This window comes from Thermohalobaculum sediminis (assembly GCF_023487995.1).
Taxonomy (GTDB): domain Bacteria; phylum Pseudomonadota; class Alphaproteobacteria; order Rhodobacterales; family Rhodobacteraceae; genus Thermohalobaculum; species Thermohalobaculum sediminis.
Genome location: NZ_JAMFKN010000010.1, coordinates 1 through 56,923, shown reverse-complemented (window position 1 = coordinate 56,923; position 56,923 = coordinate 1). Strand labels below are relative to the sequence as shown.

Here is a 56,923-nt window from a genome sequence, read left to right as displayed (position 1 = left end):
GCGCGAGCACAAGCTGGTGACGGTCTGCGAGGAGGCGGGCTGCCCGAACGTCGGCGAATGCTGGGCGCAGGGCCACGCCACCATGATGATCATGGGCGAGATCTGCACCCGCGGCTGCACCTTCTGCAACGTGGCGACCGGGCGGCCCGACGCGCTCGACCCCTTCGAACCCGCGCGGGTGGCCGATGCCGTGGCCAAGCTGGGGCTCGCGCATGTCGTCATCACCTCGGTGGACCGCGACGACCTCGAGGACGGGGGCGCCGCGCACATCGCCCAGACCATCCGCGCCGTGCGCCGCCGCAACCCGGAAACCACGATCGAGGTGCTGGTGCCCGATTTCCTGCGCTGCGCGCCCTCGGCGCTCGAAGCCGTGGTCGAGGCGCGGCCGGACGTGTTCAACCACAATCTCGAGACCGTGCCGGGACTCTACCCCGAGGTGCGGCCGGGCGCGCGCTATTTCCACTCGCTGCGGCTGTTGCAGCGGGTGAAGGAGCTCGACCCGATGATGTTCACCAAGTCGGGCATCATGGTGGGGCTGGGCGAGGACCGGCAGGCGGTCCTGCAGGTCATGGACGACATGCGCGCGGCCGATGTCGATTTCCTGACCATCGGGCAATACCTGCAGCCCACATCCAAGCACCACGCGGTCGCGCGGTTCGTCACGCCCGAGGAGTTCGCGGGCTACGAGAAGGCGGCCTTTGCCAAGGGCTTCCTGATGGTGTCGGCGACGCCGCTCACGCGGTCGAGCTATCACGCGGGCGACGATTTCGCGCGGCTGCGCGCGGCGCGGCAGGCCCGGCAGGCGCAGGGCTGAGGCGGCGGCGCGGCCGGGATTCGGGGGGCGCGCCAGTGCGGCGCGGCGAGCGCGCCGCGCCTGTGCGGAAGTCGATCCGACTCAAGGTGGCCCCGGGTCAAGCCCGGGGCAGCGCGGAATTGGGCAAGGCTTCGCGGCCCCCGGCGGACGCGGGACTCGCTCAGCGCGCCGCCGAGCCGCCGTGATGGCCTTCCATCCATTCGGCGATCATGCAGTGCTGCACGCCGGCCTGCTGGGCCTTGCGATAGAAGCCGATCAGCTCGCGCGCGGGGCCGGCCATGCGCTCGAAGCCCGTGGCGAAGGCGACGAGGACGCCCAGCGTCGTCTCGCCCTCGATGACCATGAAGCCGCCCCAGAGCAGGATGCCCAGCGGCGCAAAGTGGTTGGCGAGGTTGAGCACCGCCTTCATTGCCCCCTTCCACAGGTGGATCAGCAGCCGGTTGCGGTAGAGCGCGCCGATCTCGGCGGCCTCGGCCCCGTCGAGCTCGGACACATGCCGGCCCAGCCCGCGCAGCAGCGACAGGCGCCGTGCGGTCAGGCGGTTGACCTTGCGCTGCATCAGCGGCGCCGCGATCACCTGCGGCACCAGCAGCGCGACCCCGATCAGCGCGATCCGCGGCTCGACCCAGAAGGTGTAGGCGAGCACGCCTGCCAGCGTCGCGAGATTGGCGGCCGCGGCACTCGGCCCCTCGCCGACGAAGCCGCCCAGCTGATCAGTCTCGGTCGTGAGCACCGCGACGCGCTCGCCCGCGCCCTCGCGTCCGCCGCCGCGCGCCACGACGATGCCCAGAAGGTGCGCGCGCGTGTAGCGCACCGCGCTCTCGCCCAGCCAGCCCTGCGCGAGCCTCAGCGCGAGCTTCAGCGCCTGCTGCACCACGACCACGCCGAGATAGACCAGCGCGAGCTTGACCAGCAGCCCGCCGTCGCCCTTGCCGATGGCGTCGTCGATGAGACGGCGCTGCAGCTCGATCGGCGCAAGCCCCAGCACCGAGACGCCGATTGCAAGCAGCGCCACGCCAAGCTGGTGCCAGCCCGACATGCGCCAGACATATCCCGCGAGCGAGCGCGCGGGGCTGTCGTCGCCGGTGCGTCCGATGTGGCGGGGCGCGGGCAGCCTCATGCGGCCAAGCGTAGCGCGGCGCGGCGCGGCGCCAAGCCCCTTGACCGCGCGGGGGCCGTTTTGCCAAGACCCCGCGACCGCGCGTCGTCTTTCGGGGGCGGGGCCGGGCTGGTTATCGAGGGCAGGCGAGCAGAGGGAGCCCCATGCCGACACATGCCGAGACGCGCGAGCTGCCCTATTCGGCGGAACAGATGTTCGCGCTGATCGCCGACGTTGCGTCCTATCCCGAGTTCCTGCCCTGGTGCTCGGCCGCGCGCATCCGCTCGCGCCGGGCCGAGCCGGACGGGTCCGAGGTGATAGAGGCCGACCTCGTGATCTCGTTCAAGGTGTTCCGCGAACGCTTTGGCAGCCGCGTGGTGCTGCGGCCCGCGGCGAGCCGGATCGACGTGGCCTATCTGGACGGGCCGTTCCGCTATCTCAACAACCACTGGCAGTTCCGCGACCTCGGCGACGGGCGCTGCGAGGTCGACTTCTTCGTGGATTTCGAGTTCCGCTCGCGCACCCTGCAGGCGATCATCGGGGTGGTGTTCAACGAGGCGATGCAGCGCATCGTGCGCGCCTTCGAGGCGCGGGCGGCCGAACTCTACGGCACGGCCTGAGTATCAGGGAGCAAGCCAGCGGCCCTGCCAACCCTTCTGCCAGTCAAAGCGCGCGCGGCGGTGGCCGGTCAGTCGCAGCTCCAGCCATTCGAAGCGCGCGACGGTGACATCGACGCGCGCGAAGGCGCCGCGGCCATCAGCGGGGGGATGGGGCGGGTCGGCCTCGGCCGGCGCGCGCAGCGTCGAGCCGGGCGCGAGGGGCGCGTGATAGACCTGCCGCTGGCGTGGCGCGAGGCGCGACCACGCTGCTTCGACCTCGGTGCCCTCGGTCTCGACCGCGGCCTGGCCCCAGAGGCGGAGCTGCACCTCGGCCTGCGGGTCCCAGAGGTGCAGCGCCACGCGCCCGTCCGCCGCGATCTCGGACGCCTTGGCCGAGCGCCGGTCGGTGTGGAACGAGAGCCTGCGCCCGGCCTCGTCCGCGCCGCGCAGGATCACCGTGCGGATGTCGGGCCAGCCCTGCGCCGTCAGGGTCGCCACCTGCATCCGGCTGAAGGCGGCGCGCCGGTCGGCGGCGCCGCGGGCGAGCCGCAGCCATACCTCGGTCGCGATCGCGGCGAGGCTGTCGCCGGGCAGGGGCGGCGTGGTCATGCGCGTGCGGCCTCGAGCAGCATCCTCAGCGCATGCGTCACGGCACCCGCGCGCACCGCGCCCCGGCCGATGGCGCCGAACTCGATGCGCTGGTGGGTGAGCGCGCCGCGCCGCGTGGCGCAGGCGAAATGCACCAGCCCCTCGGGCTTGACCGCGCTGCCGCCGGGGCCGGCGATGCCGGTGATCGCGATCACGATGTGTGCGCGCGAACGGATCAGCGCGCCCTTGGCCATGGCGCGCGCCACCGGCTCCGAGACCGCGCCATGCTGGGCGATCAGCGCTGCCGGAACGCCCAGCATCTCGGTCTTGGCCTCGTTCGAATAGGTGACGAAACCGCGATCGACTGCCGCCGAGGAGCCCGGAATATCGGTCAGGCAGGCGGTGACGAGGCCGCCGGTGCAGCTCTCGGCGGTGGCGAGCATCAGGCGCTTTCGCCGGCAGACGTCGAGGAGGTCGATGGCGAGCGTGGCCAGCTCGTCGGTGCCGATGGCGTCGGCCGCCGGATCGCCCGCCGCGAGGCCGCCGCCGGGCCGCGTGTCGTCAGAACCAGCCATGCGCCACTCCCGCCGCGATCGTCGCAAGCCCCGCCGTCAACCCGCCCGCGATCAGGTCGTCGAGCATGATGCCGAGCGCACCGGGCGCGCGCTCGCCCCAGCTCACCGGGGGCGGCTTGAGGATGTCGAAGAATCGGAACAGAAGAAAGCCCATCACCCAGCCCGGCCAGGGCCAGACATGCGGCTCGGCGCCCGCGATCGTGAGTCCCAGAGACAGCGGCCAGAGCGCGAGCAGCATGCCCGCCACCTCGTCCACGACGATCTCAGAGGGGTCCTCCTCGCCCATCGCGGCGGCGTGGCGCCCGGCGGCCCACAGGCCCGCCAGCGCGACCGCGACGGTGGCGGCCGCGACCAGCCAGATGCCGCCCGCGACATGCAGCCCCCAGGCGAGCGGAATCGTCGCGGCCGAGGCGGCGGTACCCGGCGCGGGCAGGCGCCCGAGGCCGAACCCCGTGGCGATCAGCCGGGGCAGGGCGCTCATGCGGGCTCGCCGAGGATGACGGTAGCCGTGGCGATGGCGGCCATGCCTTCCTCGCGCCCGACGAAGCCCATGCGCTCCATCGTCGTGGCCTTGATGCCGACGCGGTCCGCTGCGATGCCGAGGATGCGGCCCACCGTCTCGCGCATCGCGGCGGCGTGCGGGACGATCTTCGGGCGCTCGGCCAGCAGGGTCACATCGACATTGGCGATGCGCCCCCCGCGTGTGCGGACCAGTTCGGCCGCGTGGGCGAGGAAGATGTGGCTGGGCGCGCCCTTCCATTTCGGGTCGGAGGGCGGGAAATGCGTGCCGATATCGCCCTCGGCCAGCGCGCCGTAGATGGCGTCGGCCAGCGCGTGCAGGCCCACATCGGCGTCGGAATGGCCCAGCAGGCCGCGCTCGTGCGGGATGCGCACGCCGCAGAGCGTGACGTGGTCGCCCTCGCAGAATCGGTGCACGTCGAAGCCATGGCCGATGCGGATGTCCATCGCAGCCTCCCTTGCGGCGACGAGACGCCCGGCGCGGGCGAGGTCGTCGGCGGTGGTGATCTTGAAGTTGTCGGGCTCTCCCGCGATCAGCCGCACGGTGCCGCCGGCGCGGCGGAAGACCTCGGCATCGTCGAGCGCAGGGGGGCCGCCCGCGGCCGCCGCGTCGCGGTGGGCGGCGAGAAGTGCCGCGAAGGGAAACGCCTGCGGCGTCTGCGCGCGCCACAGCCCCGCGCGCGGGACCGGGGCATCGGCGCGGCCGTCCGTCTCGCGCCACAGCGCATCGACCACGGGCTCGGCCGCGATGGCGCCCTCGGCCCCCGAGGCGGCGGCGATCAGCGCCGACCACAGGCCGGCCGAGGCGAAGGGGCGGGCCGCGTCGTGGATCAGCACCACGTCCGGCGCGGGCGCGAGCGAATCTAGCGCGAGGCGCACGGTGTCGGCGCGCTCGGCCCCCCCATGCACGGGAGACATCAGGCGCGGGTCATCGATGCCGGCCACGGCCTCGGCATAGCAGCCGGCGAAATCGGGGTGGATGGCGACGGTGACCGAGCCGAGATCTGGGCAGGCCAGCGCCGCGCGGAGCGTGCGGGTCAGCACGGCCGCGCCCCCGATCCGCTGGTACTGCTTGGGCACCGGTCCGCCCAGCCTGAGACCCCGCCCGGCCGCCACGATGATCGCGCCCGCGCGCATGAGCCGAAACCCTCTGATCCGATGACGACTGCGGCTTCGGGTTCTAGTGCGGCCTCTTGCGCTGCACAAGAGCGCGGGGTAAGGCAGGGCGAGCCTGCACAGGGATTGAGCAACATGCTGACGATTGGGCGCGAAGCGATCACGCTGCCGGTGGTGCTTGCCCCCATGGCAGGCATCACCGATCGCCCGTTCCGCGAGATCGTCGCGGAATTCGGCGTGGGGCTGGTGGTGTCCGAGATGGTGGCCTCGCAGGAGATGGTGCAGGCCAAGGCGTCCGTTCGCGCGAAGGCCGAGATCGCGGCGAACGCGCCGGGCTCGGCCGTGCAGATCGCCGGGCGCGAGGCGCGCTGGATGGCCGAGGCCGCGCGCATGCTGGCCGGCGAGGGCGCGCGGATCATCGACATCAACATGGGCTGCCCCGCGAAGAAGGTGACCAGCGGCATGTCCGGCTCGGCCCTGATGCGCGAGCCCGACCATGCGCTTAGGCTGATCGAGGCGGTGGTCGGCGCGGCCGATGTGCCAGTCACGCTCAAGATGCGCCTCGGCTGGGACCGCGACTGCCTCAACGCCCCCGACATCGCCCGCCGGGCCGAGGCGGCGGGCGTGCAGGCGATCACCATACACGGCCGCACGCGCTGCGACTTCTACGCGGGCCGCGCCGACTGGGCCGCGATCCGCGCGGTGGTCGAGGCGGTGCGGGTGCCCGTATTCGCCAATGGCGACATCGTGGACGCCCCAAGCGCCCGGGCGGCGCTGGAGGCATCGGGCGCGGCGGGCGTTATGATCGGGCGCGGTGCGCGGGGCGCGCCCTGGGTGCCGGCGCTGGTGGCGGCCGGGCTTTACGGCGCGCCGCGTCCTGCCGTGCCCGAGGGGGCGGCGCTGGCGGACCTGATCGCGCGCCACCACGAGGCGCAGCTTGCCTTCTATGGCCGCGACCTGGGGCTGCGGACCGCGCGCAAGCATCTTGGCTGGTATCTCGACCGGGTCGAAGGGGCGGATCGGCTCCGCGCCGCGCTGATGCGGGCCGAGCGCCCCGAGGACGTCGCCCGCTTGCTGGCCGGACTGGGACAGGACGGGCAGGGGAGGCTTGCCGCATGAGCGCCACCATGACGCCGACTGCCGCCTCGCGCGATTTCGCGCTGATCTGGAACAGCCTGCCAAGCCCGGCGCTGTCGGTCGCGCGCAACGGCGCCATCGCCGCGGTCAACGGCGCGGCGGAAAGCTTCCTCGGCGCGTCCGAGCGCCAGCTTCTGGGCCAGTCTCTGCCGGCGCTGGCGGGCGCGGCCAGCCGGGTCGCGGCGCTGGTCGAGCAGGTGGCGAAAAATCACGTGAGCATGGCCGAATACGACGTCGAGTTCACATGGCCCGATGCGCCCCCGCGGCTGGTGGACCTGCACGCGGCGCCGCTGGGCGAGGAGGCCGAGGCGGTGCTGCTGATCTTCCACCCGCGAGCCATCGCCGAGTCGATGGACCGCTCGCTGACGCATCGCGACGCCGCGCGCTCGGTCGCCGGCATGGCGGCGATGCTGGCGCACGAGGTGAAGAACCCGCTGGCCGGCATCTCGGGCGCGGCGCAGCTCCTCGCGATGAGCCTCGGCGCCGAAGAGCGCGAGCTGACCGACCTGATCCGCGAGGAGACCGAGCGCGTCGGCAAGCTGCTGGAGCGCGTCGAGCAGTTCGGCGCGATGGGGCCGGGGCGGCATGAGCCCGTGAACATCCACGACGTGCTGGACCGCGCCTGCCGCGCCGCCAAGGCGGGCTTCGCGGCCCATGCCCGCTTCATCGAGGAATACGACCCCTCGCTGCCGCCGACCATGGGGGACGCGGACCAGCTGATGCAGGTGATGCAGAACCTGCTGAAGAACGCGGCCGAGGCGACGCCGAAGGTGGGCGGGCTGATCACGGTTCGGACCTCGTATCGCGCCGGGATGAAGGTCCGGGGGCCGACCGGCGGCTACGAGAGCCTGCCGCTGCAGGTGGTCATCGCCGACAACGGCGCGGGCGTGCCCGAGGAAATCCGGCGCCACATCTTCGAGCCCTTCGTGACCTCGAAATCCACCGGCTCGGGGCTTGGCCTCGCGCTGGTCTCGAAGATCGTGGCCGACCACGGGGGCGTGATCTCGTGCGAATCCGAGCCGGGCTGGACGCGGATGCGGCTGCGCCTGCCGGTGGCGACGGCGCGCGATCTCGAGGCGCACAGCAATTCAGAGGAGAGCGCGGCATGACCGAGGGGCGCACCGTCCTGATCGCGGATGACGACCGCACCATCCGCACCGTGCTGACGCAGGCGCTGGCGCGGATCGGCTGCCGGGTGCGGGCCACGGGTTCGGCCAACGCGCTGTGGCGGATGGTCGAGGAGGGCGAGGGCGACCTGGTGGTCACTGATGTCCACATGCCCGACGGCGACGCGCTGGACCTCTTGCCGGCGATCCGCCGCAAGCGGCCGGACCTGCCCGTGTTGGTGATGAGCGCGCAGAACACCGTGCTGACGGCGATCCGCGCCGCCGAGGTGGGCGCCTACGAATACCTTCCCAAGCCCTTCGACCTGAGGGAGCTTCTGGCGGTCGTCGAGAAGGGACTCGAAGACCGCCGCAAGAAGGCGCGCGCGACCGCGCCGGAGGCCGAGGCGGGGCCGCCCGCGAAGGACGAGAACCTGCCGCTGATCGGCCGCAGCCCGGCGATGCAGGAAGTCTACCGCGTCATGGCACGGCTGATGCACACCGACCTCACCGTGATGATCGCGGGCGAGAGCGGCACCGGCAAGGAGCTGGTCGCCCGCGCGCTGCACAATTTCGGCAAGCGCGCACGCGGGCCGTTCGTGGCGATCAACATGGCGGCGATCCCGCGCGAGCTGATCGAGTCCGAGCTGTTCGGCCACGAGAAGGGCGCCTTCACCGGCGCGACGGAACGCTTCACCGGCAAGTTCGAGCAGGCGCAGGGCGGCACGCTGTTCCTCGACGAGATCGGCGACATGCCGGCCGAAGCGCAGACGCGGCTGTTGCGCGTGCTGCAGGAGGGTGAGTTCACCTCGGTCGGCGGGCGGGTGCCGCGCCGGGCGGATGTGCGTATCGTGGCCGCCACTCACCAGAACCTGCGCGCACTGATCAACGAGGGGCGCTTCCGCGAGGATCTGTTCTACCGGCTCAACGTCGTGCCGATCCGCCTGCCGCCGCTGCGCGAGCGGCTCGACGACATCCCCGACCTCGCGCGCCACTTCCTGCGCCGGGCCGAGGAGGAGGGGCTGCCGCGCAAGACACTGTCGAAGGAGGCGCTCGAGCGGCTCAAGGGCCATGTCTGGCCCGGCAATGTCCGCGAGCTCGAGAACATCGTTCGGCGGATTGCCGCGCTCTGCCCGGACGACCTCGTCCCTGCGGCGGCGATCGAGGCGGAGCTCTCGGCCCGTGGCGGCGAGGCGGACGAGAACGAGATCGACGGGGCGCAGGGCCGCACGCTGTCTTCCTCGGTCGAGATGCATCTCAAGCGCTATTTCGGCATGCATGGCGAGGCCCTGCCGCCCGCCGGCCTCTATGACCGCGTGCTGCGCGAGGTCGAGCTGCCGCTGATCGCGCTGACACTTGCCGCCACGCGCGGCAACCAGCTCAAGGCCGCGGACCTGCTGGGGATCAACCGGAACACGCTGCGCAAGAAGATCAGGGAGCTTGACATCCCGGTCACACGTGGCAAGAAGCTGATGTAGATCAGCAACAGTCGGCGACGCGAATTCACGCCGACAGGCCCGGGCACGAGTCCGAAGGAGAGCAGTGTCTCGATTGGACGCTCTTGCGGGCGCCTTCTCCGGCGGAGAGCGCGGAAAGGCGCTCTCGCACTGGATGCGGCGGCAGGGCGCCGTCGCCCTCGCAGCGCTCGGCCCCGTGCTGGCGGTGCTCACCAGCCTGGCGCTCGGCCGGCAGGAGGCCGGCGGCTCCTCCACCCTGCTGCGCGCCGTGCTGCTGGCGGACCTGTGCTACCTGCTGATCCTCGCGGCGCTGATCGGGGTGCGTATCAGCGCGCTGGTGGCCGCGCGCCGGCGCGGCTCGGCGGGCTCGAAGCTGCACCTGAGGCTCACGGGCGTCTTTGCCGCGATCGCGCTGATACCCACGATCATCGTCGCGGTCTTTGCCACGGTCTCGATCAATCTGGGGATCGAGACGTGGTTTTCCGAACGCGTGGGCAGCGTGGTGCGCAACTCGCTGGCCACCGCCGAGGCCTACGAGCGCGAGCACCGGCGCAACATCCAGGGCGACGTGCTGGCGATGGCCAACGACCTCAACCGCGCGGCGGTGGGGGGGCTCACCGCCACGCAGCTGCAGGACCTGGTGATCAAGCAGGCGCTGCTGCGCGAGCTGCCCGAGGCCTTCGTCTTCACCTCGGACCGCGAGATCGTGGCGCGCGGCGAATTCAGCTACCTGTTCAGCTTCGAGCCACCGACCGACGAGCAGCTTGCCCGCGCCCGCGCCGGCGAGGTCGTCGTGACCGAGGACGAGCAGAACAACGAGATCCGCGCGCTGGTCTACCTGACCAACTTCTTCGACGCCTTCCTGTATGTCAGCCGCGACGTGCAGGGCGACGTGCTGCGCCTGCTCGACCGCACGCGCGAGACGGTGCAGTTCTACGAGCAGCTCGAGCGCGAGCGCGGCTCGATACTGTTCGACTTCGCGCTGATCTATCTGGGCTTCGCGCTTCTCGTCATCGTCGCGGCGATCCTGATGGGACTGTGGTTCGCCGAGCGGCTGGCCCGGCCGGTCGGGCGGCTGGTCGGCGCGGCCGAGCGCATCGCCGCGGGCGATCTCGATGCCCGCGTCAAGGAGGAGCGCGGCAAGGACGAGATCGCGCTTTTGTCGCGCGTCTTCAACCGCATGGCGGGGCAGGTGCAGGGGCAGCGCGACGCGCTGGTCGCCGCGAACCGGGAAAGCGAGCGGCGCCGGCGCCTGATCGAGGCGGTGCTGTCGGGTGTCACCGCGGGCGTGCTGGGGATCGACGGGCGCGGACGGATCGACCTCGTGAACCTCGCCGCGGCCGAGCTTCTGGGCCTCGAAACCTCGGACCTGCTGGACCGCCCGCTCGACCAGGCCGCGCCCGACTTCGCGCAGATGATGGCGGTGGCCCGCGAGGCGCCCTCGGGGATCGCGCGGGGCGAGGTGGCGCTGAGCGTGGCCGGCCAGCCGCGCGAGTTCCTGTGCCGCATCGCGCCGAAGATGCCCGGGCGGCCCGACGAGGGGCACGTGCTGACGTTCGACGACGTGACGGCGCTGGCCTCGGCCCAGCGCATGGCCGCATGGGGCGACGTGGCGCGGCGGATCGCGCACGAGATCAAGAACCCGCTCACGCCGATCCAGCTCTCGGCCGACCGTATGCGGCGCAAGTTCGTCGGCCGGCTTGGCGAGGACGGCGCGCAGCTCGAAAGCCTGCTCGACGTGATCACCCGGCAGGCGGGCGACATCCGTCGGATGGTCGACGAGTTCTCGCGCTTCGCCCGGATGCCCGAGCCGGTCGCTCGCGAGGAGGACCTCGCGGCGCTGGTCCGCGAGGCCGTGCTGCTGCAGCGCGAGGGCCAGAGCGGGATCGAGTATTCCATCGACCTGCCGGACCACGCCGTCGGCGTCATGGCCGACCGCGGTCTGCTGAACCAGTGCCTCACGAACCTGTTGCAGAATGCCGCCGACGCGATCGAGGGCCGGCGCGAGCGCGACGGCGACGCCGCGCCCCCGGGCCGCGTCGCGGTCTGCCTGCGCGAGGGCGAGCGGAGCCTGCATGTCGTCATCGCGGACAACGGCCTGGGCCTGCCCGCGGACGGGCGCGACCGGCTGACTGACCCTTATGTGACTCACCGCAAGAAGGGCACCGGGCTTGGCCTCGCCATCGTCAAGAAGATCGTCGAGCAGCATGGCGGCGAGCTGACGCTGGGCGATGCGCCGGCGGCCTCGGGGCTCGACGGGGCGCAGGTGGTGCTCAAGCTGCCGCGCCCCGCGGGACGGACCGCCGCGGGCAGGGCGGCGGAGCGGGCCGATACCGCCACCGCGCCGCAGGACTGAAGAGAGGCCGAAGGAGGCAGCAGCATGGCAGAGATCCTGATCGTCGACGACGAGGCCGACATCCGCGACCTGATTGCCGATCTCCTGCAGGACGAGGGCCACAGCACGCGCATGGCGCAGGATGCCGACACCGCATTCGCCGCCATCGAGCGCTCGGCGCCAGACCTGATCATCCTCGACATCTGGCTGCAGGGCAGCCGGATGGACGGGATCGAGATCCTGAAGGCGGTCAAGCGCGACAATCCCGGCATCCCCGTGGTCATCATCTCGGGCCATGGCAACATCGAGGTCGCGGTCGCGGCCGTGCAGCAGGGCGCCTACGACTTCATCGAGAAGCCCTTCAACATGGATCAGCTCCTCGTTGTCGTGGGCCGCGCGCTGGAAGCCTCGCGCCTGCGCCGCGAGAACGCGCGCCTGCGCGAGACCGAGAGCCGGGGTTGGCAGATGGTGGGCTTCTCGGCGGCGCTGGCCTCGCTGCGCCAGAAGCTCGACCGCGTGGCGCGCGGCGGCTCGCGCGTGCTGCTGACGGGCGGAGCGGGCGCGGGCAAGGAGGTCGCGGCGCGCTACATCCACGAGCATTCCGACCGCGCGGGTCGACCCTTCGTCGTGGTCAACGCCGCCTCGATCGAGCCGCCCCGGATGGAGGAGGTCCTGTTCGGTCGCGCCCCCGAAGGCGCGCCGCCGCAGCCCGGCCTGCTCGAGAAGGCGCATGGCGGCACGCTGTTCTTCGACGAGGTCGGCGAGATGCCGCTCGCGACCCAGTCAAAGATCCTGCGCGTCCTCGTCGACCAGAGCTTCACCCGCCTCGGCGACAGCTCGACCGTGCGGGTGGACGTGCGGGTGATCTCGGCAACCAACCGCGACCTGCAGGCGCATATCCGCGAGGGCCGGTTCCGCGAGGATCTCTACCACCGCCTCAACGTCGTGCCCATCGAGGTGCCGGGGCTCGAGCGCCGGCGCGAGGACATTCCCGCGCTGGCCGAGCATTTCCTCGAGATGTTCGCGCGCGACCATGGGCTGCCGCGCCGCCGCCTCTCGGACGGCGCGATCGCGGCCCTCCAGACCCGCAGCTGGCCCGGCAACGTGCGTCAGCTCAGGAACATGATGGAGCAGCTTCTCATCCTCGGCGGCGACAGCGCGACGATCGATGCCGAGGAGCTGCCCGGCGCGGGCGCGACCAACGCGGCGGAGGGCGGGCTGCAGGGGCTGATGGGCGCCGTGGCCTCGCTGGCCCTGCGCGAGGCGCGCGAGCTTTTCGAGCGCGAATACCTCATCGCCCAGATCAACCGCTTCGGCGGCAACATCTCGAAGACGGCGAGCTTCGTGGGCATGGAGCGCTCGGCCCTGCACCGCAAGCTCAAGATGCTGGGCGTCTCGACGGTGACGCGCGGCGGCATCCGCATCGCCAGCCTCGAGGACGGCGACGGCATCGACGACGAGAGCGAGGGCGCCGAGCTCCAGCGGCGTTAACCGAGCCTTGACCTGCCGCCGCCTACCGTCTGGCAGCAACCGGAACAAGGCGAGGCGGCAATGCGAGGCGTGGCTCTGCGGGCACTTCTCACGGCGATGGTGGTCGGGCCCGTCCTGACCGCGATCAACCAGGGGCCGGGCATCGTGGCGGGGGAGGGGCTCGCCGTCGTCCCGGCGCTGCTGACTCTGGTCGTGCCCTTCCTCGTCTCGCTCAGCGGTGGCGCCGTCATGCTCCGGCAGGTCGCCGCGGCGGGCGAGCGCTGCGCCGCGCCGGACGAGCACAAGATCGCCGCCTGCCGCATCGTCAGCGAGATCCACGGCAACGCCCGGCGCGTCAACCGCGCCTCGCTCGAGCGGCTGGAGATGCTCGATTCGCTGAACCAAACCGCCGACGGGCTGCGCGACCGGCTCACCGGCCTCTCGGCCAATGCCGCCGAGAACCGCGCCCAGCTCGACGTCTCGCGGCGGCGCGCGGACGACATGGCCACCTCGGCGCGCGCGCTAGGCGAGCGGGCGGGGCGCGACCTCGATCTGTGCCGCGAGCTGGGCGAGGCGCTCCAGGGCTTCAGCGAGGCCTTCCGCGCCATCGAGCGGCTGGCCGCGGAGATCCGCGAGATCGTCACCAAGACCGGGCTTCTCGCCACCAATGCCGGGATCGAGGCCGCGCGCAGCGGCGATGCAGGGCGCGGCTTCAAGGTCGTCGCGGTCGAGGTCGGCGCGCTGGCCGCGCGCACCGGCCGCTGCGCGGTCGACATCGACCAGACGCTGGAGCGGCTCACGACGCGCATGACGCAGACGCGCCAGCAGCTCGACGCCCTGACCACCAGCCTCGGGCAGACCAGCGCCGAGAGCACCAACGGCACCGAAATCGCGACCATGATGGCCTCGGACCTTCACGGCTCGATGGCCTTGTCCGACGACATCACGCGCCAGATGGAGCAGGCGATCGCGGCCTTCGGCATCATCGCGGAGCGCATCCAGCGGCTGCGCAGCGACACCGAGGCGGCGATCCAGGGCTCGGCCCGGAACATCGCGCTGGCGGCCTCGGCGCTGGAAAAGCTCGAGCAGCGGGAGGCGGCGGACGCCACCGGCGCCGCGGCGGCCAAGGCCGACGACACCGGGCACCACGCCGAGGCACCCGGCGCCACCCGCGCAGCGGGCGCGGCCAGCCGGACCACTGCGATGCAGGTCGACGGCGCGCCCAGCGCCGCCCGAGCGCAATCGAGGTCCGTGCCGGATGCCTCGCTCCCATCGCGACATGCCGCTGCCGCCACCACCCCCGCGCGCGGCGTTGCGGCGCGCGGGACGCTGGCAGCGACCGCGCCCATGCACCTCGGCGGCACCGTCTCGCGCCGGACCTCCGGGATGACGCCATGACAGCGTTGACGCGCCGACCCGCCGGGCCATAGGCTCGCCGCACGCTTGCGCCCCGGATCGGCGCCGCGCGCGGGGCGCAGGGCCGCCGGGCGCGGCCCGGTGGGTTCCGGGGCCGGCGGCGGGCAGGGGCCCGCGGGGGTAGAAGACCGCATGAAGGTCATCGTTTGCGGCGCAGGCCAGGTCGGATTCCAGATCGCGCGCCACCTGTCGGACGAAGGCAACTCCGTCACCGTCATCGACAACAATGCCGAGCTGATCCGGCGCGTGACCGACCTGCTGGACGTGTCGGGGGTGATCGGCTTTGCCTCGCATCCCGACGTGCTCGCCCGCGCCGGGGCCCGCGACTGCGACATGGTGATCGCCGCGACCTCGATGGACGAGGTCAACATGGTCGCCTGCCAGGTCGCCCATTCGGTGTTCGAGGTTCCGACCAAGATCGCGCGCGTGCGCACCGAGAGTTATCTCGAGGCCGAGTGGTCCGACCTGTTCCGCCGCGACCACATGCCGATCGACGTGATCATTTCGCCCGAGACCGAGGTCGCGCGCGTGACCCTTCGCCGGCTGGGGGCCACCGCGGCCTTCGATATCGAGCCCTTCCTCGACGGCGCGGTGCATTTCGTCGGGCTCAAGCTCGAGGCCGATTGTCCCGTGCTCAACACGCCGCTGCGCCAGTTGAGCGAGCTGTTCTCGACGCTCCGGGCGATCGTCGTCGCCGTGCGCCGCGACGGCAAGCTGTTCGTCGCCAGCCCCTCGGACCAGCTTTTCGCCGAGGACGAGGTCTATTTCATCGCGGCGCGCGAGGACGTGCAGCGCACCTTCGGCATCTTCGGCCGGCAGAATCTCGAGGCGAACCGCGTGGTGATCGTGGGTGCGGGCAATGTCGGCCTGCGCGTCGCCCGCGAGCTCGAGACCCGGCCGCATTTCCGCTCGAAGCTGATCGAGCGCGACCGCACCCGCGCGGAATTCGCGGCCGACCGGCTCGAGAGGACCATCGTGCTGAATGGCGACGCGCTCGACGCCGCCATCCTCGCCGAGGCCGGGATCGCCGATGCCGACGCCATCGTCGCGCTGACCGACGACGACCGCACCAACCTGCTCAGCTGCGCGCTGGCGGGGCAGGCGGGCTGCCCGATCTCGATCGCGCTGTCGAAGGACCCGACCTTCGAGCGCATCGCCGGCCCGCTGGGCGTCGACGCGCTGATCAACCCGCGCGCGACCACGGTCTCGTCGATCCTGCGCCATGTCCGGCGGGGCAAGATCCGCGCGGTCTACTCGGTCGGCGGCGGCGAGGGCGAGGTGATCGAGGCGCAGGTCATGTCGACCTCGCCGCTGGCCGACAAGCGGCTGCGCGACATCGGCTTTCCCGCCGGCTCGATCGTCGGCGCGATCCTCAGCGGCGGGCAGGTGAAGATGCCGCACGGCGACCTCGCCATCCGCGTCGGCGACATCATGGTCCTGTTCGCCCAGCGCAGCGCGGTGCACCAGGTCGAGCAGATGTTCCGCGTCAGCGTCGACTACTTCTAAGCCGATGCGAAAAGCCCTGCCGCCGCTGTTCGCGCTCGCCCTGGGGGTCCTGGCCGCGGCCATGCTGCTACCGGCCGCGGCCGCGGTGATCGAGGGCGAGTGGCGCGCCGGGCGGAGCTTCCTCTACGCCGCCATCGCCACCGGCTTCGCCGCGGCGATCCTGGGCGTCGCGCTCTCGGGACCGCGCCGCCTCCCGCCAGGGTTCGGCGAGATCGTCTTCCTCGTCGCCTGCTGGGCGCTTCTGCCGGTCTTCGCGGCGCTTCCGCTCCATCTCATCACGCCGCAGATTGGCTTCGGCGGCGCCTGGTTCGAAATGGTCGCGGCCTTCACCACCACCGGCGGCACGGTCTATGCCGCGCCCGACACGATCCCGATGCCCGTGCACCTGTGGCGCGGCCTCGTCGGCTGGCTGGGCGGGCTGATGACGCTGACCGCTGCCTACGCCATTCTCGCGCCACGCCGCCTGGGCGGGTTCGAGGTGCTGACCCAGTCCGGCGCGGATGCCGGCACGGCGGGTCGGATCGACATCGGCACAGGCGTCGCTCCTGTAGATGCGCGCATCCGCCGGGCACTGAGGGCGATCCTGCCGGTCTATTGCGGCCTCACGGCACTGCTTGCGCTGGTGCTGCACATGACGGGGCAGGGGGCGGTCACCGCCATCGTGCACGCCATGTCGATCCTGTCGACGAGCGGCATCTCGCCCAGCGCCACGGGCTTCGCGGCGAGCCCCGACATCGGCGCGGAACTCGCGGCCGCCGCCTTCATGGTGCTGGCGGCGACGCGGCTGATCTACGCGCGCGCAAGCCAGATCGGCGCGCGCAGCACGGCCCTGCAGGACCCGGAACTCAAGCTTATGGCGGTGCTGGTCGTCCTTGTAACGCTCGCGCTGTTCCTACGCCACTGGCTGGGCGTGCTGACGATAGAAGCCTCGGCCCGCAGCGGCCTTGCCGACGCGATCTCGGCCTTCTGGGGCGGGCTGTTCACCACCATCAGCTTCATGACGACGACGGGCTTCGAGAGCGCCTACTGGGAGCGCGCGCGCAGCTGGTCGGGCCTCCCGAACCCGGGCCTCGTGCTGCTCGGGCTCTGCGCGATCGGCGGCGGCGCGGCCACCACGGCGGGCGGCATCAAGCTGATCCGCGCGGTCGAACTGCTGCGCCACGGCCGCAACGAGCTCGATCGCCTGGCGCAACCCTATGCCGTGCATGGCAGCGGGACCGGCCTGCGCGGCCAGACGACGCGCGGCGCCTTCATCGCCTGGGCCTTCGTCATGCTCTATGTCTTCGCGGTGTTCACGGTGACGATGGGCCTGGGCCTTGCCGGGCAGAGCTTCGAGCGCTCGCTGATCGCGGCGCTTGCGGCAATTACCAACACCGGGCCGGCCTATGCCACGGTGCTGGGCCCCGAGGTCAGCTTCGGCCTGCTCGACCCGCTGTCGCGCGCCTTTCTTGCGCTCGGCATGGTGCTTGGCCGGATCGAGGCGCTGGTGATCATCGCCCTCATCAGCCCCGATCTCTGGCGCGGCCTGGGGAGCAGCAAAAAAACCTCTGGAAAAGCGCGGCCCGGCCCCTCACAGTCGGGCTGGTGAGTCACCCGAACGGCCACGACGCGCCAAGAGCAAAACCCAAAAAGGCAGAAAACAGATGGCCAGCGAAACCAAGCAGAACCTGCAGGACACCTTTCTCAATCACGTTCGCAAGCAGAAGGTGGCGGTCACCGTCTTCCTGGTGAACGGCGTGAAGCTGCAAGGCGTGATTACCTGGTTCGACAACTTTTGTGTTCTTCTCCGCCGCGACGGTCAGTCGCAGCTTGTCTACAAGCACGCCATTTCAACCGTGATGCCTGCGCAACCCTTCAGCCTGTACGACGGCGAAGGCGGGCAGTGATCGTGCCCGGGGCAGGGGAGGCGTGACGCGCGTCTTCGTCCTTCATGTCGACCTGAGGGCGCCGGACTCGCCTGAGCCTGGCGCCGCGCTCGAGGAGGCCCTCAGCCTCACCCGCGCGATCGACCTCGAGCCGGTCGGCGGCATCGTCGTGCCGCTGCCCAAGCCGCATCCGGGAATGCTGTTCGGCTCGGGCAAGGTGGCCGAGCTGAAGGCGCGCTTCGCCGAAGAGCGCGTCGATCTCGTCATCATCAACGGTCCGCTGAGCCCGGTGCAGCAGCGCAACCTCGAGCGTGAGTGGAAGGTCAAGATCCTCGACCGCACGGGGCTCATCCTCGAGATCTTCGGCGAGCGCGCCCAGACCCGCGAGGGCGTGCTGCAGGTCGAGCTCGCGCATCTGAGCTACCAGAAGACCCGCCTCGTGCGGAGCTGGACGCATCTCGAGCGCCAGCGCGGGGGCCTCGGCTTCGTCGGCGGTCCCGGCGAGACGCAGATCGAGGCCGACCGGCGCATGATCGACGAGCGGATCACCCGCATCCGCCGGCAGCTTGCCAAGGTGGTCAAGACCCGGACGCTGCACCGCGCGGCGCGCAAGCGCGTGCCGTATCCGATCGTGGCGCTGGTGGGCTACACGAATGCCGGCAAGTCGACGCTGTTCAACCGGCTGACCTCGGCCGGCGTCCGCGCCGAGGACCTGCTGTTCGCGACGCTCGATCCCACGATGCGCCAGATCTCGTTGCCCTCGGGCCGCATTGCCATCCTGTCCGATACGGTGGGGTTCATCTCGAATCTTCCGACGCAACTGGTCGCGGCGTTTCGCGCGACGCTCGAGGAAGTGCTCGAGGCCGACCTGATCGTCCATGTCCGCGATATCTCGCACCCCGAGAGCGAGGCCCAGGCGGCCGAGGTGATGACCGTGCTGGCCGAGCTCGGCGTCGATGCCGCGCGGCGCGAGGGCATCGTCTCGGCGCTCAACAAGATCGACCGCCTCGGCGCGGACGACGCCGCCGCCATCCGGGCGCAGGCGGGACGCGATCTCGACGCGGTCGCCATCTCGGCGGTCACCGGCGAGGGTTGCGACGCGCTGGTTCGCGAGATCGAGCTGCGGCTGTTCCCGCGGCGCCTTGGGCTCACCATGCGACTCGGCCATGCCGAGGGACAGGCGATCGCCTGGCTCCACCGTCACGCTGAGGTCCGCCGCCGTGAAGACGACGAGCAAGGCGCACGCCTCGACGTCGAGATGACCGAGCGCGAGTTCTTTCAGTTCCGCAAGGAGTTCGGCGACCGTGTTGAGATCATCCGCCGCGAGCCGCTGGCCGCGCAGTGATCGAAGCGTCCGGAACCACATCGGCGTTTTTTTAACATAATATTCCTTCTGCGAATCCGCATTGTCCGCTCATGTCGGGAATCGGGACCCCTGGACCACCTTTGCGGCCAATCAGTCCCACGATGGAACAGAACCTCGCTTTCACGCGTTCAACGAGTGCTGTAGGCTTCTCCGAACGGACCACTGATCGGACAAAGCATTTTTCCATGGAGTGCGGCTGTTATCGCCATGCGTGACCTCAACGTCTTCGAGGCTGTCGTCGAACCGAGCGTCGAGCGCATCCCGCTGGTTGACGTGCGTTGTTTCGACATTGCCGACCAGCGCGAATGCGAGATTTCGCATCTCGTCTCGCGCAACGTGTTCACCGAGTTCGACCAGAAGCTCTCGCGGCATCTCGCGGCGGTCACCGGCACGGGGTTCCCCTCCGTCTCGGCGACGATCCGGATCCGCGAGCGCCGCCCCGGTGCGACCTGGCAATCGGGCCGGGCGCTGCATTTCAGCTCGGTGCCCCATGCCCTGCGCGGTATCGCGGCGCGTGCGCTGAAAACCCGCGATGTTGCCGAACTCTACATCCACGCGCCCGAGACCGACATGACCGTCGACGACGGCCCGGCCCACCGGCAGGAGGTGCGCAAGGGCGATGTCGCGGCGCTCTCGACCGCGCTTGCCTTCTGCGCGATGTTCGGCGAGCCCGATTTCGTCGAACTGTCGGGCGACTACGACATCGTGATGGCGCAGCCGAGCGGCGAGCTCAGGCCGATTACCGTCGATCTCTACCGCGGCAGCATGACCGTCTACGGCGTGCATGGCGGCGGCAAGGACGTTTTCGAGGGCCCGGTCTACGACTACAAGCGGCTCACGCTCGAGAATCCGCTGGTGCGCGGCTATCTCGCCTCGGCGCGCCACGCGCTGGCGGCGGTGAAGGAGGATGCGGTGCACGGCTTCCGCGCCGCCGCCGAGGCCCGGATTCTGAACTTCGACCGCGCGCTGGCCGGGCGGCCGCTGGAGAACTATCGACTCGAGGCCGTCATCTCTCTGGTGGCGCGGCTCAAGGCGGGCTTGGGCGACAACCTCGCGGGGCTGTCCGAGGATGCGCAGATCACGGCGCTGGACTGGTCGAGCTCGATCGAGCGCGCGGCCGGGAGCGCGGCGGCGGCCGGCAAGTTCTCGACCCTCGACTACCTGCTGCGAGGGCCGCACCGTACGGCCGCTTCGTAAGGATTGCACCACGGGGCGAGCACTCCCTGCCTCGGCATTCTGCGCGGCCGGCCCGGCCCCGGCACCAGGCGCGATGAGTCCGGCACCCGACGGATCCCCACATCGGCGCCGCGCGTGCCCACGGTGCGACGGATACGTCACGGCGTTCCGGGGTTCATTCATCCTTACGCAGGAAAAAGGCCGCCACCCGTGTCGGGCGGCGGCCGAGTTGGCGTTCCAGATGGGTTGGGACCCGCGCGGCCCGGATGTGGCGGTCCGGGGCGCGCACACGCACGCAGCGAGGGAAGCCGGCAGCAGGCGCCGGCACCGGCGAATGACGGGCCGCATGGGGTGGCTGAGGCCCGCCGAAGGTCCCGTCTGGACCGCAGGCGAAGTCAGAGCAGTGCAGGCAGAGTGAAGCCCGCGAAGATCAGCAGGCACATCACGGCGATGCCGGCGGCATCGGCCAGCGCCTCGCGCGGCGCCTGGGTGAGGAAGTTCCGGGCCTTGAGCATCTGCGCCATGATGGTTCTCCATCGGGAATCTGCATCTGTTGTTGGTATGTTCACCACAAGTTCCCGAAAGAGTCCAGAACATTTTTAGAACATTCGGCGCGTCCCTACCCGCCCTTCAGCAGCCGCACCGACGCGTCGCGCTCGAAAAGGTAGAGCAGCACCCTCAGCGCCTGCCCCCGCGCGCCGTCCAGTCCGGGCTCGCGCACCAGCGCCAGCCGCGCGTCGTCGCGCGCCATCTCCATCAGGCCGCGGTCGGCGTCGAGGTCGGCCAGCCGGAACCGCGGCAGGCCCGATTGCGCGGTGCCGATGAGGTCGCCAGGGCCGCGGATCCTGAGGTCCTCCTCGGCGATGCGGAAGCCGTCCTCGGTCTCGCGCATGATCTCGAGCCGCGCGCGCGCCGTCTCGCCCAGCGGCGCCGCGTAGAGCAGAAGGCAGAACGAGCGCCCTGCCCCGCGCCCCACCCGCCCGCGCAACTGGTGGAGTTGCGCGAGACCGAAATGCTCGGCCTGCTCGATCACCATGATCGTGGCCTCGGGCACGTCGACGCCGACCTCGATTACCGTGGTTGCGACCAGCACCTGCCGTTCGCCCGACTGGAAGGCCGCCATCGCCGCATCGCGCGCGTCGGGGGCCATCTGGCCGTGCACCAGCGCCACGCGATCCGCCCCCAGCGCGTCCGCAAGCGCCCGGTGACGCGTCTCGACCGAGACGAGGTCCGAGGCGTCGCTGTCCTCGACCGCCGGACAGACCCAGTAGGCCCGCCGCCCCTCGGCCAGCACCGCGCGCAGCCGCGCCACCACATCGTCCGCGCGGTCGAGCGAAACCAGCCGCGTCTCGACCGGCTGGCGCCCCGGCGGCTTCTCGTCCAGCACCGAGATGTCGAGATCGCCATAGCCCGCGAGCGCCAGCGTCCGCGGGATGGGCGTCGCCGTCATCACCAGCAGGTCGCAGCCGAAGGGAGCCTTGGCCGTCAGTTCCATCCGCTGGCGTACGCCGAAGCGGTGCTGCTCGTCGATCACCGCAAGGCGCAGGTCGTGGAACTCCACGTCGCCCGAGAACAGCGCATGCGTGCCGATCACCACCTGCGCCCGCCCCTCGCGGATCGCGGCGAGCTTGACCTCGCGCGCCGCCCCCTTGTCGCGGCCGGTCAGCAGCATCGCCTCGACCCCCGCGGCCTCGGCCATGCGGGCGAGGTTGGCGGCGTGCTGGCGGGCGAGGATCTCGGTCGGGGCCATCAGGGCGCCCTGCCCTCCGGCCTCGGCCGCGATCATCAGCGCCATCGCCGCGACCCAGGTTTTCCCTGCGCCCACATCGCCTTGCAGGAGACGCATCATGCGGGTCCCTGCCCCCATGTCGGCGGCGATCTCGGTCAGTGTGCGGGTCTGCGCGCCCGTGGGTGGGTAGCCGAAGGCCGCTGCGGCCTTTGCCCTCAGCCCGCCGTCGCCCGCCGTCACGCGCCCCTTGCCGCGGCGCATTTTCTCGCGCGCGATCTGCAGTGCAAGCTGGTGCGAGAGCAGCTCGTCATAGGCCAGCCGCCGCCGCGCCGGCGTGCCGGGCGAGAGGCTCGCGGCACCCTCCGGCGCGTGCACCGCCGCCAGCGCCGCGCGCCAGCCGGGCCAGCCCTCGCGCGCCGCCATAGCGGGGTCGAGCCATTCCGGCAGGTCGGGCGCGCGCGCCACGGCGCCTGCCACCGCCTTCGCCATGATCCGCGCGCTCACGCCCTCGGTGAGGCCGTAGACCGGCTCGAAGGGCGGAAGGCTCGCCGCCTCGGCCTCGCTCAGCACCAGGTCGGGATGCGGCATCTGGAGCCGCCCGTCATAGAAGTCGACCTTGCCCGACACCACCCGCACCGCCCTCTCGGGCAGCGCGCCCGTCAGCCACTCGCGGCGCGGGCGGAAATAGAGCAACTCGAAGGCGATCCCCCCGCCAAGCACGACGACCCGCCAAGGCTGGCGCTCGCTGCGCGGCACGTGGTGCTCGGCCACCTCGACCAGCACCGTCACGCTCTCTCCCGGCGTCACGCCGATCAGGCTGTCGCGCAGGCGGCGGTCGATCACGCCCGTGGGCAGATGAAAGATCAGGTCGACGACCCGCTCGAGCCCGATCCGCGCCAGCGCCTTAGCCGTGCGCGGCCCCACGCCCTTGATCCCGGACGCGTCGGCAAAGAGCGGGAAGAGGATCTCGGGGCGTGCCATCGCCTCAGGTCATGGCGGCGGCGGCGCGAGGCGTCAAGCGCCGCGGTCGGCGGGATGGTTGACGCCGTCCACCCACGGGACATCGAGCCCGGTCAGCTCCACGCCCTCGACGCAGCCCAGATTGAGGCCGAACTCGTCGGGGTTCGAGCGTCTCAGGTGGTGCGTGTAAATCCCGCAGCTACCGCAGAAATAATGCTTCGCGGCGTGCGTGCCGAAGGTGTAGAGGCGCAAGGATTCGCCCGCCTCGACCGTCAGTTCACTGACCGGCACGCTGACGACGATCGCGCCCTTCCTGCGGCAGATCGAGCAGTCGCAGCGCCTGCGGCTGGCAAGGTCGAGCCGCGGGAACGTCAGGCGCACCGCACCGCAGTGGCAGGTGGCGCGGTAGCTCACGCCCCCTCCCCCGCGCCGATCAGGGTGAGCCAGTCGTCCTCCGAGATCACCTCGATCCCGAGCTGGGTGGCGGTCTTGAGCTTCGAGCCCGCGCCGGGCCCGGCGATCACGAGGTCGGTCTTTGCCGAGACGCTGCCCGCGACCTTCGCCCCCAGCGCCTCGGCACGCGCCTTGGCCTCGGCCCGGCTCATGCGCTCGAGCGTGCCGGTGAAGACCAGCGTCTTGCCGGCGACGGGGCTGCCCTCGGTCTTCGGGCGCTCGGCGTCGCGGGGGGTGACATGCGCCAGCAGCCGGTCGAGCGCCGCGCGGTTGTGCTCGTCGTCGAAGAAGGCGATCACCGCGTCGGCCAGGACGTCGCCCACCCCGTCGATGGCAAGGATCGCGGCGCGGGCCTGTTCGTCGGTTGCGGCCTCGGCCATTGCCGTGGCGAAGGCGTCCCACGACAGGTAGTGCCGCGCGAACAGCCGGGCCGTGGTCTCGCCCACGTGCCGGATGCCCAGGGCGAAGATGAAGCGGTCGAGCGGCACCGCGCGCCGCTCCCGGATCGCGGCGAAAAGGTTCGTGGCGGATTTCTCTCCGTAACCTTCCAGCTTCGAGAGTCGTTGCAGTTCAGTCCCCTGCGGCCCGAACCTTTGTTCCAGAGTGAAGATGTCGGCGGGCTCCTTCATCCATGCCTTGTCCCAGAACGCCTCGATCTGGCGCGCGCCCAGGCCCTCGATGTCCAGCGCGCCGCGGCTGACGAAGTGCTTGAGCCGCTCGACCGCCTGCGCCGGGCAGGTCAGCCCCCCGGTGCAGCGGCGCACGGCCTCGCCCGCCTCGCGCACCGCGTGGCTGCCGCAGGCCGGGCAGAGCGTGGGAAACTCGTAGGGCACCGCATCCGCGGGGCGGCGCATGAGGTCCACGTCCACGACCTTGGGGATCACGTCGCCGGCGCGGTAGACGGTCACCGTGTCGCCGATGCGCAGGTCGCGCCCCTCGCGGATCGGCTCGCCATTCGCGCCGCGCCCGGCGATGTAGTCCTCGTTGTGCAGCGTCGCGTTCGACACCACCACGCCGCCCACGGTCACGGGCCTGAGCCGCGCGACGGGCGACAGCGCCCCGGTGCGGCCCACCTGTATGTCGATCCCCTCCAGCACCGTGGTCGCACGCTCGGCCGGGAACTTGTGCGCGATCGCCCAGCGGGGCGCGCGGCTGACGAAGCCCAGTCGCTCCTGCAGGTCCAGCCGGTCCACCTTGTAGACCACGCCGTCGATGTCGTACCCGAGGTTCGCGCGGTCGGCCTCGAGCGCACGGTAGTGGGCGAGCAGCGCCTCGAGGCTGTCGCAGCGCGCCATGCGGTCGTTGATCGGGAAGCCCCAGTCGCCCAGCGCATGGATCACCCCCGACTGTGTGTCCGCAGGCAGAGCCGACACTTCACCCCAGGCATAGGCGAAGAACCTGAGCGGCCGCCGCGCGGTGACGGCGGGGTCGAGCTGGCGCAACGACCCGGCCGCCGCGTTGCGCGGGTTCGCGAAGATCTTGTCGCCGGCATCGGCCTGCGCGGCGTTCAAGGCAGCGAAGTCGGCGTGGCGCATGTAGACCTCGCCCCGCACCTCGAACACCTCGGGCACGCCCTTGGGCAGGCGATCGGGGATTTCCTTGATCGTGCGGACATTTGCGGTGACGTTCTCGCCTTCCTCGCCGTCGCCGCGGGTGGCGGCCTCGACCAGCCGGCCGCCCTCGTAGCGCAGGCTCAGCGACAGGCCGTCGATCTTGGGCTCGGCGGTGAAGGCCAGCGCGCCGTCTTTCATCGACAGGAAGCGTCGGATGCGCTCGACGAAATCGGCCACGTCCTCGTCCGTGAAGGCGTTGCCGAGCGACAGCATCCGCACTCGGTGGCGGACCTTGCCGAAGCCTTCGGACGGCGCCGCCCCCACCTTCAGCGAGGGGCTGTCGGGCGCGATGAATTCGGGAAACGCGGCTTCCAGCGCCGCCAGCCGGTGCTTCAGCGCGTCATAGGCCGCGTCCGAAATTTCGGGCGCATCCTTCTGGAAGTAAGCCTCGTCGTGGCGCCGGATCTCGGCAGTCAGCCGCGCGATCTCGGCCTTTGCCGCCTCGGGGTCGAGATCTGCGACCGCTGTCTCGCTCATCGCGCCCCCTGCCCCCGGTCAGACCTCTTCGGCGGCCGCCTCGGCGCGGGTCTTGCCGGTGACCTCCTGCGCCAGCGCCGCCGCCATGAAGCGGTCGAGGTCGCCGTCCAGCACGCCCGCGGTGTCCGAGGTCTCGACCCCGGTGCGCAGGTCCTTCACCATCTGATAGGGCTGCAGCACGTAGGAGCGGATCTGGTTGCCCCAGCCCGCCTCGCCCTTGGCCTCGTGCGCCTCCTGGATCGCGGCGGTGCGCTTCTTCATTTCGAGGTCGTAGAGCCGGGCCTTCAGCGCCGCCATGGCGTTCGCGCGGTTCTGGTGCTGCGACTTCTCGGACGAGGTGACGACGATGTTGGTCGGGATATGCGTGATCCGCACCGCCGAGTCGGTGGTGTTGACGTGCTGCCCGCCGGCGCCGGAGCTTCGGTAGGTGTCGATGCGGATGTCGTTGGGCGCGATCTCGATCTCGATCGAATCGTCCACCACCGGATAGACCCAGACCGACGAGAACGAGGTGTGCCGCCGCGCCTGGCTGTCGAAGGGCGAGATGCGCACCAGCCGATGCACCCCCGATTCCGTCTTGAGCCAGCCATAGGCGTTCGGCCCGTTCACCCGGTAGGTGGCGGACTTGATCCCGGCCTCCTCGCCGCCGCTCTCGGACTGCAACTCGACCTTGTAGCCATGCGCCTCGGCCCATCGGACATACATGCGCGCGAGCATGGCGGCCCAGTCGCAGCTTTCCGTGCCGCCGGCGCCCGCATGGACCTCAAGGAAGCAGTCATTGCCGTCGGCCTCGCCCGACAGCAGGGCCTCGACCTCCTTCGCGGCGGCGGTCTCGCGCAGTTCGGCCAGCGCGGCCTCGGCCTCGGCCACGATCTCGTCGTCGCGCTCGGCCTCGCCCAGCTCGATCAGCTCGCGGTTGTCGGCGAGGCTGTTCGCGAGCGCGCGGTATCCGTCCACGGCGTCCGAAAGCACCTGCCGCTCGCGCATCAGCTTCTGGGCGCGCGCCGGATCGTTCCAGAGGTTCGGGTCCTCGGCGAAGGCGTTGTATTCCTCGAGCCGCGCCTCGGCCGTGTCCCAGCTGAGCCGCTGGCGCAGGAGTGCCAGCGACTTCTCGATCTCGGCGATCACGGCGGCGGTTTCCGATTTCATTCGACCTGTCTCGTCCTCGAACGGAATTTGCTGGCGCGACACATAGCGACGGATCGGGGTCGGGTAAAGGCGCGCGCGGCGCTCAGTAGAGCCCGCCGGTCCCGAGCCCGACGCTGGGCGTCGATGGCGGACGGCGCGCCGGGTCCTCGCCGCCCTCGGACGTCTCGGGGAGCGAGCCCGAGCCCCAGCCCGACTCGGCCCCCTCTCCGGCGAAGGCGAAGGGCAGGTCGCCGCCGAAGTTGCCGAACAGCACCTCGTCGCCCGCGATCGCGCTCGCCTCGGCATAGAGCTCGGGCTCCGAGCCAAGCTGGAACACCTCGACGATCACGTCGGGCCCCGAGGCCTCGTCCGGCAGCCGCTCGCCCGTCAGCCGGTCGATCTTGACCGTGACCAGCCCGCCGGTGTCGGGCTCGCGGAACGGGCCCGGAACGCGGTCCTTCATCGCCTCGGCCATGAACTCGCGGAACACCGGGCCGCACAGCGTGCCACCATAGGCCCCCCGCCCCATCGGCTTGGGGTTGTCGAAGCCGATGAAGCACCCGGCCACGAGATCCGAGGTGAAGCCGATGAACCAGGCGTCCTTGGCGTCGTTCGTCGTGCCGGTCTTGCCGGCCACGGGGAAGCCGAGCCCGCCCACCGTCCGGCTGGCCGTGCCACGCGCCACCACGCCTTCGAGGATCGAGACGATCTGGTAGGCGGTGACCGGGTTCATGATCTGCGAGCGCTGGTCGAACAGCAGCGGCTCGCCCTTCGGCGCCGTCCCGTCCACCGTGCAGCCCTGGCAGAAGCGGGGATCGTGCGCGTAAAGCGTGTTGCCATTGCGGTCCTGGATGCGGTCGATCACGGTCGGCCGCACGCGCTTGCCGCCATTCGCGAACATCCCGTAGGCCGCGACCATGTCGTAGAGCGTCGTCTCGCCCGCGCCCAGCGCATAGCTCAGGTGATGCGGCATGTTCTCGTAGACGCCGAAGCGCTCGGCATAGGCGGCGACGCGGTCCATGCCGACCTGCTGGGCGATGCGGATGGTCATCAGGTTGCGCGACTGCTCAAGCCCCACGCGCAGCGGCGAGGGGCCATAGAAGCGGCCCGACGAGTTCTTGGGCCGCCAGTCCTCGCCCCCCACCTGCCGCACCACCACGGGCGCGTCGAGCACGATGGTCGCAGGCGTATAGCCGGCATCGAGCGCCGCGGCATAGACGAAGGGCTTGAACGACGATCCCGGCTGGCGCAGCGCCTGGGTGGCGCGGTTGAACACCGATTCCTGGTAGGAGAACCCGCCCCACAGCGCCAGCACGCGGCCCGAGGCCGGGTCCATCGCCATGAAGGCGCCCTGCACCTCGGGGATCTGGCGCATCCGCCAGCCCTCGCCCTCCTCGGCCCGCGCGACCATGAGCAGGTCGCCCTTTTGCCAGAGGTCGTCGCCCCGCTGCGGCGCGCGCGTCCGCTCGGCTCCGCGCTCGACCGCGCGGATCCATTTCTCGTCGGCCAGTTGCAGCCGCGCCGTGCCCGGCCCCTCGGGGCCGTCGGCCTCGACGCCCTCGATGCCGACGATCGCGGTCCTGTCGCCCACCTCCAGCACCACCGCCGGGTGCCAGTCCGCGATGTCGCGTGGCATCGACTGGTCGCCAAGCGCGGCGCGCCAGCCCTCAACCTCGCCCGCCGCGACCGCCTCGATCTGCCCCAGCGTGCCGTGCCAGACACCCAGGTCGCGGTCGTAGCCCTCGAGCCCGCGCCGCAGTGCGCGCCCGGCCGCGGCCTGCATCGCCGGGTCGATGGTCGCGCGGATCGCGAGGCCGCCCTCGTAGAGCGCCGTCTCGCCCACCTCGCGGATCATCTGGCGGCGCACCTCGGCGGTGAAATAATCGGGATCGGGGTTCAGCACGGCGACCGGCGCGTCGCCGTCCAGCAGGGTCGTGAACGGGCTCTCGCGCGCGGCGCGCGCCTCCTCGGCGGTGAGGTAGCCGTTCTCCTCCATCTGCCGCAGGACGTAGTTGCGCCGCGCGATGGCGCGCTCGCGGTTGCGCACGGGATGCAGGTCCGAGGGCGCCTTGGGCAGCGCGGCAAGGTAAGCGGCCTCGGCCGGCGTCAGCTCCTCCAGCGCCTTGCCGAAATAGTTTCGCGCGGCCGCGAGGATGCCGTAGGCGCGCGCGCCCAGGAAGATCTCGTTGAGATAGAGTTCCAGGATCTGGTCCTTGGTAAGCGCCCCGTCGAGGCGGACGGCCAGGATCGCCTCCTTGATCTTTCGCTCGATGTCGCGCTCGTTGCCGACGAGGAAGTTCTTCATCACCTGCTGGGTGATGGTCGAGGCGCCCGCGAGCCGCGTGTCCCCGCCCGTTGCCTTGGCCTGCGCGTAGCGGAACAGCGCCTTGACGATGCCAACCGCGTCGACGCCGGGATGGCTGTAGAAGTTCTTGTCCTCGGCCGAGATGAAGGCGGCCTTGACCAGCTCGGGCACCTCGTCAATGGGCACGAAGACGCGCTGCTCGGTGGCGAACTGGGCGATCACCTCACCCTCGCCCGAATAGACGCGGCTCAGCATCTTGGGCTGGTAGTTCCCAAGCTCGTCGTGCTTTGGCAGGTCGTTGCCGAACAGATGCACCAGCGCGAAGGCCCCGGCGACGGCGAAGAGCGCCGCCGAGCTGAGCGCGCTGAACAGGAAGCCGAGAAAGCGGATCATACCGGCCGTTGGTCCCTTGAAGCTTGTCGATGCCCGTCCTGCAAATGCATCCCGACGGCAGAGCGTTTCATCTGGCCCCCTCTTATCGCAGAACGCGGGCTCAGGCCATGCCCGGATCGCGCGCCGCGGTCAGGGCCGCTGCGCCGTGCGCGGCGCGCGCCAGGCCGGCGCGGTCTCGCCCGCCCAGTCGAGCACGCCGCGCGCGACCCCGCCCGCCGCCATTTCCTGCCAGCCCGGGGTCACGATGCGCGCGCGATCCACCGGGCTGGTGAGGAAGCCGAGCTCGATCAGGATCGAGGGGATCCCCGGCGCCTTCAGCACCCGGAAATCGGCGCGCCGGTGCGGGCGCGAGCGCAGCAGTTCCACCTCGGATCGCAGCATCGCCAGCGTCGCCTTCGCCAGCCGCTCGGCCTCGGCCATGCTGCCGCGCTGCGCCAGCTCGATCAGCACCCGCGCCACGTCGTCCTCGACACCCGCGGCCTCGGCGCCGGCCAGCACGTCGGCGCGGTTCTCGCGCTCGGCCAGTTCGGCGGCGGCCGCGTCGCTCGCCTCGGGCGCCAGGGTGTAGACCGAGACGCCCGCCGCCTCGCCCTCGATGACGATGTCGGCGTGGAGCGAGATGAACACATGCGCGCCCGCCCGCTGCGCGATGCGCACCCGCTCGCCCAGCGGAAGGAAGATGTCACGCTCGCGCGTCAGCACCGCCCGCACCCCGCCGCTGGCTTCGAGGTGCCGCGCGAGCCGCTGCGCGAAGGCGAGCACCACGTCCTTCTCCATCACGCCGTCGGACATCGCGCCGGGATCGATGCCGCCATGGCCGGGGTCGATCGCCACCACCAGCCGCGCGTCGCCCGGCAGGACCGGATCGCGCGGCGATGCCGCATCCTCCCACCGCGCGCCGGCGGGCCAGCCGGCGCGGGCGGCGAAGACATCCGGGGGCACCGGCACCAGCGTGATCTCGATGCCCGCGGCACCGGCGCGCGCGGCGGCGCGGCTCACCTGCATCGGCTGCGCCAGCGGCACGACGACGCGCGCCCGGTCGGGGCGGAACAGGCCGAAGCGCGGCTCGCCCAGCGGCGGGGCGAGGTCCGGAAGCTCGTCCGGCCCCTCCCCGGTACTCGAGGCATAGTCGATCACCAGCCGCCGCGGCGCGTCCAGCGTGAAGAAGGTGAAGGGCGCGGGCGAGCTCAGCTCCAGCGTCAGCACGACCCCGCCCGCGAGGAACCGGCTCGACAGCGCGTCGAGCCGAACCGACGCGACGTCGGTCGAGTCCGCTCGGGCGAACATCGCACCCGTCCACGCCATTGCAGCCCCGAGCGCCAGCGCCAAGATGCGCCGACGCGCAGCCGAAAGCCGCCGCACGCGGTCCGCCGTTCGCGCCATGACCCTGCTCCGGTTCCGTTGCCGCCACGGTCGCGCTGCGCCGCGGTCTTGCGTGCCTCGACGGGCAGCCTAGCACGGCGTGCTTCCCGGCCAAAATCCAATTGTCATGAACGGGACGCGCCGCTATAGCGGAGTCGGAGCAAATCGGCCCCTTGTCCACGGCGACCTGCCTCGGACGCAAGGACCCGAGGATCAGACCGGCCCATCCGGCCATGGCGCCCGCTTCGCGGCGCGCCGGAACCGGGTCCGGCACCCGGCTCCGACCGCGCAGACCGCGCACCCGACGACAGAACACTCATCGCGCCGCCACACGCGGCGCCCGGACCGAGACCGAGATGACCCGCCCGCACCGCCAGGACCGTGTTGCCGCAGGAGAGCCCCGCTCTCTCGCCGGCCCCGCGCACGGCACCGGCCGGGTCCATCCACAGATCGAGAGACGCCCACCCCCCGCCCTCCGCGCCCGTGGCGCGCCGGGCCGGGGCGGCGAAGGAATTCATGGCAAAGAAGATGCTCATCGACGCCACCCACCCGGAGGAGACCCGGGTCGTCGTGGTGGACGGCAACAAGGTTGACGATTTCGACTTCGAATCGATCAACAAGCGCCAGCTCGCTGGCAACATCTACCTCGCGAAGGTAACCAGGGTCGAACCCTCGCTGCAGGCGGCCTTCGTCGATTACGGCGGCAACCGGCACGGCTTCCTCGCCTTCGCCGAGATCCATCCCGACTACTATCAGATCCCCGTTGCCGACCGGCAGGCGCTCTTGCGCGAGGAGGCCCGCGCCCAGCGCGAAGCCGCCGAGGACGAGGAGAGCGAGGGCGGGCGCGGGCGCAACCGCCGCGGCCGTAACCGCCGCGACGGCGGCAAGGACGCGGCGCGGAGCGGGGCCAAGGCCGACCGGCGCGGCGCCCCGCGCGCGGCCCCCGACACCGAAGGGAGCGAGATCGCGGGATTTGCGGTGATCGAACCCGAAGGCGACGGCCACGAGGACGAAGCACCCTCGGGGCCGGTCGACATGCTCTCCCCGGCCGGCGGCGCCGCCGCGGCCGAGGACATCGGGACCGCGCCGGCCACCGGCGCCGCTCCCGCGGGCGGCGATGACGACCGCGAGGACGACGACGGCACGCCGCGCTCGATGGCCGAGGATGCCGGGCTCGACAGCGAGGACGAGAGCGTCAGCGAGGACATCGCCATGCCCGAGGGCGAGGCCGGTGCGGCCGAGGGCGAGGGATCGCGGCCTAAGTCGCGCCGCCGCCGCCGCCGGCCCAAGGGCGGCCGCGACGACGCCCCCGCGGCGCAGGCCGGGAACGGCGAGACCCCCGGGCCGACCGCCGAGAACGGCGAGGACGGAGACGGCGCGCAGGCCGAGGAGGCCGCGGCGCCCGAGGAGGTCGGATCTGGCGGGACGGACGACCTGCGCGAGGAGGAGGCCGAGGCCCGCGCCCATCGCCGCCGCCGCTACCGCATCCAGGACGTCATCAAGGTCCGGCAGATCATGCTGGTCCAGGTCGTCAAGGAGGAGCGCGGCAACAAGGGCGCGGCGCTGACCACCTATCTCAGCCTTGCCGGGCGCTACTGCGTGCTGATGCCCAACACTGCGCGCGGCGGCGGCATCAGCCGCAAGATCGTCTCGGCCGCCGACCGCAAGCGGCTGCGCGAGATCGTGGCCGAGCTCGACGTGCCCGAGGGGATGGGCCTGATCGTCCGCACCGCCGGCGCCGAACGCACCCGCGCCGAGATCAAGCGCGACTACGAGTTCCTGCTGCGCCAGTGGGAGCAGGTTCGCGACCTCACGCTGAAGTCGAGCGCGCCCTGCCTGATCTACGAGGAAGGCTCACTGATCAAGCGCACCATCCGCGACATCTACTCGAAGGACATCGACACGATCCTCGTGGCCGGCGACGGCGGCTACCGCGAGGCGAAGGACTACATGAAGATGCTCATGCCTTCGCACGCGAAGAACGTCCAGCAATATGCTGACAACGTGCCGCTTTTCATCCGCTACCAGGTCGAGAGCTATCTCAACGGCATGTTCTCGCCGGTGGTCCAGCTCAAATCGGGCGGCTACATCGTCATCGGCGTGACCGAGGCGCTGGTGGCGATCGACGTGAACTCGGGCCGCTCGACGCGCGAGGGTTCGATCGAGGAGACGGCGACCAAGACCAACCTCGAGGCCGCCGACGAGGTGGCGCGCCAGCTTCGCCTGCGCGACCTCGCGGGGCTGATCGTCATCGACTTCATCGACATGGAGGACAGCCGCAACATTCGCGCCGTCGAGAAGCGGATGAAGGAGCGCCTCAAGACCGATCGTGCCCGCATCCAGGTCGGCCGCATCTCGGCATTCGGGCTGATGGAGATGAGCCGCCAGCGCCTGCGCCCCGGCATGCTCGAGGCGACGACCCAGCCCTGCCCGCACTGCCACGGCCAGGGGATCATCCGGTCGGACGAGAACATGGCGCTCGCCATCCTGCGCGAGATCGAGGAGGAGGGCGTGCGCGGCCGCTCGGTCGAGGTCGGCGTGACCCTGCCGGTCGAGATCGCGAACTACCTCATCAACTTCAAGCGCCGCCACCTCGCCGCGATCGAGGAGCGCTACGGCATGGTGATCAACGTCTTCGGCGATGCGACGCTGTTGACGCCGAACTACAAGATCGAGCGTGCCAAGACCCAGAGCCGGCCGGTCGTGACCACGGGCGCCGCCGCGATCACCGCGCAGTCGGTCGCGCGGGACTTCGACTTCGACACCGAAGACGAGGATGCGGAGGAGGTCGAGGAAGTCGTCGAGGCGGCACCCGCCCCCGCAGCCGCCCGTCCCGCGCACGCACCCTCCCCGTCCGGCGACGAGGCGGACGGCAAGGGCGGCAAGCGCCGCCGCCGCGGCAAGCGTGGCGGACGCCGCCGGCGCGCGGGCGGCGACGAGGGCGAGCCGCAGGCCGCCGAGAGCGGCGTGACCGCGCCCGAGGCTGGAGCCGAACCCGAGGAAGCCGCAGCCGCGACCGAGGCCGAAGCGCCTGCCGCGAAAGTCGCGGCAGCCACCGAGCCCGCCGAGGCCGCCCCGCCGGACGCCGCAGCGCCCGAAGCCGCCGAGGCCGAGCCGAAGAAGCGCCGGCCCCGCCGCAAGAAGGCGGACGCCGTTCCCGAGGCCGCCGAGGCCCAACCAGAGGCCCCGGCCGCCGAGGAAGCCGCGCCGAAGCCCGCGCCACGCCGCCGAAAGTCGGCCAAGGCCCGCGCCGAGGAGGCGGCCGCAGCCGAGGCCGAAGCAGCCGCGGCGCCCGCCGAACCACGGCCCGAACCCGAGCCCGTGGCGCCGCAACTCCAGCCCGAAGCGGTCGAGGCGAGGCCCGACGCCGTGGCCGAGGCCGAGCCGGAAGCGCTGCCTGAAGCCCACGCGAAGCCCGAGCCCGCCCAGCCCGAGCCGATGCAGGCCGAGGAGCTGCAACCCGCGCCAGTGCAGGCCGAACAGCCGCAGACCGAGACGGTGCAGGGCGAACAGCCGCAGCCTGAACGGCCGGGCGACGCCGACCGACCCAAGCGCCGCGGCTGGTGGTCGCTGCGCTGAGGCCGCGCGGCGCGCAGGCCGGAATCGACGATGAAGAAAGGGGCGGCCGTCATGGCCGCCCCTTTTCCGCTTCGCGGACCGCCGTCGTCGCGCGGCTCAACCCGCCCGCGCCGCCGCCATGCCCCGGCGCGGCCCATCGGCGATCATCCGCGAGAGCCGGTCGATCCCCTCCTCGATTTCCGCCGTGCTCCGCGCGAAGGAGAAGCGCACCGTCCCCGCGCCACGCTCCGGGTCGAAGTCGAGGCCCGGCGTCGCCGCGACCCCGTGCTCGGCCAGCAGCTGCGCGCAGAACTCGCGGCTGTCGCCCCAGCCCTCGGGCAGCCGGGCATATGCGTAGAACGCCCCGTCCGCCGGCGCGATGTCGCGAAAGCCCATCCGCTCCAGCGCCGGGATCAGCGCCGCGCGATTGGCGCGGTAGTGCGCGAGGTGCCCCGCGACCTCGGCCTCGCCCTCTGGCGACAGCGCCCCCAGCGCGGCAATCTGCCCCAGATGCGGCGGGCAGATGAACAGGTTCTGCGCGAGGTTCTGCACCGTGCGCAGCAGCCCCTCGGGCACCACCATCCAGCCCACGCGCCAGCCGGTCATGGCGTGGTATTTCGAGAAGCTGTTGATCACCACCACCTCGCCGGTCAGCTCCAGCGCCGAGACGGCGGGCGCGTCATAGGTGATGCCGTGATAGATCTCGTCCGAAATCAGCGACGCCCCCGCCCCCTCGCAGAAGCCGATCAGCGCCGCCATCTCGGCCCGGTCGATCATCGTGCCGGTGGGGTTGGCCGGGCTCGCGACCAGAAGCCCGTCGAGCGGCCCGGCGCCCGCCAGCAGCGCGGGCGTTGGCTGGAACCGCGTCGCCGGCCCCGCCGCCAGCCGCACCGGCACGACATCCAGCGCCTGCAGGATGTTGCGGTAGCAGGGATATCCCGGATCGGCGATCGCCACCCGCGCCCCCGCGTCGAACAGCGCGAGGAACGACAGCACGAAGCCCGCCGACGACCCCGCCGTCACCACCACCCGCGCGGGATCGACCGCCACCCCGTGCCGCGCGGCGTAGAGCCCCGCGATCGCCTCGCGCAGCCGCGGCAGGCCCAGCCCGCTGGTGTAGCCCAGCCCCGCGCCGTCGCGGATCGCGCGCGCCACCGCCTCGCGCGCGGCCATGGGCGCGCCATGGGCTGGCTCGCCCACTTCCATATGGATGACGTGGCGGCCCGCCGCCTCGGCCCGCCCGGCCTCGGCCAGCACGTCCATGGCGATGAAGGGCGCGGTCTGGCTGCGGCGCGAGATTTTCACGATGCCGTCTCCTCGGATGGACATTGACGGATTCGATCCCGATATTCGTTGCACCGGCATCGGGCAAGGACAAGGCCGACACGCGAGAATGCCGGCAAGGGGCGGCCCGGGCCCAGGCAGCCGAAGGAACGGAAGTTGAGCCGCAGAACGTCACGCGTCGCGCGCGCGCTCGCCGTGGGGGTCATCGCCCTTGGCAGCACCCTGCCCGGCCTTGCGCAGGCCTTCGGTCTGATCCGCGACGCCGAGATCGAGCGCACGCTGGCCAGCATGTCGGCGCCGGTCTTCTCGGCCGCCGGCCTCAGCCCCGCCAGCATCGACATCTTCATCATCAACGACCCCAGCCTCAACGCCTTCGTGGCGGGCGGGCGCAATGTGTTCCTGCACACCGGCCTGCTGATCCAGCTCGAGACGCCCGAGCAGCTGATCGGCGTCATCGCGCACGAGACCGGCCACATCGCCGGCGGCCACCTGGCGCGGCGCATGATCAACCTGCGCAACGCCCAGGGACCGGCGCTGATCGGCCTCCTGCTCGGCGTCGCAGCGGCCGCCGCCGCGGGCTCGGGTGATGCGGGCGCCGCCATCGCCATGGGCAGCCAGAGCCTGATCACCCGCAACTTGCTGCGCTTCAACCGGGCCGAGGAAGCGGCGGCCGACCAGGCGGCGCTCGACTACCTCGCCCGCGCGCGGGTCAGCCCCGAGGGGATGCTCCAGGTGCTCGAGAAGTTCCGCGGGCAGGAGGTGCTGAGCGTCGGGAATCTCGACCCCTACACGCTGACCCACCCGCTCTCGACCCAGCGCGTCCAGCTCATCCAGCGCGAGGTCGCGGCCGCGCAGAGCCGCAGCTTCCCGGACGACCCCGAGCGCGACTACTGGCACGCCCGGATGCGCGCCAAGCTGGAGGGCTTCCTCTCGTCGCCGCAGCGCGTCCTCGACAAGTACGAGGACGCCGCGGAGACCGAGACCGTCCTCTACGCCAAGGCCGTGGCCTATCACCGCCTGCCCGACCAGCCGCGTGCGCTGGCGGCGATGGACCGGCTGCTCGCGCTGCGCCCGAACGACCCCTTCTACCTCGAGCTCAAGGGCCAGCTCCTGTTCGAGCAGGCCCGGCCCGAGGAAGCGGTCACCTTCTACCGCAAGGCGGTTGCGGCGGCCCCGGCCGAGCCGCTCCTGAAGGCGGGGCTTGGGCGCGTGCTGCTGGCTCTCGGCACGAAGTCGGCCGACGCCGAGGCGCTCCAGATCCTCGAATCGGCGCGCCGCGACGATCCCGGCGACCCCTCGATGCTGCGTGACCTTGCGGTCGCCTACAACCGCGCGGGGAACGACGGCATGGCCGCTCTGGTCACGGCTGAACGGCTTGCGCTCGGCGGCGACCGGAAGGATGCGGCGCTTCACGCGCGCCGCGCTTCCACTATACTCCCCGAGGGCTCGCCGGGATGGTTGCGGGCGCAGGACATCGTCGCGCTGGCCGACGAAAAGGAATGATCGGGCCGGCCGGCCGCGTATGTCCGCGGCGGCGCCCAATGGACAGGAGACCGACCCGATGAACCGCTCGATCGGAAGCCTTCTCGTCGCGGCCGCGATGGCCCTGCCCGCGCTGCCCGCCGCGGCGCAGGACGGCGGCATCGATTTCCGCAAGATGAGCCCGGCACAGCGCGAGGCATTCGGCGAGGCGGTGCGCGGCTACCTCCTCGAGAACCCCGAGGTCATCTACGACGCGATCCGCATCCTCGAACAGCGCCGCAACGCCGCCGCCGCAAACGCCGACCGCGACCTCGTGATGGCGAACGCCGATGCGCTGTTCGACGACGGCTTCTCGTGGGTCGGTGGCAACCCGGAGGGCGACGTGACCATCGTCGAGTTCTCGGACTACCGCTGCGGCTACTGCAAGCGCGCGCATCCCCACGTGAAGGCGGTGCTCGACGCCGATCCCAATGTCCGCCTGATCGTCAAGGAATTCCCCATCCTCGGGCCCGACTCGGTTGCCGCCGCCCGGGTTGCGATGGCCGCGCACGACGTCGATCCCGACAAGTACGGCTCGCTCAACAACGCGCTGATGGAGTTCCGCGGCAACCTGACCGAGGCCGTCGCCTACCGTCTGGCGGCCGATGCCGGCTACGACATCAAGGAGCTGAAGGACCGCGCCGCCAGCGACGAGGTCACCGCCCGGATCACCGCGAACCACGCGCTAGCGGACGCGCTGGGCATCCAGGGCACGCCGAGCTTCGTGATCGGCGGCCAGATCGTGCGCGGCTACATCGAGGCGGACGCGATGATGGCGGCGATCGGGCAGGCGCGCGCGACGGCCGCGAACTGAGGCCGCAGACCCGCCCGCGCGCCCTTGTGCTGGGCGCGTGGGCAGTGCGGGCGGGGCGGGGCGGCCGTATGTCTGCCGACCCCCAATGCCTTTGACGCGCGGCCCCTTTCGGTATAACCCCTCACTCTGCCCGCAGGGCCGCGCCACAGGCACGCGCAGGCGGGCGAGGACACGGCGACGCTTCGCGCGCGGGCAAGCGCGCGCGAGATGACGGCGCTGGCCTGCGGAGGCGCAAGGAAGGACCGATGAGCAAGAGCACCGAGGACGATGTTGCCTTCATTCGCGCGCTGGCCCAGCTGCTGCGCGAGTCCGACCTGACCGAGATCGAGGTCGAGCGCGAATACGGCGAGGACGACGAGCTGAAGGTCCGGCTCTCGCGCGCGATGCCTCAGTTCGTCCACGCCGCGCCCGCGCCCATGGTCCACCACGTGGCCGAGGCTGCGCCCCGCCCGGCCGCAGCACCAGCCCCCTCCGCCGCAGCACCTGCGCCCGCCGATGCGGGTCCGCATCCGGGCACCGTCGCCTCGCCCATGGTCGGGACCGCCTATCTCTCGGGCGAGCCGGGCGCCGCGCCCTTCGTGCAGGTCGGCGATACCGTGGCCGAAGGCCAGACCCTCCTCATCATCGAAGCGATGAAGACGATGAACCAGATCCCCGCGCCGCGCGCGGGCAAGGTCGTGCGTATCATGGTGGCGAATGCCGAGCCGGTCGAGTTCGGCGCGCCGCTGATGATCATCGAGTGAGCGGGGGCCCGCCCTTGTTCAAGAAGATTCTGATCGCGAACCGCGGTGAGATTGCGCTGCGGGTGGTGCGCGCGGCCCGCGAGATGGGCATCCAGACGGTGGCGATCCACTCGACCGCCGACGCCGACGCAATGCATGTGCGCCTGGCCGACGAAAGCGTCTGCGTGGGCCCGCCGCCGGGGCTGCAGAGCTACCTCAACCAGCCCGCCATCCTCACCGCCTGCGAGATCACGGGCGCCGAAGCCGTGCATCCCGGCTACGGCTTCCTGTCCGAGAACGCGGGCTTCGCCCAGATGGTCGAGGAGCATGGGCTCACCTTCATCGGCCCCACCTCGGACCATATCCGCCTGATGGGCGACAAGATCGCCGCCAAGGACACGATGAAGCGCCTGGGCGTGCCCTGCGTGCCGGGCTCGGACGGCGGGGTCGCCACGATCGACGAGGCGCGCGGCGTGGCCGAGGGGATCGGTTATCCGGTGCTGGTCAAGGCCGCCGCGGGCGGCGGCGGGCGCGGCATGAAGGTCGCGCGCACGGCAGCCGAGCTGCCGGCGGCCTTCAGCCAGGCGCGCGCCGAGGCCAAGGCCGCCTTCGGCGACGATGCCGTCTACCTCGAGAAATACCTCACCCTGCCGCGCCACATCGAGATCCAGGTGGTGGGCGACGGCATGGGCCGCGCCGTGCACCTGGGCGAGCGCGACTGCTCGCTGCAGCGGCGCCACCAGAAGGTGCTGGAGGAGGCGCCCTCGCCCGCCATCGACGCGGCCACGCGCGCCCGCATCGGCGAGACCTGCGCCAAGGCGGTGGCCGAGATGGGCTATCGCGGCGTCGGCACGATCGAGTTCCTCTACGAGAACGGCGAGTTCTACTTCATCGAGATGAACACCCGCCTGCAGGTCGAGCACCCGGTGACCGAGATGGTCTACGGCATCGACCTCGTCGTGGAGCAGCTCCGCATCGCCGCGGGCGAGGGCCTGTCGGTGACGCAGGACGAGCTGGTGCCCAACGGCCATGCCATCGAGGTGCGCATCAATGCCGAGCGCGTGCCCAGCTTCGCCCCCTGCCCCGGCCTCGTCGCGGCCTATCACGCGCCCGGCGGCTATGGCGTGCGGATGGATTCGGCGCTCTATTCCGGCTACCGCGTGCCGCCCTATTACGACAGCCTGATCGGCAAGCTGATCGTGCATGGCGCTACCCGCGAGGCCGCGCTCCAGCGGCTCAAGCGCGCGTTGGGCGAGCTGGTGGTCGACGGTATCGACACCACGGCACCGCTGTTCCGCGAGCTGGTGGATACGCCCGCCGTGCGCGCCGGCGCCTACAACATCCACTGGCTCGAGGACTGGCTGAAACGCGAGATGACATGATCTCGCTCAAGGCGCGACGGCGCGGGCGGCCCTAGTCTCGGAAAATCGCCGCGCCAAGGTTCAGCCCATGAAGGACCACGACCCGCAACCGCCCGAGATCACGCCAGCCCTGCTCCTGCGCGCCTACGAGGCCGGCGTCTTTCCGATGGCCGATTCGGCCGAGGCCGACGAGGTCTTCTGGGTCGAGCCGCGCCAGCGCGGCATCATCCCGCTCGACGGCTTCCACCTCTCGCGCAGCCTGCGCCGCCGGATGCGCCGCGCCGACTACACGGTCACGGTCGATCGCGCCTTCGGCGAGGTGCTCGACGCCTGCGCCGCCCGGCCCGAGACCTGGATCAACCGCCCGATCCGCCGCCTCTACACCGCACTCCACGACATGGGTCATGCCCATTCTGTCGAGATCCGGATCGGGGGCCGCCTGGTCGGCGGGCTCTACGGGGTGAGCCGCGGCGCGGCCTTCTTCGGCGAGAGCATGTTCAGCCGCGCGACCGACAGCTCGAAGCTCGCGCTTGCCCATCTCGTAGCGCGGCTGCGGGCGGGAGGATATCAGCTCCTCGACACGCAATTCCTCACGCCGCATCTCGAGAGCCTGGGGGCGATCAGCATCTCGCGCGCGGCCTATCTGCGAATGCTGGACGAGGCGGTAACGCGCGACGCCGATTTCTACCGGTTCACCGCCGACTCGGACCCCGAGGCGGTGATACAGCGGATCACCCAGAGGTCGTAGCGCGGGTGGTCCATGGCCGACAGCGCCGGGCTGTCGGCGAACATCCAGCCCGCGAACACCGGCGGCGCATCCGGACGCTTGGTGTCCCAGATCCGCAGGAAGGCGATGTGGTTGCCGCTGGTCCCGTCCTCGGGCAACCGGCACTCGGTCAGCGCCACGCGCAGGCGCGAGACCGTGGCCTCCTCGCCCGCCTTCAGATCGAAGGTGTCGATGCGCCCGGTCAGCTTGTCGAGCTGGCGCAGCACGGCGCCCGGGGCGTCCTCGCGTGCCACCGGCTCGATCAGTTCCGGCGCCTGCGCGCCCAGCACGCTGCCGGTTCCCGGCGGGGCGCGCTTGAAGAGGTCCGCTCCCGGCTGCTCCTCGCTTTCGGGCGGCAGGGTCGCGGTCGCCGCGCCCGCAGCTGCTCCGCCCGGCAGCGGGTCCGCGTCGGCAGGCGTCTCGGCCCCGTCCCCGGCTGGCAGCCCGAGCCCGGCTTGGCCGGGCGCCGCCGCCTCCGTGCCGGGCGCCGTGGTGTCTGCCCCACCCGCAGGCTCGCCGGGCACGACAGTGATCCCGCCGGGCAGCGGATTGCGCGTCTCCGGCGTCACCACGGTGCCGCCCGGCAGGCGCGGGCGCAGCGGCTCGAGCGGGCTCTCCTCGATCGCCCCGCCGGTCTGCGCGAGCGCGAGCCCCGGCAGGCCCGCGAGGGCCGCCGCCAGAACGGTCGCGATCAGACGGGTGCAGCGCATCGCCCCCTCCTAGCGCAGCCGGGCGCGGAAGCGCAATCGCACATAATCGGCCCGCCAGTTCCCCTCGCGGTCGCGCAGCGCGGGGGCCAGCAGCGCACCGATCCGCGCCGCCGCCGCCGCGCGCCGGGCCGCGGGCAGAAGCCCCAGCGCCGGCGCGGCCAGCGTCGCGAGCCACGCCTCGATCCCTGCCGACACCGGCGTCGGGCGCGGGATCAGCGCGATCTCCTCGACTTCGAACCCACCGGCCTCGAGCCGCGCGCGATGCTCGCCCTCGGTCGGGAAATACCAGATGTCGTCGAGCGTCGTCTCGATCCCGTGATCGTGCAACAGCACCGAGATGATCGCCGTGCGGATCGCCGCCACGTTGCCCGCGCCGCCGAACTCAGCCACGAAGCGCCCGCCGGGCCGCAGTGCCCGCGCCACGCCCGCGATCACCGCGTCGGGCCGAGTCATCCAGTGCAGCGCCGCGTTCGAGAAGACGCCATCGAAGGCGCGCTCGAACTCCAGCGCATGGCCATCCGCCAGCCGCGCGTCGATGCCGCGCGCCCGTGCTGCTGCAACCATGTCTACCGAGGCATCCACCCCCACGACGCGGGCCCCCGCCTCGACCAGCCGGAGGCTCAGCACCCCGTCGCCGCAGCCGAGGTCGAGGATGTCCTCGCCCGGCCGCGGATCGAGCAGCGCCAGCACTGGCGCGCCCAGGTCGCTTACGAAACGGGCGTTCTGCGCGTAGTTCGCGGCCGACCAGGCGTCGCTACCCCGCCCCTCGCCCGACGCCGCGCTCACTCGGTCGGTGCCCCGTGGATGAACCGCCCGATCAGGTCGCCGACCGAGACCGAGCTCTGCGTGTTCACCAGCTCGTCGCCATCGGCCAGCATGAACTCGGCCGCGCCGGGGTCGATCGCGACATAGGAATCGCCCAGCAGGCTGGCCGAGGTGATCTTGGCGACCGAGTCCTCGGGGATCTCGATCCCGTTCTGGAGCGTCAGCGTCACGGCCGCGAAATAGGTCTTGCTGTTCAGCTCCATGTCGGTGATCGAGCCGACCTTGACGCCGGCGATGCGCACGTCGCCGCCCACCGCGATGCCCTCGGCCTTGCGGAAATTCGCGACCACGCGATAGCCGTCGGCCTTGCCGAAGCCGAGGTCGGCGGTGTTCGCGGCGTAGACCAGGAACCCCCCGGCCACCGCAAGGACGATGGCGCCGATCAGCGTCTCGGCCGTGTTGCTTGCCATGCCGGTTACTCGGGCTGCCAGGCGTCGTAATCCCCGGTCGCGCGCGGCCGCCGTGCCGGCGTAAGCACGCTGCCCGGCGGGTGATAGGCCTCGGCCGAGCCGGTCATGTTGGGGACATGCGGCTTCTCCCAGCCCTTGCGCGGCAGCGGGCTCTCGGACGGCGCCTCGTCGAAGGTGTGGTGCAGCCAGCCGTGCCAGTCGGGCGAGACGCGGCTCGCCTCGGCCTCGCCGTTGTAGATCACCCAGCGGCGCTTGCCGTCGCGGCTGCGATAGAAGCGGTTGCCCGCCTCGTCCTCGCCCACCAACTCGCCATTGCGGGCGGTGTAGAGGCGCGTGCCCATGGTCTGGCCGTTCCACCAGGTGAAGATCTCGCTGAGGATGCTCATGCGACTCGCTCCCTTCGATGCGGCGCGATAATGGCGCGGGCGTCCCGGCACGTCCAGAGCCCCAGGCCCCCCGGTGCCGCAAGGCCGCACCATGTCGCAACGATTTCGGGCGCATCACCGTTTCATGTCCGACCGGACACGGAATTGTTTCTCCGGAGGCGCTGCCGATCACACCAAATTCACCGCCATGCCGTAGCGTCACCGCTTGCTTACGTGCACGTAACCCTGCAATGAGCGCTGAATTCAAGTGCCGCGCAGCGAACGATGCGGCGTCAGGACGACGGCGAGGATCGCACCAGGACACGAGGAAGATGGTGAACAGGATTGCCAAGAGTGGTTTGATCGCAACCACAGCACTCATCGCGATCGGCATGACGGCAAGCGGCGCGCAGGCCGGTGCCTTCCAGCTCAACGAGCGCTCGGCCAAGGGCATGGGCACGTCCCTCGCGGGCACGGCGTCGGCGGCATCCGACGTCACCTTCGCGACCTTCAACCCGGCGGCGCTGACGACGGTCGAGAACTTCGAGATCGGCGGAAATGTCTCGGTCGTCGCCCCGATCTCGGACGGCACCTTCACCAACGGCCCCTTTGCCGGGCAGGAATTCGATGCCGACCGCACCGGCGTCGTCCCCGCCTTCGCCGCGGGCTTCCGGGTCAACGAAGATCTCGTCGTCGGCCTGACCAGCTATGCGCCCTTCGGCCTCAAGACCGAATACCCCACCTTCTGGCCGGGGATGGTCGATGGCCGCACCTCCGAGCTGCGCACCGTCGTGATCGCCCCGACGATCGCCTATGACGTGCTCGACAACCTCACCTTCGGCGCGTCGCTGGACATTCTCTACGCGGATGCGCGCCTGACCAGCGCGGCCGTCAATCTCGACGGCAGCCAGTATTCTGTAAGTTTCTCATTCGGAGCGCTGTATGAACCACTGGAGGGTACCCGCATCGGCGCCGCTTACCATCATGGCTACGAGTTAGATTTCAATACCGCCATCTTTGGCGGGCTTGCCGGCGGCATCCCGGAAACTGCGGGTATAACCGGCGTTGCCAAGACAGAATTGCCGAACTGGGTGCAGATCGGCGTGACCCAGGACGTCGGCGAGGACCTGCGGGTGATGCTCGAAGGGCGGTGGATCAACTGGTCGCGCTTCGACCGGATCGACGTGAGCGCGACGAACGCGCCCGGCCTCGCCTTCTCGGACGTCCAGAATTACGACGACGCCTTCTTCGTCTCGCTGGGCGCCGAGTATGACATCTCCCGCAGCTTCACGCTGCGCGGCGGCGTCGCCTGGGACGAGACCCCGACCTCGGACGCCTTCCGCACCGTGCGCGTTCCGGACGAGGATCGCCTCTGGCTGTCGCTCGGCGCCAGCTACCGCCTCACCGACTCGATGTCGATCGACGCGGCCTATTCCTACCTCCACGCGCTCGACGACCCCGACGTGACGCTTCAGCGGGGCCCGCTCGCCGGCACCTCGCTGCAGTACGACGGCGGCGCGCATATCTTCTCGATCGGCGGCACGCTCCGCTTCTGACCCATCGCGGCTTTCGAGCGGGCGGGCGCCGGAGCGATCCGGCGCCCGTTGTCGTATCGGTCCGATCCCGCATGGCGTTGCGCGATGCCGCGTCGCGGCGACCCGGGCTCTCGCGGTCCGGGCGGGATTCGCGACCCGGGCCTGAGCTGGAATCTCCTGCGCATGGCGATGCCTGCGAAGCTCCGGCTCGGGGGATTGGGCAGCGGGTCTTCGCCGATGGGTCCCGATCCGAACAGGCCGGTGAAGGCCAGCGCGGCTTTCACGCATGAACGGCCTGCGCCGCCCGAAGCCGTGCCGCGCCCCGGCCGTCAGATCGGCTCGATATCCCCCTCGGCCCGCCGGGCGTGGAACGCCGCGACATGCGCCGCGAGCCGCCCCTCGGCAATTGCCCGCCGCAGGCCGGCCATCAGTTCCTGGTAGTAGTGCAGGTTGTGCCAGGTGATCAGCATGGCCGCGATGATCTCGCCCGCCTTGAAGACGTGGTGCAGGTACGCCCGGCTGTAGCCGGCGCAGCAGGGACAGCCGCAGTCGGGATCGAGCGGGCGCGGGTCGTCGGCGTGGCGGGCGTTCTTGATGTTGACCGCGCCGCGCCGCGTGAAGGCCTGCCCCGTGCGGCCCGATCGGGTCGGCAGCACGCAGTCGAACATGTCCACGCCCCGCTCGACCGCGCCGACGATGTCGTCGGGCTTGCCCACGCCCATCAGGTACCGCGGCCGGTCGTCGGGCAGCATCCCCGGCGCGTAATCCAGCACACCGAACATGCGCTCCTGACCCTCGCCCACCGCGAGCCCGCCGATCGCGTAGCCGTCGAAGCCGATCGCGGTCAGCGCTTCCGCCGATTGGGCGCGCAGCTCCGGGTAGACGCTGCCCTGCTGGATGCCGAACAGCGCGTGGCCCGGCCGGTCCCCGAACGCCTCGCGCGAGCGGCGCGCCCAGCGCATCGACAGCTCCATCGACGTCCGCGCGGTCGGCTCGTCGGCCGGGAAGGGCGTGCACTCGTCGAAGGCCATCACGATGTCCGAGCCGAGCAGCCGCTGAATCTCCATCGAGCTTTCCGGGCTCAGCATGTGGCGCTTGCCATCGACGTGGCTCGAGAACCGCACGCCCTCCTCGCTGAGCTTGCGCAGCTCGGCCAGCGACATGACCTGGAAGCCGCCCGAATCGGTCAGGATCGGCTTGCCCCAGTTCATGAAGCCGTGCAGCCCGCCCAGCCGGTCGATGCGCTCGGCCCCCGGCCGCAGCATCAGGTGGTAGGTGTTGCCGAGGATGATGTCGGCACCGGTGGCTGCGACGCTTTCGGGCAGCATCGCCTTCACGGTCGCCGCCGTGCCCACCGGCATGAAGGCGGGCGTGCGGATCTCGCCCCGGGGCGTGAAGATCCGGCCGGTGCGGGCGCGCCCGTCGCGCGCCTCGATCTGGAAACGAAAGCGTGAGGTCATGCCTGCCGGGGTCCCATCCTGCCTCGACACCTCCTAGAGCGCCCCGCGCGCCCGCGCAACTCGGCCCGCCTGCCCGGCCCTCCGCGAGAGCCCGTGCTCCGCCGCCGCTTCGGACGGCCACGCCTGCCGGGGCGGACGCTCTGGACGCCGAGGGGGTAATCCTTATATGAACACTCGGGAAAGCAGCGGAGTTGCGCGATGACCAAGCTCAGGACGTTCAGGGACGAGGCGATCGAGTTGATCGAGAAATCGCTCGGCGCGAAGCTTGGCCCGACGCAGCGCGACGAGATCGCCGCCGCCGTCGAGAGCGCGATCCTCAAGGCCGCGAGCCACACGCAGGAAAGTGCCGTGGACGCAATGCTGCGCTACCCGCTCGAGGACCAGGACAAGGCGCACAAGATGGCCGACGAAGTCCGGCGCCGGACCGAGGCGCTGATCGCCAACCTGTCGTCGCAGAGGTGAACGCCATGGACGCGATGCCCCGCACCGAGGGCGACACGCTGATCGCCCCCTCCTCGACCGAGCACCCGCTCTACGCGGACGTGGTCGAGGCGTGCCGCACGGTCTACGACCCCGAGATCCCGGTGAACATCTACGATCTGGGCCTGGTCTACCGCATCGCCATCGACGGCGAGAACAATGTCGAGATCGACATGACCCTGACCGCGCCGGGCTGCCCGGTGGCGGGCGAGATGCCGGGCTGGGTGGCCGACGCCGTCGAGCCGCTGCCGGGCGTCAAGACAGTCAACGTGCAGCTTGTCTGGGACCCGCCCTGGGGCATGGATAAGCTGTCCGACGAGGCCCGGCTCGAGCTGGGCTTCATGTGATCCGATCCAGGGAGACGGTTTGAATGTTCGGCATACCCGGCAAGGACCCGGTCACGCTCACCCCCGCAGCCGTGCGGCAGATCCGCAGGCTGATGGACCGCTCGGAGGGCGGCGTGAAGGGGCTCAAGATCGGCGTGAAGAAGGGTGGCTGCGCCGGCATGGAATACACCATGGAGCACGCCACAGAGATCGGGCAGCATGACGTCGTGGTCGAGCAGGACGGCGCGCGCGTGATGATCGCGCCGATGGCGCAGATGTTCCTGTTCGGCACCGAGATCGACTACCGCGCATCGCTGCTGGAATCGGGATTCGTGTTCAACAATCCGAACGTGTCCGAGGCCTGCGGCTGCGGCGAGTCGATCAAGTTCCGGGACGCCTGAGCCCCCTGCCCCCGGGTTGCCCGGCCCGGGCGGCTCGCCTATGACTCGCCTGACCCATGAGCAAGCGGGAGAGGCGAGGATGCCGCGCGTGAAGATTGCCGCCGGAAACTGGAAGATGAACGGGCTCGCGGGCTCGGTCTCGGAACTCGATGCGCTGATCGCGGGCGCGGCAGGCGGGGCCGAGGTCGTCATCTGCCCGCCGGCCACGCTGATCGCCGCCTTCGCCGCACGCGCCCGCGACAGCCGCGTCGCCATCGGCGGTCAGGACTGCCACGCGGCGGCGTCGGGTGCCCACACGGGCGACCTGTCGGCCGAGATGCTGGCCGATGCCGGCGCCTCGCATGTCATCGTCGGCCATTCCGAGCGCCGCGCCGACCATGGCGAGAGCGATGCCGCGGTGCGCGCCAAGGCCGAAGCCGCGTGGCGTGCGGGTCTCGTGGCCATCATCTGCGTGGGCGAGACGGAATCGAGCCGCGACGCGGGCGACACGCTGGGCGTCGTCGGCCGGCAGCTTCGCGGCTCGGTGCCCGGCGGGGCCACGGCGGCGAACACTGTGATCGCCTACGAGCCGGTCTGGGCCATCGGCACCGGCCGCACGCCGACGCTGGCCGAGATCGCCGAAGTCCACGACTTCATGCGCGCCGATCTGGCAAGCCGCTTCGGCACGGGGGCCGCCGACGGGTTCCGGCTACTCTATGGCGGCTCGGTCAAGCCCACGAACGCGGCCGAGATCTTCGCGGTCGGCAATGTCGATGGCGGGCTGGTCGGCGGCGCGAGCCTCAAGGCGGGCGATTTCCTGCCCATCGTCGCGGCGGCCAGCTGAAACAGCAAAGCCCGCGCCGGCGAGCGGCGCGGGCCAATGACATTCCCGGGCCGGGGCCTGCCCCGGCGAGGCTTCAGCCCAGATGCGCGCGCGCCTGCCCGATCCAGTCGTCCCGGAAGCAGCGGCCCTTGAAGGCCGTGAGGTTCTCGTCCACCCAGGCGAGATCCGCGTCCGAGAACCCGGCGATCTGCGCGAAGGTATAGACGCCGAGACCGTTGAGCTGTGCCTCCAGCGCCGGGCCGATCCCCTTGATCAGCTTGAGATCGTCGGCCTTCGCGGGCGCCGCGTCCAGAAGCCCGGCGGGCTTCGCGGCCGGCGCGGCCTCCTCGCTCGGCAGGGCGTCGACGGCATTCACCCCCTGCGCGGCCGCAGCCTCGCTCATCGCGTCGACGATGCCCGTGACGTTCTCGATCGCGGCCTCGACCAGCGCATCGACCGGGGCGATGGCGGCCTCGACCGCCTCGACGATATCGACGGCGGGTTCGGCATGCGGCTTCGGCGCCTTGCGCACGGCCTTCGCCTTCTTCGGCGCGGCGGCCTCGGCCGGGGCTTCCTCGGGCTCCATGCCGGTTTCGAGGATGCGGGGCGTGAAGCGCGGCATCACTTCGGCAAAGCGCCACTCGACGCCGAAGGCCGGGGCGACCGGCCAGAAACTGACCCAGAAGTCGAACGCCGCCTTGGTGGGCTTGGTCCACGCCTCGATGCTTTCGGCCGGTTTCATGAACATCGTGTCTATCCTGCTCGCCTGACGGATTGCTGCATTTGCGAGACGGTATCGCAGATGATGGTGCGGCGCAATAAGCCACGCTGCCGCAGCCGGCGGTTGAGCAATGCGCGGCCGCGCCCGCCCTGCCCCGTGGGCACGAACCCGAGGCGGGCATGCTGACCGACCGCTTCGCGCCCAGCCCGACGGGCGAGTTGCACCTTGGCCATGCCTTCTCGGCCTGGCTGGGCTGGTCGGGCGCGCGGGCGGCGGGCGGGCGATTCCTGCTGCGCATCGAGGACCTCGACCGCGAGCGCGCGCGCCCAGAGCATGTCGCGGGGATCCTGCGCGACCTCGCGTGGCTCGGGATCGACTGGGATGGCGAGGTGCTGTTCCAGTCCTCGCGGCTCGCGGCATACGCGGCGGCGCTGGCGACGCTCGGGGTGCGCGGGCTGACCTATCGCTGCACCTGCTCGCGCCGCGACATCGCCGAGGCCGCCTCGGCGCCGCAGGAGGGGGGAGCCGCCGCGCATGGCCCCGACGGCATCGTCTACCCCGGAACCTGCCGCGGGCGCCCGGCGGGTGACGGGCCCGCGGCCATCCGGCTCGACCTCGCGGCGGCAATCGCGGCGCTCGGCGGGGCCGCGGCAGTTGGCAGGCTCGGCTTCACCGAACACGACGCGGGACCCGACGGCGAAACCGGGCGCATCATGCTCGACCCAGCCGCCCTGCTGGCGGCGACCGGGGACATCGTGCTGCGCCGCCGCGACGGCGCGCCCGCCTATCACCTCGCGGTGGTGCTGGACGACGCCTTCCAGGGCGTGACGCGGGTGACGCGCGGGCGCGACCTGTTCGCGGCGACGCCGGTCCAGCGCCTGTTGCAGGCGGCCCTCGGTCTGCCCGAGCCCGAATACCGCCACCACCGCCTGATCCGGGACGCGTCGGGTCGGCGGCTTGCCAAGCGCGACCGGGACCTGAGCGTCGCGGCCCTGAGGGCCGCGGGCGCGACGCCGCGCGAGATCCTGGCCGGTCTGGGAGTGGTCTGAGGCGGGCCGGGATCCGGCCGCGTCACTCGTCGCGCTCCAGCCCCTCGAGGAAGCGTTCGTCCGGCTCGCGCGCCTTCGAGGTGAAGATCCGGCGCAGGATGCCCGGCGTGAGCAGCGAGAGCGGGTTGACCGTGTAGCTGGGCTCCTCGATCGTGCCGCCGACCGCGAAGGTCATGGCGAGGATGCCCTCGCCCTTGCCCCCGGACAAGAGCGCCCCGAGCAGCGGGATGTTGTCGAGCACGCCGGTCAGCGCATAGGCGGGCGAGATCACCCCCGCGAGGTCGAGAGCGCCCGTCTCCTCGTCGATCGTGCCGTCGAGCTTGACGGCCAGCGCGGGCCCGGTGGCAATCGTCGTGCCAAGCGTGATGACGCCCGCCTCGTATGCGAACGGCATCTGGACGTTCGAGAACGCAAGGCCGCCGGCCATCACCTGCGTGATGCCACCCTTGTTGAGTATTCCCTCGAATGTCGGGGCGTCCCGGAGGGTGATGTCCGACATGCGCACCGTGCCGTCGAGCTGGTCGAGGCCACCGTCATGCAGCTTGGCGGCCAGCGTGAGGCGCCCGTCGCGGGCGGTTTCCGAGATGCCCGTTGCTCGCAGGAACGCCCCCGCATCGGGCGCAGCGAGTTCGAGCGTGCCTGCGCCCTCGGCCGGCAGCAGCAGGCTCGCATCCACCGGCGCCTTGCCGTTCAGCGCCCCGGCGAGCGCAACCTTCACCATGCCGTCCTCGCCGCGGTCGGCACGCCCGCGGGCCGAGCGGATCCCCAGTTTCGGGGTCAGCGCCAAGTCCTCGATATCGAACTCGACGGCGAGCGGCGCCGGAAGCCCGGGCGGGGCCGCCTCGGCCGTTGCCGCACCGTCGGCCGCGCCGTCCGCGTCCCCCAGAACGTCGTCGAGCAGCGACAGATCGAGCCTGCGCCCGCGGACCGTCGCCGCGATCCCGCGCGCGCCCAGCCGGGAATAGACGATCCCGAGATCGGCCCGCTCGTCCAGCACGACGCGGCTGACCGCGGCCCGCTCGACCTCGCCCGACGGCCCGACCATGAGCGTCCCCTGCGCCGCGAGGCCCGGCGCGTCGAGGCCGAAGGCGGTGATCTCGGCGCCGCCCGAGCGGCCGAGCCGCGCCTGGGCCTCGATCGTCGCGGGCACGCCCGCAGCCTTCGACCAGCCCAGCTCCGGCAGCGCGAGGCGCGCCTCGGCCAGATCGGCCGAAACCGACAGGGCGGGCGGCGCCGCGCCCTCCTGCGACAGGCGGGCGAGGATCTCGGCGGCTCCGGCCTCGAAGCCCGGAAGCGCCGCACCGAACCGCGCCAGCAGCCCCGGCGTCGCGCGGCCTTGGGCGACGATCTCGCGCCGCTCGGGCGTCGCGCCGTAGATCTCGCGCCAGTCGACGGTCAATGGGACGCCATCCGCCGTCACATCGCCCGAAACCGTCATCTCGCGCGTCGAGGCGGTCAGCCGAACCGACTGGCCCGCGACCGCGACCGGCTCCCCCGCCCCGGTCTGCAGCGCCATCTCGAGCGCCTCGATACGCGCTTCGGCGTCAGCCTCCACGTCCTCGAGCAGCAGATCCTTCAGTAGCGGAAAGCCCAGCCGGGTCCCCACGGTCGCCTCTCCTTCGATCGCCGCGGGATCGAGGCCGAGCTTCGAGACCAGCCCGAGAGGCTCACGGTCGATCAGCCCAAGGATCGCGCCCAGCTTGCCGGTTCCCCTCAGGTCGATCTCGGCAGGCGTGCGCGGACCCCAAAGGTCGCTGATCCTGAGCCGCGAGCCGTCGAGCGCGACATCGGCCCCCTCGACCGGCGTGACGTGCCCCTCGTCCATCTCGAGCATGAACTCGTCGAGACGCAGGAAGCCGCGCCCCGCCGCATTGCGGATCGGCGGCATGTCGCCCAGATACCGCGACACGAGGTCCCGATAGCTGAAATCGAGGCTCACTTGCGGCGTGCCCGGCCCGCTCCGGAACTGGGCCACCAGCATTTCGATCGCGCCCGATTGCAGGTGCTCGGCCACCCAGCTCCGCGCATTGGGGGCGAAGGGCAGCGGCCAGTGCGCCTTGAGGCCCGCCACCGTCAGGTTTCGCCCCTCCGCCCGCATGTCGGCCTGCCAGCCCTCCGCCCCGCGCAGCAAGCGGCCCGCTGCCTCGAGCGTGAAGGCGCCCTGGTCGAGCCGCGCGGCGGCGATCTCGACCGTCACCGGCTCGAAGCCGACGCGGGCCACCAGCTCGCCCCCGTCGAAGCTCAGCGGCGCGGCGAAGTGCTCGGGCAGGTCGAGGTCGAGCCGCGCGATCCCAAGCTGGCCCGCCATCCCCAGAAGCCGGTCCGCATCGTCCCGCTCGACATCGACGAAGCCCGCGAGCTCGACCGACCCGGCATCGCCCGAGACCGCCATCTCCGACAGCGCGAGCCGCTCGGTCGCAGGCTCGTAGGTGACGGCCATCTTCAGCGCGTCGAACCCGGCCGGGCCGAGGCGGGCGCCATCGGTCCCGACGAAGCCCCCCTCGCCCGCGTAGAGCGTGCCCGAGACGACGCCAAGCCGGCCGTCATCGGCCAGCCGGCCGCCGAGGATCGCATCCACCGGGGCGTCGATCAGCGCGAGCCAGTCCAGTTCGGGCACGCCGTCGGCCAGCCGAGCCGGGCGCACGCCGTGCAGCGAGAGGTCGATCTCGGTCCCCTCGATACCCCTGGTCCGCCGAAGCGCGACGCGCACGGTGCGGAGTGGAGAGGCCGCCTTCTCGGCAAGCTCGACGCCAAGCACCGCCGTCATGCCGTCGCCGTCGCGCCGCGCGCGCAGGGTCGCGCCGTCCGTCACCCAGCTCTCGCCGGTCGCCGCGTTGCGATAGGTCAGCCGGGCATCGCGGATGGTGAGGGCGCTGAGGAGCTCCAGCTCGGCCAGCGCGGCATCGCCCCCGGCCAGCCCGTGGAGGAGCGCGCCGGCCACGGCAAAGCCTCGCTCGGCTCGGCGCTCCCCGTCGGCCTCGCCGCCCGCGGCCTCCGGCACGGGCGCGTCGGGCCCCGAGGCTGGATCGACGGTACCCTGCGACAGCGTCATCCCGGTCCCGAGGCCGAGGCGCCAGCGGCCATCCGGCTCGCGCACGATCTCGGCGGTCGGGCCGCGAAGGAACAGGCGGCTCACCCGCACCTCGCCGGCGATGAGCCGCGCGAGGCTGAACCGCGCCCCCATCTCGGGGACCGCGAGCAGCAGGTCCCCCTCGGCCGAGCGCAGCTCGACGTCGCGGAAGCGCAGGGCGGGCTCGCCGGCGCGCCGGGTCAGGGCGATCAGCCCGGTTCCGATGGAGAGGCGCAGCTCGCCCTGCCCCGCGTTCACCTCGTCCGCGACCAACGCGGCGAGCGCGGGCACCTCGATCGGCCCCGAGCGCAGCGCGAGCGTCACCGCCCCGGCCGCGACCAGCGCCAGCATCACCGCCGCGAGGCACAGCCGCAGACCGTTGCGGCACGCGCCCCAGCACAGATCTGCCGCAAGCGCGCAGGCACGCATCGCGATGCCCGGCCGCGCGCGATCCTGCGCCTGCGAGTTCCCGTCCCGAAATGCCGAGAGGAGGCCCATCCGCTCCGTTCCGTCGGAGCAGCCGACCGCACGCCCCGCCCCGTCCTGCCCAGTCGCCGCTTCCGGCTTGTCAGTTCACCGCCCTGACTTAACTTGCTCGCTGCGCCGCGCCGTTGCAATGGGCGTGGGATCGCGGCTTCGTGCGGCGCCTCGTAAGGGCGCCGAGCCTTTCCCTGACCAACGAGGATCGACACATGACGGACACCCACTCCCCCGCGATCGGCGACGCGGCACCGAGCTTCTCGCTTCCGGGAACGGGCGGGACGACCGTGTCGCTCGCCGATCATGCGGGCAAGCCGGTCGTGCTCTATTTCTACCCCAAGGACGACACCCCCGGCTGCACCCGCGAGGCGGTCGACTTCTCCGAGGCAATCGCCGAGTTCGGTGCCGCGGGTGCTGCGGTCATCGGGGTATCGAAGGACCCGGCGAAGAAGCACGACAAGTTCGCCGCCAAGCATGGGCTGAAGGTCATTCTGGCCTCGGACGAGAGCAGCGACCTGTGCGAGCGCTATGGCGTCTGGGTCGAGAAGTCGATGTACGGCAAGAGCTACATGGGCATCGAGCGCGCGACCTACCTGATCGGACGCGACGGGCGCATCGCGCGGGTCTGGCGCAACGTGAAGGTGCCCGGCCATGTCGCCGAGGTGCTGGAGGCCGTCCGCGCGCTGTGACGCCAGCGGCGCGGTCGCGAATCGGCGGCGAGGCCCCGGCCGGCCCGGTCGGAAAGCTCCGCTCCGGCCCGGCCGGAGCCTCTCCGTCCTGCATGCGGATCTGCCGGTCGCGCCCTGCGCCGGCATTCCTGACCGGGTCGCCTGACCGCGATGCTTATCCACCGCTTGCCGCAGACCCGGCTCGCGCGCTATAGATTGTGGCGTCCGCCGCTCCGCCACGGCTTTGCGGGTTGCGGCAGACGCCATTCGGCGCCGCGGGAGCGGGCCGCGAAGACCGTGCGGCACAGCGTGGGGGTGCTGCATGCAAGGCGTCGCGTCCGGGCCGGTCACTGCGTTTTTTCCTTCTGTCACGGGGGTGTGTGCGCGGGCAAAAACGTTTGCCTGAGGTGGCCCCATCCGATATAGCGTTGCGCAAAAGACGCAGAATAAAAAATTTTCGGGACACGAGGTCAGTGAGGAGCGGCACTGCATGACGCCGAGCGATGAGGGTGGGCCCTCGCAGCGTTTGTCGAGGCTGCTGCCGGAACGGCGCGTTTACGTGCGGAGCGGAAATCGAACCAGGTATTTCTCGCTCGGGCCGGTTTCGCAGCTTGCCATCGCGGCCGTCACGGCCGCCGCGATCGGCTGGACGGGGTTCGCGACGCATGCCTTCGTCTCGAACGCCCTCGACGTGAAGGGCGCCGAGGGGCGCCTCTCGGCGATGCAGGAGGCCTACGAGGCCCGCATCGCCGCCATGGAAACCCGGCAGATCGCGCTCGAGGAAGAACTGAACCGCGCCAACGAGCGGCGCGAGGCCGCCACCGCGCGGCTCTCCGAGAAGCAGCAGCACCTGGTGCGCGCGACGCACGAGCTGAACGAGGTCGAGACCGAGGTGGCCGCGCTGCGCTTCGAGGTCGATTCCCTGAACCGCGCCCGGCGCGAGGCGGAGGAGCGGCTCGAGCGCCTGGGCGGCGAGCTCATCGCCCTGCGGCTCGGCCTTGCCGACGCACAGGCCTCGCGCAACGGGCTGGCGGCGACGCTCGGCTCGGTGAGCGGGGCGATCGACGAGGTGATCACCGAGCGCGACTTCGCCATCGCGCGCCGCGAGACGCTGAACGAGCGCGTGGCCGAGCTCGAATCCGAGCTTGGCAGCTACGAGGCGCGGCAGGAGCGGCTGCTGGCACAGCTTGAGGGCGCCACGCAGTTCGGGCTCACGGGACTCGAGAAGATGTTCCGCCGCGCCAATGTCGACCTCGACCGGATCCTGGGCGAGCTGGCGCGCGACTATTCCGGCTCGGGCGGCCCGTTCGAGCCGATCGAGGACGGCGAGACCCCCGGGGACGAGGGCGACCGCAGGGTCGCGAGCCTGATCCAGGACCTCGAGCAGGTGAACCTGATGCGCTTCGCAGCCGAGCGGCTGCCCTTCGCGCTGCCTGTGTCGGGCGGCCGCTACACGTCGAACTTCGGGCCGCGCCGCGACCCGCTGCGCCGGCGCATGTCGATGCATGCCGGGATCGACATCGCCGGGCCTCGCGGCACGCCGGTGCACGCGACGGCAGACGGTGTCGTGATCTATGCCGGGCGCCAGCGCGGCTATGGCGTGATGGTCAAGATTCGGCATGCTTTCGGGTTCGAAACTGTCTATGCTCACCTCGACCGCGCCCGCGTAACCTTGGGTCAACGCGTCGAGCGGGGCGATCTCATCGCAGACATGGGCAACACGGGGCGCAGCACCGGGACCCATCTGCATTACGAAGTCCGGATCGACGATGAACCCGTCAATCCGATGAAGTTCATAGAGGCGGCAAGAGATGTTCTCTAAGAGCAAGATCAGCGAAACCACCGACAAGACGGAACAGCCGCGCGGCCCGGCGCCGACCGTGGGCTCGACCAGTTCAGCCAGCGCGGCGCCAGCTTCGGCGTCGGCCACGGCACCGACCCCGACCTACGCGGCCAAGCCGAAGCCCTCGCCCTCGCTCCTGTCGAGCGACCTCACGATCAAGGGCAATGTGATCACCTCGGGCGACATCCAGGTCGAGGGCAAGATCGAGGGCGACGTGCGTGCCCACCTTCTGACCGTGGGTGAAAGCGCCGAGATCAACGGCGAGATCGTCGCGGACGATGTCGTCGTCAACGGCAAGGTCGTGGGCCGGGTGCGCGGGCTCAAGGTGCGGCTGACCGCGTCGGCGCGCGTCGAGGGTGACATCGTGCACAAGACGATCGCGATCGAGTCGGGCGCGCATTTCGAGGGCTCGGTGCAGCGCCAGGAGGACCCGCTGGGTAACTCGGGCAACCGGACTACGCCCCGCGCGGCAGCGGCGGACGCGGGCTGACAGCACGACGTCCCCGGGAACACGGAAAGGGCGCCGCCGGCGCCCTTTTTCATTCGGTGACATCCCGACGCGTTGCGGAGCGACCGATCCCGCCCGTATGCGCCGCCCCCGTCGCGAGGTTTGATACCAGCGCGCACTGATCGGAACCCATGCGAGACGACGCCACCGCCCCGGTCCCGAGCCGGGGCCTCGGAGAACGTCGCCAAGGGCAGGAGGCTCCGCTCGAAGCCCGGGGCCCTGGCGGGTGGTCTCCTCCCGGTTTCCTGGACCAGTGTGAGTGAGAGTTCTCCGGCTATGATCGCCCAGGATGGAGGGGCAGTAGCCGATGAAGAAGTCCAAGTTTACCGATCAGCAGATCGCGTTCGCACTGAACCAGGCGGAGGCTGGCACCTCTGTCGAGGAGGTGTGCCGCAAGATGGGGATCAGCCAGGCCACATTCTTTCGCTGGAAGAAGGTTTATGGTGGCCTGATGCCGTCAGAGGTGCGGCGCTTGAAGCAGCTCGAGGAGGAGAACGGCCGACTGCGGAAGCTTGTCGCCGACCTGACCCTGGACAAGGAGATGCTGACCGAGGTCATCAAAAAAAAGATCTGACGCCGGAGCGGGGCAGAGAGATGATCGACTTGGTGAAGGCGGCGTTCCGGGTCTCGATCCGCCGCGCCTGCCGCGCGGTTCCGGCGCCGCGCTCGACCTATCACTACAC

48 protein-coding genes and 1 pseudogene (1 of these 49 cut by a window edge) are annotated in these 56,923 nt (G+C 71.1%); 29 read left to right on the top strand and 20 right to left on the bottom strand.

Annotated features, from left to right (window positions below; genetic code table 11):
- A protein-coding gene (gene lipA / locus M1105_RS17405) for a lipoyl synthase (protein ID WP_249581657.1) crosses the window boundary here: on the top strand, positions 1-814 show its 3' portion. 140 nt of this gene lie to the left of the window's left edge; the window shows 814 of its 954 coding nt (coding positions 141-954); its start codon lies beyond the left edge, outside the window; its stop codon occupies positions 812-814.
- A gap of 160 nt (positions 815-974) precedes the next feature.
- On the opposite strand, the gene M1105_RS17400 is transcribed toward lipA, so the two are convergent.
- On the bottom strand, positions 975-1,934 hold the full coding sequence (locus M1105_RS17400; protein WP_249581656.1) for an ABC transporter transmembrane domain-containing protein: 960 nt from the start codon (positions 1,932-1,934) through the stop codon (positions 975-977).
- A 143-nt stretch (positions 1,935-2,077) separates the two neighbouring features.
- Here M1105_RS17400 and M1105_RS17395 point away from each other — a divergent pair, with 143 nt between their 5' ends.
- Positions 2,078-2,533 (top strand): type II toxin-antitoxin system RatA family toxin, encoded by a 456-nt coding sequence (locus tag M1105_RS17395; RefSeq protein ID WP_249581655.1) that lies wholly within the window; start codon positions 2,078-2,080, stop codon positions 2,531-2,533.
- A 3-nt stretch (positions 2,534-2,536) separates the two neighbouring features.
- Here M1105_RS17395 and M1105_RS17390 read toward each other — a convergent pair whose 3' ends face one another.
- From M1105_RS17390 to M1105_RS17375, 4 genes are read right to left on the bottom strand one after another with little or no spacing between them, the layout of a single operon-like run.
- Complete coding sequence (locus M1105_RS17390; protein WP_249581654.1) at positions 2,537-3,121, bottom strand: pyridoxamine 5'-phosphate oxidase family protein; 585 nt, start codon at positions 3,119-3,121, stop codon at positions 2,537-2,539.
- Positions 3,118-3,675, bottom strand: coding sequence for a CinA family protein (locus M1105_RS17385; RefSeq protein ID WP_264759704.1), 558 nt, complete (start codon positions 3,673-3,675; stop codon positions 3,118-3,120). The genes M1105_RS17390 and M1105_RS17385 overlap by 4 nt, the downstream gene beginning before the upstream one ends.
- Entirely contained in the window at positions 3,662-4,156 is a 495-nt protein-coding gene (locus M1105_RS17380; RefSeq protein WP_249581653.1) for a phosphatidylglycerophosphatase A family protein, read from the bottom strand. The genes M1105_RS17385 and M1105_RS17380 overlap by 14 nt, the downstream gene beginning before the upstream one ends.
- Entirely contained in the window at positions 4,153-5,331 is a 1,179-nt protein-coding gene (locus M1105_RS17375) for a bifunctional 2-C-methyl-D-erythritol 4-phosphate cytidylyltransferase/2-C-methyl-D-erythritol 2,4-cyclodiphosphate synthase (protein ID WP_249581652.1), read from the bottom strand. Before M1105_RS17375 ends, M1105_RS17380 begins: the two co-directional genes overlap by 4 nt.
- A 114-nt stretch (positions 5,332-5,445) precedes the next feature.
- Between M1105_RS17375 and dusB the strand changes: the two genes are divergently transcribed.
- The 11 genes from dusB (at position 5,446) to M1105_RS17320 (ending at position 20,162) form a co-directional block, all read left to right on the top strand.
- The gene (dusB, locus tag M1105_RS17370; RefSeq protein ID WP_249581651.1) at positions 5,446-6,429 is read left to right on the top strand and encodes a tRNA dihydrouridine synthase DusB; all 984 of its coding nucleotides are present in this window, start codon (positions 5,446-5,448) and stop codon (positions 6,427-6,429) included.
- Entirely contained in the window at positions 6,426-7,556 is a 1,131-nt protein-coding gene (locus M1105_RS17365) for a two-component system sensor histidine kinase NtrB (protein WP_249581650.1), read from the top strand. Before dusB ends, M1105_RS17365 begins: the two co-directional genes overlap by 4 nt.
- Complete coding sequence (gene ntrC, locus M1105_RS17360; RefSeq protein WP_249581649.1) at positions 7,553-9,028, top strand: nitrogen regulation protein NR(I); 1,476 nt, start codon at positions 7,553-7,555, stop codon at positions 9,026-9,028. Before M1105_RS17365 ends, ntrC begins: the two co-directional genes overlap by 4 nt.
- 64 nt (positions 9,029-9,092) lie before the next feature.
- The gene (locus M1105_RS17355) at positions 9,093-11,363 is read left to right on the top strand and encodes a sensor histidine kinase NtrY-like (RefSeq protein ID WP_406600640.1); all 2,271 of its coding nucleotides are present in this window, start codon (positions 9,093-9,095) and stop codon (positions 11,361-11,363) included.
- A 24-nt stretch (positions 11,364-11,387) separates the two neighbouring features.
- Positions 11,388-12,833 carry a nitrogen assimilation response regulator NtrX gene (gene ntrX / locus M1105_RS17350; RefSeq protein WP_249581647.1) on the top strand — a complete coding sequence of 482 codons (1,446 nt, stop codon included), beginning with the start codon at positions 11,388-11,390 and terminating at the stop codon, positions 12,831-12,833.
- 60 nt (positions 12,834-12,893) lie between these two features.
- Positions 12,894-14,210 carry a methyl-accepting chemotaxis protein gene (locus tag M1105_RS17345; protein ID WP_249581646.1) on the top strand — a complete coding sequence of 439 codons (1,317 nt, stop codon included), beginning with the start codon at positions 12,894-12,896 and terminating at the stop codon, positions 14,208-14,210.
- 150 nt (positions 14,211-14,360) lie between these two features.
- Positions 14,361-15,734: a Trk system potassium transporter TrkA gene (gene trkA, locus M1105_RS17340; RefSeq protein WP_249581645.1), complete on the top strand. Its 1,374-nt coding sequence runs from the start codon at positions 14,361-14,363 to the stop codon at positions 15,732-15,734.
- Positions 15,735-15,738: 4 nt separating this feature from the next.
- Complete coding sequence (locus M1105_RS17335; RefSeq protein ID WP_249581644.1) at positions 15,739-17,322, top strand: potassium transporter TrkG; 1,584 nt, start codon at positions 15,739-15,741, stop codon at positions 17,320-17,322.
- A gap of 55 nt (positions 17,323-17,377) precedes the next feature.
- The gene (gene hfq / locus M1105_RS17330; protein ID WP_249581643.1) at positions 17,378-17,620 is read left to right on the top strand and encodes an RNA chaperone Hfq; all 243 of its coding nucleotides are present in this window, start codon (positions 17,378-17,380) and stop codon (positions 17,618-17,620) included.
- A gap of 22 nt (positions 17,621-17,642) precedes the next feature.
- Entirely contained in the window at positions 17,643-18,944 is a 1,302-nt protein-coding gene (gene hflX / locus M1105_RS17325; protein ID WP_319936802.1) for a GTPase HflX, read from the top strand.
- A gap of 228 nt (positions 18,945-19,172) precedes the next feature.
- Complete coding sequence (locus M1105_RS17320; RefSeq protein ID WP_249581642.1) at positions 19,173-20,162, top strand: hypothetical protein; 990 nt, start codon at positions 19,173-19,175, stop codon at positions 20,160-20,162.
- Between the two features lie 374 nt (positions 20,163-20,536).
- On the opposite strand, the gene M1105_RS20710 is transcribed toward M1105_RS17320, so the two are convergent.
- From M1105_RS20710 to M1105_RS17290, 7 genes are all read right to left on the bottom strand, one after another.
- Entirely contained in the window at positions 20,537-20,665 is a 129-nt protein-coding gene (locus tag M1105_RS20710) for a hypothetical protein (protein ID WP_264759703.1), read from the bottom strand.
- Between the two features lie 95 nt (positions 20,666-20,760).
- Complete coding sequence (gene recG / locus M1105_RS17315) at positions 20,761-22,851, bottom strand: ATP-dependent DNA helicase RecG (RefSeq protein WP_249581641.1); 2,091 nt, start codon at positions 22,849-22,851, stop codon at positions 20,761-20,763.
- Between the two features lie 33 nt (positions 22,852-22,884).
- Complete coding sequence (locus M1105_RS17310) at positions 22,885-23,244, bottom strand: GFA family protein (protein WP_249581640.1); 360 nt, start codon at positions 23,242-23,244, stop codon at positions 22,885-22,887.
- Positions 23,241-25,373: an NAD-dependent DNA ligase LigA gene (gene ligA, locus M1105_RS17305; RefSeq protein ID WP_249581639.1), complete on the bottom strand. Its 2,133-nt coding sequence runs from the start codon at positions 25,371-25,373 to the stop codon at positions 23,241-23,243. Before ligA ends, M1105_RS17310 begins: the two co-directional genes overlap by 4 nt.
- A gap of 18 nt (positions 25,374-25,391) precedes the next feature.
- Positions 25,392-26,522: a peptide chain release factor 2 gene (prfB, locus tag M1105_RS17300; RefSeq protein ID WP_249581638.1), complete on the bottom strand. Its 1,131-nt coding sequence runs from the start codon at positions 26,520-26,522 to the stop codon at positions 25,392-25,394.
- Between the two features lie 82 nt (positions 26,523-26,604).
- Complete coding sequence (locus tag M1105_RS17295; protein WP_249581637.1) at positions 26,605-29,199, bottom strand: penicillin-binding protein 1A; 2,595 nt, start codon at positions 29,197-29,199, stop codon at positions 26,605-26,607.
- Positions 29,200-29,328: 129 nt separating this feature from the next.
- Positions 29,329-30,582 (bottom strand): N-acetylmuramoyl-L-alanine amidase, encoded by a 1,254-nt coding sequence (locus M1105_RS17290; RefSeq protein ID WP_249581636.1) that lies wholly within the window; start codon positions 30,580-30,582, stop codon positions 29,329-29,331.
- A gap of 495 nt (positions 30,583-31,077) precedes the next feature.
- On the opposite strand from M1105_RS17290, the gene M1105_RS17285 reads away from it, so the two are divergent.
- Positions 31,078-34,140 carry an Rne/Rng family ribonuclease gene (locus M1105_RS17285; protein WP_249581635.1) on the top strand — a complete coding sequence of 1,021 codons (3,063 nt, stop codon included), beginning with the start codon at positions 31,078-31,080 and terminating at the stop codon, positions 34,138-34,140.
- A 96-nt stretch (positions 34,141-34,236) separates the two neighbouring features.
- Here M1105_RS17285 and M1105_RS17280 read toward each other — a convergent pair whose 3' ends face one another.
- Positions 34,237-35,424, bottom strand: a complete 1,188-nt coding sequence (locus M1105_RS17280) for a pyridoxal phosphate-dependent aminotransferase (protein WP_249581634.1) — start codon at positions 35,422-35,424, stop codon at positions 34,237-34,239.
- A 135-nt stretch (positions 35,425-35,559) separates the two neighbouring features.
- Here M1105_RS17280 and M1105_RS17275 point away from each other — a divergent pair, with 135 nt between their 5' ends.
- From M1105_RS17275 to aat, 5 genes are all read left to right on the top strand, one after another.
- Positions 35,560-36,906 carry a M48 family metalloprotease gene (locus M1105_RS17275; RefSeq protein ID WP_249581633.1) on the top strand — a complete coding sequence of 449 codons (1,347 nt, stop codon included), beginning with the start codon at positions 35,560-35,562 and terminating at the stop codon, positions 36,904-36,906.
- A gap of 58 nt (positions 36,907-36,964) precedes the next feature.
- Positions 36,965-37,738 carry a DsbA family protein gene (locus M1105_RS17270; RefSeq protein WP_249581632.1) on the top strand — a complete coding sequence of 258 codons (774 nt, stop codon included), beginning with the start codon at positions 36,965-36,967 and terminating at the stop codon, positions 37,736-37,738.
- Between the two features lie 245 nt (positions 37,739-37,983).
- Complete coding sequence (accB, locus tag M1105_RS17265) at positions 37,984-38,481, top strand: acetyl-CoA carboxylase biotin carboxyl carrier protein (RefSeq protein ID WP_249581631.1); 498 nt, start codon at positions 37,984-37,986, stop codon at positions 38,479-38,481.
- A 14-nt stretch (positions 38,482-38,495) separates the two neighbouring features.
- On the top strand, positions 38,496-39,842 hold the full coding sequence (gene accC, locus M1105_RS17260; protein WP_249581630.1) for an acetyl-CoA carboxylase biotin carboxylase subunit: 1,347 nt from the start codon (positions 38,496-38,498) through the stop codon (positions 39,840-39,842).
- A gap of 67 nt (positions 39,843-39,909) precedes the next feature.
- Complete coding sequence (gene aat / locus M1105_RS17255; protein WP_249581629.1) at positions 39,910-40,569, top strand: leucyl/phenylalanyl-tRNA--protein transferase; 660 nt, start codon at positions 39,910-39,912, stop codon at positions 40,567-40,569.
- Here aat and M1105_RS17250 read toward each other — a convergent pair.
- The 4 genes from M1105_RS17250 to M1105_RS17235 are packed head-to-tail and all read right to left on the bottom strand — an operon-like array spanning position 40,506 to position 42,918.
- Complete coding sequence (locus M1105_RS17250) at positions 40,506-41,297, bottom strand: DUF2155 domain-containing protein (RefSeq protein WP_249581628.1); 792 nt, start codon at positions 41,295-41,297, stop codon at positions 40,506-40,508. The two genes, aat and M1105_RS17250, sit on opposite strands and share 64 nt — an antisense overlap.
- A 9-nt stretch (positions 41,298-41,306) precedes the next feature.
- Entirely contained in the window at positions 41,307-42,083 is a 777-nt protein-coding gene (locus M1105_RS17245; RefSeq protein ID WP_249581627.1) for a class I SAM-dependent methyltransferase, read from the bottom strand.
- Positions 42,080-42,532: an outer membrane lipid asymmetry maintenance protein MlaD gene (gene mlaD, locus M1105_RS17240; RefSeq protein ID WP_249581626.1), complete on the bottom strand. Its 453-nt coding sequence runs from the start codon at positions 42,530-42,532 to the stop codon at positions 42,080-42,082. The genes M1105_RS17245 and mlaD overlap by 4 nt, the downstream gene beginning before the upstream one ends.
- Before the next feature lie 5 nt (positions 42,533-42,537).
- Positions 42,538-42,918 carry an NADH:ubiquinone oxidoreductase subunit NDUFA12 gene (locus tag M1105_RS17235; RefSeq protein WP_249581625.1) on the bottom strand — a complete coding sequence of 127 codons (381 nt, stop codon included), beginning with the start codon at positions 42,916-42,918 and terminating at the stop codon, positions 42,538-42,540.
- A gap of 371 nt (positions 42,919-43,289) precedes the next feature.
- Between M1105_RS17235 and M1105_RS17230 the strand changes: the two genes are divergently transcribed.
- A complete protein-coding gene (locus M1105_RS17230) occupies positions 43,290-44,453 on the top strand; it encodes an OmpP1/FadL family transporter (RefSeq protein ID WP_249581624.1) in 1,164 nt (387 codons plus the stop codon).
- Positions 44,454-44,761: 308 nt separating this feature from the next.
- On the opposite strand, the gene tgt is transcribed toward M1105_RS17230, so the two are convergent.
- Complete coding sequence (tgt, locus tag M1105_RS17225) at positions 44,762-45,892, bottom strand: tRNA guanosine(34) transglycosylase Tgt (protein ID WP_249581623.1); 1,131 nt, start codon at positions 45,890-45,892, stop codon at positions 44,762-44,764.
- Between the two features lie 198 nt (positions 45,893-46,090).
- On the opposite strand from tgt, the gene M1105_RS17220 reads away from it, so the two are divergent.
- The 4 genes from M1105_RS17220 (at position 46,091) to tpiA (ending at position 47,922) form a co-directional block, all read left to right on the top strand.
- Positions 46,091-46,354, top strand: a complete 264-nt coding sequence (locus M1105_RS17220; RefSeq protein ID WP_249581622.1) for a hypothetical protein — start codon at positions 46,091-46,093, stop codon at positions 46,352-46,354.
- Between the two features lie 5 nt (positions 46,355-46,359).
- Positions 46,360-46,719 (top strand): SUF system Fe-S cluster assembly protein, encoded by a 360-nt coding sequence (locus tag M1105_RS17215; protein ID WP_249581621.1) that lies wholly within the window; start codon positions 46,360-46,362, stop codon positions 46,717-46,719.
- 23 nt (positions 46,720-46,742) lie between these two features.
- Positions 46,743-47,099 carry a HesB/IscA family protein gene (locus tag M1105_RS17210; protein WP_249581620.1) on the top strand — a complete coding sequence of 119 codons (357 nt, stop codon included), beginning with the start codon at positions 46,743-46,745 and terminating at the stop codon, positions 47,097-47,099.
- Between the two features lie 79 nt (positions 47,100-47,178).
- On the top strand, positions 47,179-47,922 hold the full coding sequence (gene tpiA, locus M1105_RS17205; RefSeq protein ID WP_249581619.1) for a triose-phosphate isomerase: 744 nt from the start codon (positions 47,179-47,181) through the stop codon (positions 47,920-47,922).
- Positions 47,923-47,995: 73 nt separating this feature from the next.
- On the opposite strand, the gene M1105_RS17200 is transcribed toward tpiA, so the two are convergent.
- Positions 47,996-48,649 (bottom strand): hypothetical protein, encoded by a 654-nt coding sequence (locus M1105_RS17200; RefSeq protein ID WP_249581618.1) that lies wholly within the window; start codon positions 48,647-48,649, stop codon positions 47,996-47,998.
- Positions 48,650-48,801: 152 nt separating this feature from the next.
- Here M1105_RS17200 and gluQRS point away from each other — a divergent pair, with 152 nt between their 5' ends.
- Positions 48,802-49,671: a tRNA glutamyl-Q(34) synthetase GluQRS gene (gene gluQRS / locus M1105_RS17195; RefSeq protein ID WP_249581617.1), complete on the top strand. Its 870-nt coding sequence runs from the start codon at positions 48,802-48,804 to the stop codon at positions 49,669-49,671.
- A gap of 22 nt (positions 49,672-49,693) precedes the next feature.
- On the opposite strand, the gene M1105_RS17190 is transcribed toward gluQRS, so the two are convergent.
- Positions 49,694-53,239 (bottom strand): DUF3971 domain-containing protein, encoded by a 3,546-nt coding sequence (locus M1105_RS17190; protein WP_249581616.1) that lies wholly within the window; start codon positions 53,237-53,239, stop codon positions 49,694-49,696.
- Between the two features lie 194 nt (positions 53,240-53,433).
- Between M1105_RS17190 and M1105_RS17185 the strand changes: the two genes are divergently transcribed.
- From M1105_RS17185 to M1105_RS17170, 4 genes and pseudogenes are all read left to right on the top strand, one after another.
- The gene (locus tag M1105_RS17185) at positions 53,434-53,910 is read left to right on the top strand and encodes a peroxiredoxin (RefSeq protein WP_249581615.1); all 477 of its coding nucleotides are present in this window, start codon (positions 53,434-53,436) and stop codon (positions 53,908-53,910) included.
- A gap of 469 nt (positions 53,911-54,379) precedes the next feature.
- A complete protein-coding gene (locus M1105_RS17180) occupies positions 54,380-55,711 on the top strand; it encodes a DUF5930 domain-containing protein (protein WP_249581614.1) in 1,332 nt (443 codons plus the stop codon).
- A complete protein-coding gene (locus M1105_RS17175; RefSeq protein WP_249581613.1) occupies positions 55,701-56,222 on the top strand; it encodes a bactofilin family protein in 522 nt (173 codons plus the stop codon). The genes M1105_RS17180 and M1105_RS17175 overlap by 11 nt, the downstream gene beginning before the upstream one ends.
- Positions 56,223-56,547: 325 nt before the next feature.
- Positions 56,548-56,923: pseudogene (locus M1105_RS17170) on the top strand (transposase); the annotation flags it as partial.

Excerpts from the sequence above, each read along its gene's own strand:
- trkA (WP_249581645.1), top strand. The coding sequence starts at position 14,361 with ATGAAGGTCATCGTTTGCGGCGCAGGCCAGGTCGGATTCCAGATCGCG.
- M1105_RS17210 (WP_249581620.1), top strand. The coding sequence starts at position 46,743 with ATGTTCGGCATACCCGGCAAGGACCCGGTCACGCTCACCCCCGCAGCC.
- M1105_RS17270 (WP_249581632.1), top strand. The coding sequence starts at position 36,965 with ATGAACCGCTCGATCGGAAGCCTTCTCGTCGCGGCCGCGATGGCCCTG.
- M1105_RS17365 (WP_249581650.1), top strand. The coding sequence starts at position 6,426 with ATGAGCGCCACCATGACGCCGACTGCCGCCTCGCGCGATTTCGCGCTG.
- M1105_RS17215 (WP_249581621.1), top strand. The coding sequence starts at position 46,360 with ATGGACGCGATGCCCCGCACCGAGGGCGACACGCTGATCGCCCCCTCC.
- ligA (WP_249581639.1), bottom strand. The coding sequence starts at position 25,373 with ATGAGCGAGACAGCGGTCGCAGATCTCGACCCCGAGGCGGCAAAGGCC.
- hfq (WP_249581643.1), top strand. The coding sequence starts at position 17,378 with ATGGCCAGCGAAACCAAGCAGAACCTGCAGGACACCTTTCTCAATCAC.
- dusB (WP_249581651.1), top strand. The coding sequence starts at position 5,446 with ATGCTGACGATTGGGCGCGAAGCGATCACGCTGCCGGTGGTGCTTGCC.
- M1105_RS17285 (WP_249581635.1), top strand. The coding sequence starts at position 31,078 with ATGGCAAAGAAGATGCTCATCGACGCCACCCACCCGGAGGAGACCCGG.
- M1105_RS17375 (WP_249581652.1), bottom strand. The coding sequence starts at position 5,331 with ATGCGCGCGGGCGCGATCATCGTGGCGGCCGGGCGGGGTCTCAGGCTG.
- accB (WP_249581631.1), top strand. The coding sequence starts at position 37,984 with ATGAGCAAGAGCACCGAGGACGATGTTGCCTTCATTCGCGCGCTGGCC.
- gluQRS (WP_249581617.1), top strand. The coding sequence starts at position 48,802 with ATGCTGACCGACCGCTTCGCGCCCAGCCCGACGGGCGAGTTGCACCTT.
- mlaD (WP_249581626.1), bottom strand. The coding sequence starts at position 42,532 with ATGGCAAGCAACACGGCCGAGACGCTGATCGGCGCCATCGTCCTTGCG.
- M1105_RS17380 (WP_249581653.1), bottom strand. The coding sequence starts at position 4,156 with ATGAGCGCCCTGCCCCGGCTGATCGCCACGGGGTTCGGCCTCGGGCGC.
- M1105_RS17400 (WP_249581656.1), bottom strand. The coding sequence starts at position 1,934 with ATGAGGCTGCCCGCGCCCCGCCACATCGGACGCACCGGCGACGACAGC.
- tgt (WP_249581623.1), bottom strand. The coding sequence starts at position 45,892 with ATGACCTCACGCTTTCGTTTCCAGATCGAGGCGCGCGACGGGCGCGCC.
- tpiA (WP_249581619.1), top strand. The coding sequence starts at position 47,179 with ATGCCGCGCGTGAAGATTGCCGCCGGAAACTGGAAGATGAACGGGCTC.
- ntrC (WP_249581649.1), top strand. The coding sequence starts at position 7,553 with ATGACCGAGGGGCGCACCGTCCTGATCGCGGATGACGACCGCACCATC.
- M1105_RS17390 (WP_249581654.1), bottom strand. The coding sequence starts at position 3,121 with ATGACCACGCCGCCCCTGCCCGGCGACAGCCTCGCCGCGATCGCGACC.
- ntrX (WP_249581647.1), top strand. The coding sequence starts at position 11,388 with ATGGCAGAGATCCTGATCGTCGACGACGAGGCCGACATCCGCGACCTG.
- M1105_RS17345 (WP_249581646.1), top strand. The coding sequence starts at position 12,894 with ATGCGAGGCGTGGCTCTGCGGGCACTTCTCACGGCGATGGTGGTCGGG.
- M1105_RS17320 (WP_249581642.1), top strand. The coding sequence starts at position 19,173 with ATGCGTGACCTCAACGTCTTCGAGGCTGTCGTCGAACCGAGCGTCGAG.
- M1105_RS17395 (WP_249581655.1), top strand. The coding sequence starts at position 2,078 with ATGCCGACACATGCCGAGACGCGCGAGCTGCCCTATTCGGCGGAACAG.
- M1105_RS17175 (WP_249581613.1), top strand. The coding sequence starts at position 55,701 with ATGTTCTCTAAGAGCAAGATCAGCGAAACCACCGACAAGACGGAACAG.
- M1105_RS17290 (WP_249581636.1), bottom strand. The coding sequence starts at position 30,582 with ATGGCGCGAACGGCGGACCGCGTGCGGCGGCTTTCGGCTGCGCGTCGG.
- M1105_RS17185 (WP_249581615.1), top strand. The coding sequence starts at position 53,434 with ATGACGGACACCCACTCCCCCGCGATCGGCGACGCGGCACCGAGCTTC.
- M1105_RS17200 (WP_249581618.1), bottom strand. The coding sequence starts at position 48,649 with ATGTTCATGAAACCGGCCGAAAGCATCGAGGCGTGGACCAAGCCCACC.
- M1105_RS17190 (WP_249581616.1), bottom strand. The coding sequence starts at position 53,239 with ATGGGCCTCCTCTCGGCATTTCGGGACGGGAACTCGCAGGCGCAGGAT.
- M1105_RS17335 (WP_249581644.1), top strand. The coding sequence starts at position 15,739 with ATGCGAAAAGCCCTGCCGCCGCTGTTCGCGCTCGCCCTGGGGGTCCTG.
- M1105_RS20710 (WP_264759703.1), bottom strand. The coding sequence starts at position 20,665 with ATGGCGCAGATGCTCAAGGCCCGGAACTTCCTCACCCAGGCGCCGCGC.
- recG (WP_249581641.1), bottom strand. The coding sequence starts at position 22,851 with ATGGCACGCCCCGAGATCCTCTTCCCGCTCTTTGCCGACGCGTCCGGG.
- M1105_RS17220 (WP_249581622.1), top strand. The coding sequence starts at position 46,091 with ATGACCAAGCTCAGGACGTTCAGGGACGAGGCGATCGAGTTGATCGAG.
- M1105_RS17235 (WP_249581625.1), bottom strand. The coding sequence starts at position 42,918 with ATGAGCATCCTCAGCGAGATCTTCACCTGGTGGAACGGCCAGACCATG.
- M1105_RS17250 (WP_249581628.1), bottom strand. The coding sequence starts at position 41,297 with ATGCGCTGCACCCGTCTGATCGCGACCGTTCTGGCGGCGGCCCTCGCG.
- M1105_RS17230 (WP_249581624.1), top strand. The coding sequence starts at position 43,290 with ATGACGGCAAGCGGCGCGCAGGCCGGTGCCTTCCAGCTCAACGAGCGC.
- M1105_RS17295 (WP_249581637.1), bottom strand. The coding sequence starts at position 29,199 with ATGATCCGCTTTCTCGGCTTCCTGTTCAGCGCGCTCAGCTCGGCGGCG.
- aat (WP_249581629.1), top strand. The coding sequence starts at position 39,910 with ATGAAGGACCACGACCCGCAACCGCCCGAGATCACGCCAGCCCTGCTC.
- prfB (WP_249581638.1), bottom strand. The coding sequence starts at position 26,522 with ATGAAATCGGAAACCGCCGCCGTGATCGCCGAGATCGAGAAGTCGCTG.
- M1105_RS17385 (WP_264759704.1), bottom strand. The coding sequence starts at position 3,675 with ATGGCTGGTTCTGACGACACGCGGCCCGGCGGCGGCCTCGCGGCGGGC.
- M1105_RS17180 (WP_249581614.1), top strand. The coding sequence starts at position 54,380 with ATGACGCCGAGCGATGAGGGTGGGCCCTCGCAGCGTTTGTCGAGGCTG.